Genomic DNA, 56,695 nt, shown 5'->3' with positions numbered 1-56,695 from the left:
GACGGACCTGGCGGAGCTGATCGTGCAGCTCGGCGACGACCGGCCGAGCCACATCCTGGTGCCCGCGATCCACCGCAACCGGGCCGAGATCCGGGAGATCTTCCTGCGCGAGATGCCCGGCGTCGACCCGGCGCTCGCCGACGACCCGACGGCCCTCGCGGCCGCCGCGCGCCGGTTCCTGCGCGAGACCTTCCTGAGTACGCCGGTGGCGGTGTCCGGCGCGAACTTCGCCGTCGCCGAGACGGGCACCCTGGCCGTGGTCGAGTCCGAGGGCAACGGGCGGATGTGCCTGACCGTGCCGGACACCCTCATCACCGTGATGGGCGTGGAGAAGGTGGTGCCGACCTGGCGGGACCTGGAGGTCTTCCTCCAGCTGCTGCCGCGGGCGTCGACGGGGGAGCGGATGAACCCGTACACCTCGATGTGGACGGGCGTGACCCCGGGCGACGGACCGCAGGCGTTCCACCTGGTCCTGCTCGACAACGGGCGCAGCGCGGTGCTCGCTGACGAGGTCGGCCGGCAGGCGCTGCGGTGTATCCGCTGCTCGGCGTGCCTCAACGTGTGCCCGGTCTACGAGCGCGCCGGCGGCCACGCCTACGGGTCGGTGTACCCGGGGCCCATCGGGGCGGTGCTGTCACCCCAGCTCACCGGCATCGAGGACAACGCCTCCCTGCCGTACGCGTCGACGCTCTGCGGCGCCTGTTACGACGCGTGCCCCGTCAAAATCAACATCCCGGAGCTGCTGGTGCACCTGCGCGCCGAGGCCGTCGAGTCGCGACCGCGGCCCACCGCCGAGTCGATCGCGATGGCCGCGGCCGCGTACACGATGGACCGACCCCGGCTGTACGCGGCCGGGCAGCGCGCCGCGCGGCTGAGCCGGCTCGCCGGTCGGCGTGGCCGCGGGCTGCCCCCACCGCTGAACGGCTGGACCGCCAGCCGGGACCTGCCCGAGCCGCCGGCGCAGACGTTCCGCGAATGGTGGGCCGGGCGGTGACCTCCCGGGATCTCGTCCTCGGCCGGCTGCGGGCCGCGCTCGCCACCGGCGGCCCCGCGCCGGCACCGGTGTCCCGCGACTACGTCCAGGCCGACACCGTCGACGTGGACCAGTTGGCGCAGCGGCTGACCGACTACCGGGCGCACGTGCACCGGGCCACCGAGGCGGCCGTCGCCGACACGATCGCCGACCTCCTGCCGGCGGGGGCCACCGTCGTCGTACCGCCGGGTCTGCCGCCCGCCTGGCTGCCGTCGACGGTGACCGCGCTGACCGACGACGGCCTCGACCACGGGCGGATCGGGGCCGCGGACGCCGTCGTCACCGCCGCCGCCGTCGCCATCGCGCAGACCGGAACGATCGTCCTGGACGGCTCGCCCGATCAGGGCCGCCGGGTGCTGAGCCTCCTGCCGGACCGGCACGTGTGCGTCCTGCGTGCCGAGCAGGTGGTGGCCACCGTGCCCGAGGCCCTGGCGCGGCTGACGCCGCACCGCCCGCTGACCTGGATCAGTGGCCCGTCGGCCACCAGCGACATCGAGTTGATCCGCGTCGAAGGGGTGCACGGGCCCCGCCACCTGCACGTCGTCCTGCTGCCCTGACCCGCGCCGGCCGCGGCGTGACAGCGATCATGTGGGCACCCTTAATCGAACGGACTAGTCTGTTCGATTAAGGGAGGGATCATGCCGCCGAAGACCCGGAAGACCACCACCGAGGAACGGATCCTCGCCACCGCCGCCGAGCTGTTCTACGCCCACGGTCTGCGCGGCGTCGGCATCGAGCAGGTCATCGCCGAGAGCGGGGTGGCCAAGTCGACCCTGTACGTCCACTTCCGTACCAAGGACGAACTCGTGGCCGCCTACCTGCGGCGCACCGACGACTCGTGGATGGCGCAGCTACAGCGGGCCGCCGAGCGCGCCGGTGACCGACCGGCGGACCAGTTGATCGGGCTCTTCGACGCGCTCCTGGACGCATTCGACAGGCACGGCTTCTTTGGATGCCCCTTCGTCAGCGCCGCCGTGGAGGCATCGTTGGACTCGGAGGCCCGGGCGATCACCCTGCGGCACACCGAGCGGCGGCAGACGTGGCTCACGGAGCTGACCGGGCGGGCCGGTGCGAGCGATCCGGACGGGCTCGCCCGCCAGATCGGGCTCCTGATCGACGGCGCGCTGGCCTCGGGCCGGCTGCTGCAGGACCGGGCGGTCGTGCACGAGGCGAAGAACGCCGCCCGGTCGCTCGTCGCCCACCAGACGGCATGAACCCGACAACGTATTCACCAGGAACGGAAAGGCGAGGTAGCGCCATGCGCGCGGTAGTGCTCAGCGAATTCGGCGGCCCGCTGGTCGTCCGGGAGGTCGACACGCCGGTCCCCGGCGCGGGGCAGGTGCTCGTCCGCATCGCGGCCAGCGGCGTCAACCCGTTGGACACGAAGATCCGCCAGGGGAAGGCCCCGCACGCCCGCAACAATCCGCCGATCGTCCTCGGTCTGGACCTGGCGGGAGTCGTGGCGGAGGTCGGGCCCGGTGTCGTCGGCTTCGCCCCGGGTGACGAGGTGTACGGGCTCACCGGCGGGGTCGGTGATGTCCAGGGGTCGCTCGCCGAGTACGCGGCGGTCGACGCCCGGCTGCTGGCCCGGACGGCGGAATCGTTGAGTCTGCGCGAGGCGGCGGCTCTGCCGCTGGCCGTCATCACCAGTTGGGAGGCGCTGGTGCACCGGGCGCAGGTGCGGGCGGGCCAGCGGGTCCTGGTGCACGGCGGGGCCGGCGGCGTCGGGCAGGTCGCGATCCAGATCGCCCGAGCCCGCGGCGCGGAGGTCTTCGCCACCGGTTCATCCCGGAACCTGGAGACCATCGCGCGGCTCGGCGCGACGCCTATCGACTACAACGCCACCGAGGTGGCGGACTACGTGGCGGCGCACACCGGCGGCGACGGCTTCGACGTCGTCTTCGACACCGTCGGCGGCGCCACCCTCGACAAGTCCTTCACCGCCGTGCGCACCTACACCGGCCGCGTCGTGAGCGCCCTCGGTTGGGGTACGCACAGCCTGGCGCCGCTGTCGTTCCGGGGCGCCAGCTACTCCGGGGTGTTCACCCTGTTGCCGCTGCTGACCGGTCAGGGGCGTGACGCGCACGGCGAGATCCTGCGCGAGGCCAGCGCGCTTGCCGACGCGGGAGCGCTGCGCCCGCTTGTCGATCCCCGACGGTTCACGCTGGACACCGTCGCGGACGCCCACGCCGTCGTGGAGGCCGGCACCAGTGCGGGCAAGATCGTCATCGACGTGCCCTGACACTGGGCAGTTGGCTCAGCACGGTGGGGTCGGTGATCCGGTCGTCGGCGGCGAGCATGATCGCCTTGGACAGGATCGTGGAGAGCATGGGGTCGTCGTCGAACGGCAGGTGCAGCCGCCCGGTCTGTGCACGCGCGGCGACGATGCACAGGTACGCGTCGTCGGGCTCCATCATGACGTTGCCCGACCCGAGGTGGATCCGGTACGCGCCCAGGTTGCCGCGCACCCGCAGGTACCGGTCCGTGAGGTCCACCCGGTCGGCGATGGCCATCCGGGGCAGCAGCCGCGCGAGCGCGTCCCGGCGTACCTGCGCCGACGGGGTCAGCTCCGCGACGGCCGTGCGCTGCCAGTAGGCCGAGAACCGGTCCTCGCCGCGATCGGCCCACTGCGGGTCGGTGGCGATCGAGGTGACGCCGACGAACAGGTCCACGTCGCGCATGGCCTCGCTGAACACCAGCGGTGGCACGTCGATGACCGGTGCGGGCACCCACGTCGTCCCGTCGAGCCGGGCGAAGCGCACCTGGTCGGTCGAGCAGTACTCGACGTCGTAGTGGTGTGGATCCGGGTTGTCGACGAGCGCGTGGTCAAAGGACGCCCGCCACGCCCCGCCGCCGAGGACCTTGGTGGCCTCGCTGTCGTACCCGCCGTCCCAGGTGCCGAGGTAGCCGGCCTGCCAGCCACGGGCGCGCAGCAGGGCGTTGGCCTGCCGGTAGCGCAGGATGTGCCCGGCGAACCGGTTGGAGTAGGTGTGCGTCCTCTCCTCGGCCGGTGTGCGCGGGTAGACCTCCCGGAAGACCTGCTTGAACGGCTGCGTCAGGCCGGCGGAGACCAGGTGGCCGCGCCAGGCCAACACGTCGGCGGTGCTCGCGCGGACGGGATGCCACAACCGGACCGACCCGGGCGCGAGGGCCCGGCCGTCCCGGTCGACGATCGTCCAGCCGTCGCCGTCCCGGCGGGGCAGGCCGGCCGTCCAGCGCTGGCCGTCGGTGCTGGTCTCCCACAGCAGCCGCCGCCCGTAGGTCGCCGTGACCGGGTGGTCGAGGAATCGCGACGACCAGTCCGGGTACGACCAGGTGCGCTCCTCCGACAGCAGTCCCTCGACCCGCTGGCGTTCGCTGACGAGTGTCGCGCCGACCTGCTTGACCAGGCCCCGCAGGTGCGCGAGGTCGTCCTCGTGGGACTGCTTCACCGCGGCCGGGACGCCCTTGAGCGCGACGCCGTCGCGGGCGAAGACCAGGCGTGCCCGGTCGCCCACGATCTCGACCGTCGCCTCGTACGGGCCGACTGCTGTGGGGAGGCGCCCGTCGGGCCCGAGCCCGTGGTCGTCGACGGTCAGCTCCATGACCTCGCTGAGCGACCATCCGCGCCGCGCGCCGAGTTGGGTCAGCGCGGCCTGGACCCGGCTTCGCACGGCCTTGTTGCGAACCGTCACGGCGAGGCGGGCCAGGGTGCGCAGCGGCACGTCGCCGTCGCGGTCGGCCAGCAGTCGGACCGCCGTGATCGCCGTGCGCGGGGCGTGTGGGTATCCGGCGGCCTGGCGCGGCGCCGCCGCCGCGCTGGAGGTGACCCGCGCCAACAGGTCCGTCGCCCTTTCGTCGCGCTCGCGCGACAACGCCCAGACCAGCCCGCGCAGGAGGCGGTCCGAGTCGTCGTGGACGGTCCGCCCGTGGGCGGTGAACGCGTCGAGAAGCCGGCGGACGACCTGCCGGACATCGGGCGCGGCCGCGAGCAGTTCGTCGAGGCGGCGTAGCCACTTCGCGGTCGCCGCCGGTTTGTCCAGCGCGGCGCAGTGCTCCAGCAGCTCCGCAACGCCGGGCGCGACGAGGGCGGCCCCCAGGTCGGCGCGTACGGCGGGCCCGAAGCTGTCTCCGTCGTGCAGCAGCGACGACGGCAGGCGGTTGCCGGTGGCGCGGTCGATGGCCCGGCCGAACAGCGTGACGGCACGTCGGCGGGGCCCGGCCGCGATGAAGTAGTCGTCGACCAGCTCACTGACCAGGGCCGACAGCGCCGGCACCAGGCCGGCCAGCTCGGCGGCCGGCAGGCGCGGCGCGATCAGGGCGGGCAGCTCCAAGTGGGCGCCGTTGTCGAAGCCGTCACCGTCCGCGACGACCTCCAGGCACCACACCAGGTCCGCCCGCGTGAACGGGACGTCCTCGGTGGCGAGGCTGCGCACCACGTCGTTCAGCGCGGTGGGGGTCGAGCCGTCCGCCGACTCGCGGTGCATGGCCAGGGCGGCGCGGCGACGCTCCTCGGCCGGCCACGACTCGACGGCGGCCCACTCCGGCACACTGGTCACCGAGGAACCCCAGAAGTACGTGCCCGCGATCCGCAGCACCGCCCGGATCCGCTCGTCGGCCTCGGCGACACCGGCCTCCACCTGCCGCCGGTCCGCGTCGCTCAGGCGCGGCAGGAGTGCCGTCCAGTCGCCCATGTCAGCCACCGACCAGGGCGACGAGCCGGACGAACGCCACGTCCGGGTCGGTGCGCAGGTCGATCTCCTCGTCGAGGTCCTCGATCTGGCGGTCGCCGACCAACAGCAGGAAACCGTTACGGGCGAACGCGGCGCAGGCGCGATCGGCCTGCGCCACCCAGTCCAGTCGCCTGCCCGGGGTGACCCGGTAGCCGTTCAGCGTCGCCTCCGTGTCGGTCGGCTGGACCAGGCCCCGAAAGTGCCGCGGCTGCTGGGCGTTGAACCGCGCCACCTCCTCGCGCACGCGCAGCCGGACCAGCTCCCGTGCCGAGATGCGCTCCGGCAGGCCCGCCAACGGCCAGCTCTCGATGGCTCTGCCGGTCGCTGTCTCATCCCGAACGATCACCGTGACCATGCCCTGTGCTCCCTGCTGTGCGATGGGCGGCAGCATGGCACGACAGTCCGACGAAAAGCGGCCTCGCACCCGGCGAGGACGCTGCGGAAGGTCCCCAGCACGTCACGTCAGCCGCGTGGGTCGTCGATGACGAGGGTGGCCAGCAGGGCGGGGTGGTCGGTCACCCCGACCATGCCCACCGAGCGGGCGCAGCAGAGCATGACGTCGGCGCTCGCCAGGATGTGCTGCACCGCTCCGTCGTCGACGCGCGGGTATCCGGCCGGCGGGCAGGACCGTACGTCGGGGTCGTCGCCGAGGCGGAGGTTGAGGTCGCCGCTGAGCACGGTGGGCGCGTACCCGCTGCTTCGCCGGACGGCGGGCAGGATCTCGTCGAGCAGATGGCCGCACTGGCTGAGGGCGACGGCGCGGCTGGTGGCCGCCAGGTGGGTGGTGCAGGCGTTGAGGGCGCCACCGACGTCGACGCAGAGCCAGGGCCGTTCCTCCGGGTCGGCGAGGTCCTGGGTCGGGTGGATTCCACTGTGTACGGCGTACCGGCCCTCGGCCGTCGCCAGCCGGGCCAACAACCCGATGCCGTACGCCTGGCCGTTGCGGCACCGGGTGTCGGCGCCGCTGGGACGGTCGCCGGCGGCCTTAAAGGCGGACACGACAGCCGTGTCGGGGTGGGTGGCCGCGAACACCGCCTCCAGGGTGGGCACGTCGTCCCGGCAGATCTCGTTGAGGGTGACCACTGCGGGTCGCTCGGCCCTGATCACCTCGGCAGCCCTGGTCAGCGCCCGCCCGGTGTAACAGCCGGCGCGACCGCTGTTGCACAGGTTCATCTGCAGCACCCGCACCGTCGTGGGCGCGGACGCCCCGGCAACCGGCGATCCGGCCGGCACCCCGGCGACGGCGATGAGGCAGCCGACGGCGAGGGCTCGGCGGAGCGCGCGGTACGGGCCGAGGGGTCTGCCTCGACGGCGGGCGGTGTCGCCGCGCCGATCTGTCGACATGCGGGCTCCGGCAGGGGGAGGCGACAGTCGTCGCCGAGGTGCCCGTGATCCTACTGCCGGCCGTCGCGCGGCAGGGTCCGGCGCGAGCCCTATGGTGGATCAATGATCACGTGCGTCGTGCACTACACCATCGACCCCGCGCAGATCGAGGCGTTCGAACGGTTCGCCCGCGCATGGATGCGGCTCGTGGCGCGGCACGGCGGCGTGCACCACGGCTACTTCCTGCCCGCCGAGGGCGCCAGCGACCGGGCCGAGGCGCTGTTCAGTTTCGAGAGCCTGGCGGCGTACGAGCGGTATCGCGCACGGTTCGGCCACGACCCGGAGTTCGTCGCGGCCGACGCCATCCGCGACGAGTCCGGTTGTGTGGTGCGCTACGAGCGGACGTTCATGCGCCCGCTGCTGCCCGGCGACGACCTGGCCGCGCCGCGCTGACACGGGCCGTGCGGGGAGGGTGGACCCCGCACGACCCGTGTCGGTTCAGCGGTGCGGCCTGGGCGCGATGCGCGGCAGGACGTACGGCGGACCGGCGAAGATCAGGTCCGACTTCAGCTCCTGGTACGCCCGCTTGGGCTGGTAGTTCTCGTCGTAGATGGTGGCCAGACCCTCGGGCGGGTCGTTGAACCAGTCCGGCACCCACGAGTACTTGTCGCTGAAACCCCAGACGGTGTACGACAGGCAGGTGCGCACCGCGAGGCACGCCTTCATCAGCACGCTGAAGTTGGCCGCCGACGCCTGCAACCGGGGGTTGATCTCCTCGGAGTTGCCGGCCTGGACGCCGGCGGTCATCTGGCTGCGGACGTCGACCTCGGTGAACGCGGTGGCCAGACCGAGCGCGGCGAACCGCTTCAGGGCGGCGGTCACCTGCAGGGTGTCGAAGTTGCCGTACTGGGTGCCCAGGTGGCCCTGCGAGCCAACGCCGTCGATCGGGACGCCCTGCGCGCGCAGCCGCTTGGCCATGTCGTAGACGAACTGCGTCTTGTCGTCGGCCGGGTTGCCCGAGCCGAACGCCTCGATGTTGTAGTCGTTGTAGAACAGCAGCGCCTTGGGATCGGCGGCGCGGGCCCAGCGGAACGCGTCGGCGATGTAGTCCGGGCCGAGGTTCTGCGCCCAGAAGCCCTTGTAGTGCAACGTCGACGGGGTGTCCCAGGGGTCGCTGACCGCCTCGTTGACGACGTCCCACTGCCAGATCTTGCCCCGGTAGTGGTTGACGACTGTGGTGATGTGCTTGCGCAGCAGCTCGCGCAGCTCCTGCTTGGAGATGCTGCCGTCGGCAACGCCGCTGGTCAGCCAGGCGGGCAGTTGGTTGTGCCAGACCAGCACGTGGCCGCGCACGGCCTGCCTGTTGCGCTGGGCGAACTCGACGAGCTGGTCGGCGGCCGTCCAGTCGTAGGTGCCCCGGGTGGGCTCCAGGCTCTCCCACTTCATCGCGTTCTCGGCCGTGACCGAGGAGAACTCGGAGGAGGCCAGCCGGCGGTACTGCGGGTCGCTGGCGTCGTTGAGAGCTTCCGCGTTCACCGCGGTGCCGATCTTCAGACCGTGGCGCTGGCCGAGGGTCGCGAGGCTCTGTGTGGTCGGGTCGTACGGCCGGCTCGCGGTGGCCGGCATCGTGTTCAACGCCGCAGCGGTCGCGGCGGCGACGAGGCCGGCGCTGATCCACCGTCTTGGCTTCATCTGCCTTCCTTTCGGCGATGATCGACAAATGTCGATCTTTGAAGGGAGGGTGCGGCCCGGGGATGAGTGGGCGGGGTGCGGTCTCGGGCTCGGTGGCGCTCCCCGAAGCACCGGAAACTCGTTCGAAACATTATGGCCGTCGATGGGCCTCGTCAACTCTGAAAACTTCCGGAAAAAAGTCGGGTGAGCTGCGCGACTGTGGACAGTCATCGGATGAAAGTTTCGACGGTGCGCGGCCCGGCCGGCGGGCCAACGACAGCGGGGACGGCACCGACCGCGATGGGTCGGCGCCGTCCCCACAGTGCGGGATCGGCAGCGGATCAGCCGCGCAGACGCGCCTCGATGGCCTCGATGATGCGCGGACGCAGCTCGGCGGCGCGGATGACGGCGTCCACCGAGCCCACCTCGACGGCGCGTTGGATGTTGTGCACCCGGTCGAACTCCGTTGCCACCTCGCCGAGCTTCTCCGCCCGCACCGACGAGCGCAGCTCGTCGAGCTCGGCGGCGAGCGCGGCGCGCTCGGTGCCGGCCGCGGCGGCGACGCGAGCCTCCAGGGCTCGCACCCGCTCGTCGGCGGCGGTACGGGCGTTGACGTCGGCGGAGAACACCACCGCCGCGGCGGGAGCGCCGCCGAGCACCGAGGCGAACGACCCCTCCAGCGCCAGCACCGTCATGCTCGGGTTCAGCGCCTTCGAGAACACCACGAACGCGCCGCCGTGATAGCGCGAGATCACGCAGAAGACGATCGGGCCCTGGAAGTTCACGATCGCCCGGCCGATCTCCGCGCCGTACTCCAGTTGCAGCTTGCGCATCGACTCGGGCGAGCCGTCGAAGCCGGACAGGTTCGCCAGCACGACCAGGGGCCGGTTGCCGCTGGCCGCGTTGATGGCCCGCGCGGCCTTCTTCGACGAGCGGGGGAACAACGTGCCCGCCGTGTAGGTGTCCGGGCCGTCGGTGGGCGGGAACCCGCGCCGCGGCACCGACCGGGACTCGATGCCGAGCAGGCACACCGGGATGCCGCCGAGGTGGGCGTCCTGCACGACAGCCGTGTCGGCGTCGGCCATGCCCGCCCACCGCTCCAGCACCGGGTGGTCCTGGTCGGCGAGGGCCCGCAGCACCGTCCGGATGTCGAACGGCTTCTTGCGGTCCGGGTTGGCCTCGGCGGAGAAGATCTCACCCACCGTGCGGAAGGGACTGCCCACCACGTCGTGCGGGAACGTCGAGACGTCACGGTCCACCGGGTCGGTGGTGACCGCCCGCCGCGGCGCGTCCTCGCCGGGAGCGACGTACGTGTGCTCGTAGTGGGCCATCAGCACGTCCCGCGCGGCGGTCAGGTTCGGCGCCCAGTACTGCGCCTGCCCGTTCGGACCCATCACCCGGTCGTAGCCGCCGATGCCGAAGTTGTCCTCGGCGGACACGCCGCCGGAGAAGTCGAGCGACTGCTTGCCGGTGAGCACCATCGCCGAGTCCGGCGTCATCACCAGGACGCCCTTGGTGTGCATGAGCATCGTGGCCTCGGCGTTCCAGTACGGCTGCGCGCCGACGTTGATGCCCGCCACGACAATGTTGATCTCGCCGCCGGCCTGGGTGAACTCGACGATCCGCTTGAGGGCGGCGGCGACCCAGTCCATGTTCTCCGTGCCCGAGGTCATCGAGATCCGGGCGCCTGCGGACAGCGCCCACCACTCCAGCGGCACCCGCATCCGCTCCGCCAGGTCCAGTGCGGCGATCACCCGCCGGCACTCCGGCTCGGACAGCGCGCCCAGCGACTTCGTCGGGTCGCCGAGCAGCACGACCCGGGTGACACCCTCGGGATGCAGCGCGGCCGGCGTGGTGACGACACCGGCGACGATCGCGGCGCGGTTGCGCCCCTTCGGCCGGTCCACCGGCACCAGCGCGTGCGCCTCGTCGAGGTCGTGCTCGACGAAGTCACCGAGTCGGCTGGTCAACTCGTACGGGTACACCGTGTTGCGGCTGCTGGCCCGCAGCACCTTCAGCCGGTACTCGTCGAGCGGCTCGAGCGGCTCGACCGGCGGCGTACCGACGGTCAGCTCCGCGCCGCCCGCGGCGTCGAACGAGATCCGTACCGCGATCTTGGACAGCTCGCCGGTGCGACGGTCGCGCTGGCGCGCGATGAACAGGATCTCCTCCAGCCCGGCGCCCACTGTCGTCGGGCGCACGCGCCCGGCGATCATCTCCATCTCCTCGCGGGTCAGCTCGCTCGGCGGCCAGACGTAGATGACGATCCGGTTGGTGGTGAAGCGCGTCTTGGACGGCCGCCGCGACTGGGCCCGGCGGATCGAGTCGAGGCACGCCGCGACCGCGTCCTCGGCGGTCGGCAGCGCCACCAGCCGGCCGTCCTGCTCGCGCAGCTCGGTCAGGTCGCGGACCTGGGCGAACGCCACGAGACGCTCGTCGGCCTGGTTCTCCCGCGCCACGCACTGGAAGAGGTAGACCTCCTCGTCGGACGACGGCAGCCGGGTCAGGTCGAACTTGTGCAGCCGCTCCAGCTGCATCCGCTGCGCGATGTACGGGTGCAGACCGCGGATCAGCCGGTCCTCGACCATTGCGCCGTCCGACGGGCGGAAGGTGAAGTGGTGGTGCATGACCGCCCCGCCGCGACCCGCGACGGTGGCGGTGAGCCTGCGGACCCGCGCCGGCAGCGGATGCGCGGTGATCACCTCAAGCAGCGCGGCGGCCATCGCGTCGAAGTCCTCCGGCTGGTTCTCCCAGCCGAGGTAGATGTCGGCGTCGACGGAGTCCTCGTCGCCGGCCAGCTCGGCGAGCCCCCGCAGCGCCCCGCCCAGCGCGTCAAAGCTCACCGCCGTGGAGACCACACTGGAGTCCGCGCGTTCGGCGACCACGAAGGCGCAGTCGGCGACCTCGCGGGTCCGTACCCGGGTGAGGGCCTTGTTGCCGTAGTAGCGGCGGGTGAGCACCTCCAGCATGACCGTGTTGTCCAGGTGGTCACGGACCAGCCGCTGGCCGAGCAGACGCACCAGCGGCTCGGTGCTGCGGACCATCTCGGCGATGCGCTCGGCGCGGTCGGGGGCGGCGGGGTGCGCGTCCAGGTGTCGCAGGTGCGCCCGGATCTGGGCGTAGACGCGGGCCCGGTTGCGGCGCAGCAGGGGCTGCGCGAACCAGGCGAACACCACGCCCCGGGCCAGGTCGGCGATGGCGGGGAAGCGGACCTGCGTCGCGGCGATCAGCCGCTCCAGCGCCAGACCGGCCGGCTCGCGCAGCGACTCGTCCGGCGGGGTCTCCCGCAGCCACTCGCGCAGCAGCGACGCCACGACCGTGGCGTCGGCGGACGCGCGCTGCTGGGCCAGGAAGATCCGGAACACGGCGGCTTCCAGGCCGGGGGAGCGCTCCAGGTCGGTGACGCCGTAGTGGCTCAGCGCCTTGGCGAGCCGCGCCTGGAAGGCGTCGGGCAGCCCGGCCCGCTCCACGTCGAGGCTCTGCAGGTAGGTGTGGAAGTACTCCCGGGCGCTGCGGACGTGGGCGCCGCCGTCCTCGCCGGTCGGCCGGTTGCGGCTCAGCTCGGCCAGGTCGGCGAACACGTCGACGAGGTCCACCTCCGCGGCCAGCGGTCGGTGCCCGTCCTCGGCGGCCATCCGCCGCACCACGAGGTAGTCGTCGAGCACCCGGCGGTCGTCGTGCGGGTCGACGTCGAAACCGAGCAGCAGGCCGCGCAGATCCTCCTGACCGCGCCGGCTGCGCTCGTACGCCCCCGCGTTGTCGTCGGCGGCGGGCAGGTCCAGCTCGACGCTGGCGACGCTCGGGCCGGCCGCGGCCTCGCCCGCGTCGTCGGCGAGCGGCTCCAGCCGCAGCAGCGGCGCCCCGGCCTCCACCTGGCTGCCGACCGAGACGGCGCACTCCTTGAGCCGGGCCCTGAACGGCGCGCGCAGCACCGTCTCCATCTTCATGGCCTCCAGCACCAGCACCGGCGCCCCCGCCTCGACCTCGGCGCCGACCTCCAGCGGGGTGGCGACGACAAGCGCGGGCATGGGCGAGCGCAGGACGCCACCCTCGTCGCGGCTGACCCGGTGCGTCACACCGTCGACCTCGACCAGGTGGGTCGGGCCGTGCGTGCCGGCGAGCAGGCGGTACCGGATGCCGTTGACGACGATCTGGCCGGTGTGCCGGTCGAAGCGGTCCAGCTCGACGTCGGCGGTGCGCACGGCGTCGCCCGCTTCGATGCCGACGCGGAACCGGTGTGCGCCGATCCGCGCCACCCGCATCCGGTAGGTGACCCCACGCAGCTTGAGGTCCAGCGGCCGGCCGCTGGCGTGCTGCACCTGCGGGCGGCCACCGGCGGCGGTCGACAGCAGCCGTTGCCGCTCGGCGCGCTCCTCCTCCTCGTACGACTCGATGGCGGCGGCGGCCAGGGCGACCGCGGAGTGCCGGTGCGTGACGAGTCGGCCTTCGCCCCGGACCCGGTCGATCCAGCCGGTGTCGGCGCTGGCGTCGATGATCTCGGGCTGGTCGAGCAGGTCGAGCACGAAGCTCTTGTTCGTCGCGCCGCCCTCGATGATCACCGTGGTGTTGGCCATCGCCCGGCGCAGCTTGCCGAGCGCCTCGTCGCGGTCGCGCCCGTACGCGATGATCTTCGCGATCATCGAGTCGAAGTCGGCCGGGATGGTGTCGCCCTCGCTCACACCGGTGTCCACCCGGATGCCCGGGCCGGCGGGCAGGTCCAGCCGCGCGATGCGCCCCGGTGACGGCGCGAAGTCCCGGTCGGGGTCCTCGGCGTTGAGCCGGGCCTCGATGGCGTGCCCCCGCTCGGCCGGCGGCTCGCCGACGAGCCGGCCGCCGGACGCGACGTGCAGCTGCGCCTTGACCAGGTCGAATCCGGTGGTCAGCTCGGTGATCGGGTGCTCGACCTGGAGGCGGGTGTTGACCTCCAGGAACGCGAACAGCCGGTCGCCGGGGTGGTAGAGGAACTCGACGGTCGCCGCGCCCCGGTAGCCGACCGCCACGGCGAGCCGCTCCGCCGAGGTCTTCAGCTCGGCCGCCTGGGACGCGTCGAGCACCGGCGAGGCCGACTCCTCGATGACCTTCTGGTTGCGTCGCTGCACCGAGCAGTCGCGGACGCCGAGCGCCCACGCGGTGCCCTGGCCGTCGGCGATCACCTGGACCTCGACGTGCCGGGCGCCGGTGACCAGGCGCTCCAGGAACACGATGCCGCTGCCGAACGCCCGCGCCGCCTCCTGGCTGGTGCGCTCGTACGCGTCGACGAGTTCGGCCTCGTTGGTGACCACGCGGATGCCGCGCCCGCCGCCGCCGGCCGTCGCCTTCAGCATGAGCGGGTAGCCGATCTCGGCCGCCGCCGTCCGGGCGGCGTCCAGGGTCTCGACGGCGCCGCGGCTCCACGGCGCGACCGGTACGCCGACCTCCTCGGCGATCAGCTTCGCGCCGATCTTGTCGCCGAGCTGGCGCATGGCCTCCGGGCTCGGCCCGACGAACGTGACCCCGATCTTCTCGCACAGCTCGGCGAACGCCGGATCCTCGGCCACGAAGCCCCAACCGACCCACGCGGCGTCGGCGCCGGTCTCGGTCAGGGCGCGTTCCAGCGTCGCCAGGTTCAGGTACGGGCGCGCGGAGGCCGGCCCGAGGTCGTACGCGATGTCCGCCTCGCGCACGAAGGTGGCCGTGCGGTCGACGTCGGTGTGGAGGGCGACCGTCTCGATCCGGCTGCCCGTCTCCGCGGCCAGTTCCCGGACCGCGTGGATGAGCCGCATGGCGGCTTCACCACGGTTGACGATGGCGACACGGTTGAACACCCGACTGACCCCTTTGGTAGACCATGATGTGCGTGCCGGAAGTCGACGGCTCCCGGCAGTGGTCACTTTTCCGGCTCCGGACGGGCAGCGCCATGGCGCAACCGCCGAACCAACAGTCGCTCTGTTGTAGGAACCCAACAAAACTTTTTGGCTGTCGGGGCGTTGGCGTCGGATCTTCGCCCGATCCTCAACGTGGATGCCCAGATGTCCGTTGAGCGGGTGTTTGCCGTCATTTCGACGGTTGCGGGGCCGGACTGGCCGCCACGAAGAGGCCACCTCCGGTACGGCAGCCGTCTGTCCCATATTCAGATGTACCGCAGTCGTCGGCAGTTGATCAAAAAGGTGTGGGTGGTTCACCCCGGACGTCCCCGTCGTTCATCGGCGGGTGATCCGCTGACCAGGAAGATCATCGCCGGCCCGGGCCAGTCGCCCGTCCGGCGGGAACCTGCGGGCATCGGCCCGCAACCGCACCGAAGGAAGGAACGGCGATGAGGCCATCGAAGCTCGTACGCCCGGGTCTGGCGCTGCTGCTCGCCGCGGGGCTGAGCACGTCCGCGACGGCGGCCGACGCCGCCGGGATCGCGACGACGTCGTCGTCCGTGGCCCCGGTCACCGTCACGTCGAGCGAGCAGCTCGCCCCGGGTGTTACGTACGGCTCGTTCCAGGTGGACACCCCGCGCGGCGCGGCCGTCGGTTACCTGCTCACCGCCGACCTGCGCAGGAACAGGGTGTCGGTGGACCTGCTGCACCCGGACACCGTGGCGCAGCGCCAGGTCGTCTCGGCGATGACCAACGCGCAGGGCGCGATCGCCGGCGTGAACGGGGACTTCTTCAACATCAGCGAGACACACGCCGGCGTCGCACCGACCGGCTCGTCCTCCGGCCCGGAGATCGCCGACGGCGAGCAGCTCAAGTTCGCCGTGCCGACCGCCCAGCGCTTCGGGCCCGGCCTCGCCCCGGGCACCTCGACCCGCGACGTGTTCGGCGTCGGCGTGAACGGCGAGGCGCGTGTCGACACCCTGAGCCTCACCGGCGAGGTCCGCAGCGGACCGCACGCGATCGCCCTCAGTGGCCTCAACCAGTACGCGCTTCCGGTCGGCGGTGTCGGCCTCTTCACCTCCGCCTGGGGCACGGCCTCCCGGGTGCGGTCGACCTGCGGCAGCGACACCAGCCGCAACGACCCGTGCAGCACCCGCACGTACGAGGTGACCGTCCGCCGTGGAGTGGTGAGCGCGGTGGGTCGGACGCCCGGTGCGGGCGCGATCCCCGCCGACAGCCAGGTGCTGGTGGGCCGTGAGGGTGGCGCCGACGCGCTCGACGACCTCGCCGTCGGCGACCGGGTGGCGGTCCACGAGAAGCTCGCCTCCGCCGGCGCTCCCAAGCTGACGTTCGCGGTCGGCGGTGCGCCGATCCTGCGCGACGGCGTGCCGCTGGCCGGCCTCGATACCAGGACCGCAGCCGTGCGCAGCGCGGCCGGCGTCAGCCCGGACGGCAGGACGGTGTATCTCGTCGCGCTCGCCGGCCGTGCCCCGGCCAGCGCCGGCCTCACCATCGCCGAGCTGGCCGACGTGCTGCGCTCACTCGGCGCGCACGCGGCGGTCAACCTGGACGGCGGCGGCTCGACCACTGTCGCCGTCCGCGAGCCGGGCCAGGCGGCGGCCACCGCCCGCAACAGCCCCTCCGACGGTACGGAGCGCGCGGTCGCCAACGGCGTCGGAATCTTCGTCGGCCGTCACTGACCGAGCTGTCCGGGTTGGCGCACCGCCCGCGCCACAGTTCTTTCCTAGGACGCTTGAGGGGGTGTGCGGCCCGCCACGCGAGGCGGGCCGCACCGGGGGGTCTAACCGGCCAGACGGCCGCGCGTGGAGACGAAGTGGTACGACATGACGGCGAACGCGGGGTCGCGCGTCAGTCGACGAAAGGCGGTGAGCTGCTGGGGCGACAGACCCGCCGCCAGCAGGTCCGGCTCCAACTGCCGGGAGTTCGTCTCGTAGAGCGACGTGCCGCTCGACCCGCCCGCCCAGCTCTGCGAGTGGGTGATGGTGTCCACGTCGACGAGGCCCGCGAGGACCATCTCGGTGTGCACGTCCTGCGCCCACCCCAGGTCGGCGCCGTGGTCCTGCAACACACCCATCATGGTGTCCATCACCTGCGCGAACAGCTTCGCGGCGTCGTCGCTCGGCGCGTTCAGCACCCGCACCGGCGTCGTGCAGTCGAACTCCTCGACGAGCAGCCAGCCGTCGGGCGCCAGCGCGCCCGCGAGGGTGCGCAGGACCCGTCGGCGCTCGGGCAGGTGCAGCAGCACGAGACGGGCGTGGACCAGGTCGAACGTGTCCCCGGGCGGGAGGTCCGCGCGCACGTCGTGCCGGCGTACGCGCAGGTTGCCCTCCGCCACGAGGTGCGTGGGGTCGATGTCGGTGGCCAGCACGTGCCCGTCCGTGCCGACCGCGCGGGCGATCCGCCGGGCCATCGAGCCGCCACCGGCCCCGACCTCCCAGCAGGTCGAGCCGAGGCGTAGCACCGGGCGGGCCAGGCGGCGCATCGTGATCGGGTCCAGGAAGGACTCCAGCGCCCGCATCTGCGGGACCGCGTCCGGTGCGCCGTTGTCGAAGGTGTACGCGCCATCACTGGTGGGGGTCGCCATCGTCTTCTGCCTCTCCGAGAGGGATCGGGTGACTAGCGGGGTGTCGGCCGGTGGGCCGACGGATCGGGTGACCTACGGGGTGTCGGCCCAGAGCCGAGGGGTCGATCGGGTCACCGGGGGCGACGCGGTGGGGGCGATGCCGACGATCGCCTCCAGCGGACCCGGGTCGCTGCGCGCCTCGGTTGTCGGCCGGTCGTAGACGACCCGGCCGTACTCCAGCACCGCGACCCGGTCGGCGACCTCGATCGCGTGGCGGAGCTGCTGTTCGACGAGCAGCACGGTCAGACCTCCGGCGGCCAGGTGGCCGATGAGGTCGCGGACCCGGGCGGCCAGGTCGGGGGAGAGCCCCTCGCAGGGCTCGTCGAGCAGCAGCACCCGTGGCTGACCGAGCAGCGCGCGAGCGATGGCCAGCATCTGCTGCTCGCCGCCGGAGAGCTCGCAGCCGCGGTGGCGCAGCCGTGCCGCCAGCCGGGGCAGCAGTTCGAGGATCCGGGGCACCGTCCAGCCCTCGCCGCCCGGTGTCGCGGCCCGCCACGGCGACGCCGCCAGGACGAGGTGCTCGGCCACCGTCAACCGGGAGAAGACCCGCCGGCCCTGCGGCACGAGGCCGACGCCGGACTGGGCGACCCGGTGGGGCTGCCGCCCGGCCACGTGGACGCCGCCGATCTCGATGCGTCCGCTGGAGGCGCGCACCAACCCGGCGATGGTGTGCACGAGGGTGCTCTTGCCCGCCCCGTTGCGGCCCACCACTGCCTGGATGCTGCCCGGGTGCACCCGGAGGTCCACCTCGTGCAGCACGATCCCCCCGGCGTAGCCGGCGCAGAGCCGCTCCACGTACAGCATCAGGACATCCCGTCGGCGTAGGCCTGCCGCACCAGCGGCGAGGTACGGATCTCGTCAGGTGTGCCGGCGGCCAGTGTCCGGCCGTCGCGCAGCACGGTGACGGTGTCGCAGAGGGCGTACACCAGGTCCAGATGGTGTTCGACCAGCAGCACGGCGACCTCCCGGGGCAGCGCCGCCAGCAGCTCGGCCAGCCGGTCGACCTCGGTGGCCGACAGCCCGGCCGCCGGCTCGTCGAGCAGCAGCAGGCGCGGACGGCCGGCGAGGGCCATCGCGATCTCCACCTGCCGGCGCTGGCCGTGCGCGAGGTGACCGGCCGGCACCGTCGCGAGATCGGACAGGCCCAGCTGGTCGAGCAGGCCGGCGGCGAGCCGGCGGGCCGTGCCCCGGGTCCCACCGGGCCACCACCTGCGACGTCGGATGGTTCGCGGCAGGGCGGCGACCTCGATGTTCTCGATCGTGGTGAGGGTCGCGAAGACCGCGGGGCGCTGATGGGTCCGGTTGATGCCGCGGCGGGCCCGCGCCGCCGGACCGAGCCGGCTGACGTCGCGGCCGGCGAAGCGCACCGTGCCGCGCTGCGGCCGTGTCGTGGCGCCGAGCACGTTGAGCAGGGTCGTCTTGCCGGCCCCGTTCGGCCCGATCACTGCGTGTCGCTGGCCGTCGTGCACGCACAGGTCGACGTCGGTGAGCGCGGCCAGCGAGCCGTACCGCACGCTGATCTTCTCGGCGCTCAGCAGGCAGTTCATACCCGCAGCTCCGGCGTCGGGCCGCGGTCGCGGGTGGGTGTCGCAGCCGGCTGGCGCGGCGCGGGGATCGGTGGCCGGGATCCGCCGCGCGGTCGGCGGACCCGGGTGACGCCGGTGGGCAGCAGGTAGACCGTCGCCACGAACAGGGCGCCCAGCACCAGCGGCGCGTGACCGGGCAGCACCCCGAACAACCAGTCCCGTACGGCGATGACGAGCGCCGCCCCGACCAGCGCGCCGCCGATCGACGCGGTGCCGCCGATGACGACCCCGAGCAGGAGCAGCGCGGAGGTGTCGAAGCCGAAGTCGGCGGGGGAGATGTACTGCTGGGCGACGACGAGCAGGGAGCCGGCGGCGCCGGCGATCGCCCCGGCGGCGACGTGTGCGCCGGACAGGTACAGCCCCACCCGGTGCCCGCTGGCCCGCAGCCGCATCTCGTCGTCCCGGCCGGCGCGCAGCAGCGGCCCGACCCGGGTCCGCAGCAGCAGGAGCACCGCGCCGACGAGTGTCGCCACGACGGCCAGCGTGTAGAGATAGCGGGCCTGGTCGGTGGCCAGGACCGGCAGCCCCCACAGTGGACGGACCGGGGTGATGCCGGCCAGGCCGTCCGTGCCACCGGTCACCGACCGCCAGCGCCCGAGGACGGTCACGGCGAGTTCGCCGATCGCCAGGGTGATCATCAGGACGATGACTCCCCGGGCCGGGACGATCAGCGGCAGGGTCACGGCGGCGAGCGTCGCCCCGGCCAGCGCCGCCACGGCGACCTGCACGACGCCGACGTCGGAGACCTGGCTGCCGAGCACGGCGCTGGCGTACGCGCCGGCGGCGTACGGCGCGGTCTGGCCCAGGGTGGGCATGCCGGCGACACCGGTGAGCAGCGCCACGCTCACCCCGACCAGGCCCAGCGCGAGCGTCCGGGCGAGGATCGCCGCGGTGTAGTCGTCCACCACCCACGGCACCACGACCAGGCCGGCCAGGACGACCGTCGCGACGGCGAGACGTACCCGGCGGATCACCTCGTCCCTCACGCCGCCGCCCACCGTGGGGCCAGGCCCCGTGCCCGCACGGCGAGCACGGCGGCCATGGCGGCGAACAGCAGGAACGGGGCGGCCGACGGCAGCAGCGCCACGCCCAGGGTCTGGATCTCCCCGATCGCCAGCGCCGCGAGCAGGGTGCCTCCCATGGATCCGAGGCCGCCGAGGACGACGACCACGAGCGAGAGCAGCAGCACCGTGTCGGCGGTGTCGGCCCCGGGGCCGATGATCGGGGCGCCCAGAACCCCGGCCGCGCCGGCCAGCGCGCCACCGGCGGCGAGCACACCGACCCGGATCCGCGTGGGGCTCACGCCCAGGCAGGCGACCATCTCCGGGTCGTCCACGGCGGCGCGGACCAGCATCCCGGCCCGGGTCCGCCGCACCGTCAGGTAGAGCCCGGCCGCGAGCGCCGCGGCCACGACGATGAACACCAGCCGGTACGCGGCGTAGCGGTGCCCGGCGACCGCCACCGACCCGTCGAGGGCGGCGGGCACCAGCACCTGCGGATCGTCGGGCCCGAAGCCGGCGACGAGCAGGCTGCCGCCGGCCAGCGCCACCCCGAAGGTCAGCAGCGCCTGGGTGAGATGGTTGCCGGTGGCGACAGGTGTGAGCAGGCCGGCGAGCAGCACACCCGCCGCGGCGGCGGCCAGCACGCCGACACCCAGCGCCAGGGCCAGACTCGCCCAACCGCCGTCGAGCAGCGCCGCGGCCGTGTAGCCGCCGATCGCGTACAGCATGCCGTGCGCCAGGTTGAGGATGTTGGCGACGCCGAAACAGAAGACCAGGCCCGCCGCCGCCACGAAGACGAGCAGCCCGTAGGCGACACCGTCCAGCGCCGGGATGACGTACGGGTCGATCCGGTTCGGGCCGGCCGCCACCGCGATCACCGGCCGATGGTCGCGAGGTCACCCACGACGGTGTTGGACAGCGCCCGACCGTCCTGGCGGACCTGACGCAGGTACCACTTCTGCACCGGCGAGTGCGTGACGGTGGAGAACTGCCACGCGCCGCGCGGGCTGGCGATCTGCCCGAGCTTGCCGATCTGCGCGTTGATGGCCTCCGGTGTCGGGTCGTCGCCGGCCGCCCCGATGGCCCGGTCGAGCACCGCCGCCGCGTCGTACGACGCCAGGGCGTACGTCGTCGGCGACCCGTCGTGCTTGGCCTTCCACGCTGCGACGAAGCCCCGGTTCTCGGCGTTGTCGAGGTCGGGGGAGTAGTTGAGCACCGAGAAGATGTCCCGGGCCGCCTCGCCCTGCGCGTTGAGCACGCCGCCCTCGGTGAGGAAGCCGGCCGCGTACAGCGGAATGTCCTTGATCTCGGACTGCGCGTACTGCTTGACGAAGTCGACGGCCGCGCTGCCGGCGTAGAAGGTGTAGACCGCCTGCGCGCCGGACGCCTTGATCCGCGCGAAGTACGGCGTGAAGTTGGTGGTGGCCGGGAACGGGGTGAAGGTGGTCTTGCCGTCGGGGTTGGCGAGCGTTCCGCCGGCCTTCGCGAATGCCTCGGTGAAGCCGCGCAGCTCGTCCCAGCCGCCCTGGTAGTCGGGGCCGATGGCGTACACCGAGCCCTTGACGTTGTCCTTGACGTGCTGGGCGATCGCGGCGCCCGGCTCGTCGGAGAGGTACGAGGTGTGCCAGACCCGGGAGACGTCCTTGATCTCGGGTCGGCCGTTGGAGCCGACGAGCGGGACCTTGGTCTCCTGCAGCAGCGGGTAGACGCCGGCCACCGAACCGCCGCCGACGATGCCGGTGAGCGCGGCCACGCGGTCCTGCTTGAGCAGCTTGGTCGCGGCGGGCACGGCGGTCGCGGCGCCGTTGCCCTCGTCGGCGACGACGAGGTCGACTTGCCGGCCGCCGAGCTTGCCGTCGTGCGTGTCCAGGTACAGCTCGAAGCCGTCGCGGATCTCCTTGCCGACGGACTGGTACGTGCCGGACAGCGAGGCGAGCAGACCGATCTTGATGGATCCGCCGCCGGTCGTGCCGGGCTCATCGTCGGCGCAGGCTGTGCTGGCGGTCAGCACGAGCGCGAGCAGCGCGGCGGTGAGGGCACGGCTGCGCGCAGGGGTGGTGAGGGACATGTCGTCTCCAGGGGAAGGGGAGGGGTCTGTCGGTGGGGTCAGCGGCTGCGGGCGAGCGCCGCACGGGCCGCGGGGGTCAGCGCGTCGCCGATCCGGTTGGCCAGCTCCGTCATCTCGTAGGAGACCTTGCCCACGTCGCACTCGGGCGCGGCGAGCACCAGCAGCGACGCCCCGTCGTTGAAGGCCATCGAGAACATGAATCCGCCTTCGAGCTGGGTGACGTTGGAGATCACCGCCCCCGCGTCGAAGAAGGCAGCCGCGCCGCGCAGCAGGCTGACCAGGCCGCTGCCCGTCGCGGCGAGCTGGTCGGCCCGGTCCGGCGGCAGGTCGCGGGTGGCGGCCACCATCAGGCCGTCACTGGAGATGGCTATCGCATGGCTGACCTCGGTCGCGCGCTCGGCGAAGCTGTCCAGCAGCCAGCCGAGGTCCTGGTGGTCGGTCACGTGCTCTCCCTGTCGGTCATGAATTGCCGCTGTTGATCGGGGTGCGTCGGCGGGCCGCCACTCCGCGCGCGTACGCGGCCATCGCGCTGGCGACCTGGGCCGGGTCCCGGTATTCGGAGCGTTGTTGTTGCGGCGCCACGGTGACGCCGCCGGGCACCAGGTGTCGTTGCGGCTGCCGTTTGGGCAGGCCGGAGTTGGTGGTCGTGGCCACGTCGGGGGTGTGCGCCTGCGCGGCGGTACGCCAGGCGTCGTCGGCGGGGCTGGACCACTGCCGGCCGTCGGAGGAGTCGACGACATCGGCGTGGAACCAGTGGTTGACCTGTTCGAAGATGAGCAGCTCCTCGGTCGGCGCGTCGCCGGGGTCCACGCTGGGCGTCGGGCGGAACACGGGCGCCGCCGGGAGGGTCCGCGCGGCGGGGGCGTGCCCGGCGGTGGGCTCGGGCCGCGGCCGGTACGGCGGGGGTGCGGATGTGCGGGCGGCCCGCCGCGACAGCCGGCCGGGCGCGAGCAGGTACTCCTCCGGCGGCAACGACCGGATCATCGCCGCGGGCAGTGTCGCCTCGGCGAGGGTGCCGCGGCGGGGGCCGCGACGCAGTTGGACGCTGGCGCCGAGGCGGGCGGCGAGTTGGCCCACGACGACGAGCCCCATGGCCCGTACGGCGGCGACGTCGATGGCGGGCGGCCGGGCCAGCAGCTCGTTGAGCTGCTGCAACCGTTGTGGGGGCAGACCCACGCCCTCGTCGCTGATCTGGATGATGACCCGGTCGCCGAGGCTGCGGCCGCTCACCCAGGTCTCGCTGCCCGGCGGCGAGTACGCGGTCGCGTTGTCCATGAGTTCGGCGAGCAGGTGCACGACCTCGTCGACGGACTTGGCGGCCACGGCGACGTCGCCGTCGATCATGCCGAGCCGGATGCGCGCGTAGTGCTCGATCTGGGACAGCGCCGCCTGGAGCACCTGTTGCAGCGGGACGTCGTGTCGACGTACCCGGCCCACGCCGACGCCGCCGAGCACGAGCAGGCTGGCGTTGATGCGGCCCATCCGGGTCGCCAGGTTGTCCAGGGTGTAGAGCTGGTCCAGGCGGTCGGGGTCGGTCTCGTCCCGTTCGACCCGGTCGACCTGGGCCAGGACGGCGTCGACAAGCCGCTGTTCGCGTCGGCTCAGGTGGATGAAGATGTCGGCGGTGTTGGCGCGCATCACGGCCTGTTCGGCGGCGGTCCGCACGGCTGCCTGGTGCACGGCGGTGAACGCCTGACCCAGCTCGCCGATCTCGTCGTCGCTGGAGGGTTCCAGGGCCGCGGTGGACTGTTGACGGGCCAGCTCGTCGGGGTCGACGCTCGCGCTGTCGGGGCGCTGCAGCCGGGCCACCACGGCGGGGAGCTGTTCGAACGCGAGGGCGTTGGCCGCGTCGCGCAGCCGTCGCAGCCGGCGGGTGATCTGCCGGGCGACGGCCCAGGTCACGAGCGCGGTCAGCAGCAGCGCCAGCAGGACGCCGATCGCCTCGGCCACGGCCCTGCGACGCTGGTCGGCGTGGGCGGCCCGGACGTCGTCGAGCACCGCGACGTCGACGCGCCCCCGCAGGTCGGCGAGGCGGGCGGCGCGCTGCTGTGTCGTGGTCACCCAGTCGGCGGTCTTCAGGCGCAGTGGCGTGCCCGGCTGGGCGCGGGACACCTCGTCCTGCATCCGTTGCAGGGCGAGCGCCTCCTTTCCGGTGCCGGCCTGCTCCCACCAGATGCTCCACTCGGTCGGGGCGAGGGCCAGGAACGACAGGCTGGACTCGGTGTAGCTGGTGCGGGCGGCGGTGATGTCCTGCTGGGTGGCGGGGGTCAGCTCGCCGGCCGCGACGGCGCGGAGCACGGCGACCTGTTGTTGGCCGATCGCCTCGGCGGTCTTCGACAGGGCGGCCGAGGCTCGGATCCCGTCGGCGAGCCGGGCGTTGACGACGCCGTGCGAGACGTTCTCCCGGAAGGTGATCAGGTCGGCGATGGCGATGCGGTAGCTGAAGGTCATCGCGGACACCGAGGCGTGCTCGGCCGTGCGGACCTGGGTGCGCAGCGGAGCCAGACCGTCCAACGCCGCGTCGATGCGGCGCAGGAGTGCCGCGTCGGCGTCGGTGGGCACCTTGTCGCGTTGTCGGCGGTACCGCTCGACGGCGGCGTCGGTGGCGCCCAGCTCCACGCCGAAGGCGTCCTGCTGCTCTGCGTCGGGGTGGGTGAGCAGGTCGGCGGCGGCGGCCCGTTCGCGTTGCAGCCGGTACGCCAGGTCGCCGGCCTCGGCGCCGAGGCGTGCCACGACCTCGAGGTCGCTGGCGCGGGTCGTCTGGCGCGCGCTCTCGGTCAGCGCGAGGCCGGCGAACCCGATCACGGCCACCAGTGGTGCCGCCACGATGAGGCGCATCCGACCGGCGATCTTCCAGGCGCGTCGACTCCTCGGGTAGGGTCGGGCCGCGTGGGACCTCGTGCTCGACGCCAAGATTGACTCCCACGACTCGTCGATGACGGTCTATACGCACCTTGCCGAATGCAAGTCCCATTCCGCCGGAACCCGCGCTCGGAGGCCAGACCTGGCGGTGGTACAAACTGGCCGTACCAGCATCTGTACCCAGAGTCAGCGGCCGGTGGCGCGCAGCTGTCGTTAGCCGGTGCCCGCGCTCAGCGCTGGTCGTCGAGGTGCTCGGGCGCGCGGCGCGGCCCGGGGTCGTCCGCTTCCGGTTGGCTGCTGAGCACCTGGCCGATCAGCTCACGCAGCTCGTCGATGGCGTCCACCACGGCGCCCGGGTCGCGCGCGTCGCGCCGACTCCGCTGGCGCGGTACGGGCGGATCGAGTCGCGCCTGCTCGGGGGTCCGTGGGCCCCGCCGGCCGTCGGCCGCCAACTGCTCGGCCGCGACCTGCGGCCACAGGGAGGCCAGCAGGCCGCCGGTGTCGAGCACGTCGTCGCAGCGCACCGCGAACTCGTGGCTGCCGAAGCGGCGGCCCGACTCCACCGCGGCCACCGTCTCCCGGCTGAACCGCACCAGGTCCGCCAGGGCCCGCTGGGTCAGTCCCCGTCGGACCCGGCAGCTGCGCAGCTCCCAGCGGAACTGTTGGCTGGCCGCGGAGTGAGCGGCGCTCGGCGGGGGCGTGTGCTCCATGCGCTCACCTTCGTGGCACCCGCGAATCAGCAGCAGGTGTCAGATCGAGATTGGCCGATGGGCTGAACATTCATAGGGGGCAATTCTTAACCCTGGACACGATGGGTGTGAAGACGTGCGCCGAGATGGATCGCCGCGCATACCGTACGAGCCCACGCGCCCGACCGCCGAGGAGTGTCCTGCCGGTCGGACCCGGCCGCGTCAGGCGGGCCCGCAGGTCAGCGCCGCCGGTCTCATCGTCGTCAGGCGGCGTGTGCCTCGGTGGTGGCGGCCGGAGCTGCCGTCGGGCGGTCGGCGGGCGCGAGAATATCGATTGTCGCGACCAGTGCGTGGTGCGCGCGAAAAGACACATTGGGCTTGAATGAGCGGCGGTGCTCGGGTGCCAGTCGGAGGCCGGGAATGGCGGCCGCGAGTCGGGTGAGAGCCACACCGGCCTCCAGTCGCGCCAATGCGGCGCCGATGCAGAAATGCGGGCCGTGGCCGAACGACAGGTGGTCGGCGGCGTCGAGGCGACGTGGGTCGAACCGGTCCGGGTGGGCGAAGACCGCCGGGTCCCGGTTCGCCGCCCCGATCATCAGCAGGCACCGCGCGCCCGCCGGAATGGTGACCCCGCCCAGGGTGACGTCGCGGCGGGTCACCCGCAGCCAACCGTCGATGGCGGGCGCGAACCGGAGGGTCTCGGTCACGAAGTCGGGCACGGATCGTGGGTCGGCGACCAGCGCCTGCCATCGCCGCCGGTCGGACAGGGCCCCGTCGAGCGCGTGGGCGAGCAGGCCGGCGGTCGTCTCGTGCCCGGCGACCAGCAGGTTGAAGGCGAGGCTCGCCACCTCGGTCACCGTCAGCACCGTGTCGTCGTCGTCGCGGTAGGCCAGCGCCCGGCTGATGAAGTCGGCGCCCTCGGGTCCACTGTCGAGTCGCCGCCGTACCAGATCCTGGCAGTAGTGCCAGAACTCCAGCAGCCCCCGGGCCAGACGTACCTGCTCGTCCGGGTCCGGCTGCCCCCAGATCAGGGCGAGCTGACCGTCCGCCCACCGCCGGATCTGGTCGACGTCGGCGTCGGGCACCCCGAGGATGTCCAGGATGACCAGCAGCGGAAGCTCGGTGGTGAACTCACCGACGAGATCCGCCCGCCGGCCGGCCCGGACCACGAGTCGGGCCACCAGGTCGTCGACGCGGCGACGGACGATCGCGCCGTACTCGGCCTCGGCCCGGTCCGCGGTGTTGGCGAAGGTGGCCCGCAGGGCGCGGCGGGTGCGGGGGTGCGTCGGCGGGTCGGCGGCGGCCGTCGTGGGTGGCGCGTCGATCCGCATGATGACGCTCATCGCCTCCGGGCAGACCTCGTAGATCGGGGCGAGGGTGAGGGCGTTGCCGAACGTCGCGGCGTCGGCGAGGCCTTGTCGGACGTCCGCGTGCCGGCTGATCAGCCACAGGCCCAGATCCTCGGCGTAGGGCACCCGGTCGGGATCGTCGAGAATGCGTCGCCAGGCGCTTGCGGGATCGGTGAGATAGACACCGGAAAACGGATTCAACTGCATCGAACGCCTCCTGACGCGCCGCGCGAAACCAACGACGCTCGCATTCCGCACGCCGCCGATGGGGGGCCGACAATGGTGCGCGTCTGCCGCGCGCTCTTCACGGTGCGCCGGCTCGATGCGCAAGTCAAGATTGGTAGGCATCTATTTGATAGCGTGCTAATCGTTCCTCGCGGAACCATTGTGGAGCTGGCCGGCTGCACCTTGCACTCCGGTGTTTGCCAGCTTCCATCCCCGGGCGCGAGCCCGATCGCGACTCAGCCCTCCACGATGGTCGACGGGATTGCCGGATTGTGCAAATCCTCATTCCCGGCAACGATTCCGCACGGAGGGAGGTGACGCCGCGGCGAAAGGCGAACTCGGGCAGGGCGCTCAGCCGTCGGCGCGTTGAGCCACCGGCTTGGTCAGGTGGGCCAGCCAACCGCCCAGGCGCCCCAGCACGCCAGTCGATTCGAGCAACGACATTCCGCCGCCCACCATTGCCACACCCGCCGTGGCGGCGATCATCCCGACCGGATACTCCCGGGCGTGGAACGCCAGCAGGCCCAGCACGGTGACCGCCGCCCCGCTGAGAGCCAGCAGCGCACCGGCCAGGGCGTCCCGCTGCTCGGCGAACACGAAGACGAGCGTCACGCCCAGCCAGCACAGACCGGCCACCGCGACCAGGGCGGCGGTCACCAGGGATCCCTCGCGAGCCAGACCCACGCTGGCGGGAACGCTCAGCACACCCAGCGCGCCGGCCCGGGACCACGACACACGGGCCTCGCGCAGCAGCGCGAGGCCGGTGCTGCCCGCGCCGAAGAGGTGCCGGCGGTCATAGAGGACGAGGAGGCCCAACGCCACGGCGAAGCTGCCCAGGGTCACCCCGACGAACCGGGCGCCGGCCCGCTCGACGTGGACGGCGTCGGTGACGACGAACAGACCCGCGGTGCAGACGCTGATTCCGGCCAGCGAGGTCAGGGCTGTCGCCCGGTCCCGGGCGACCAACGCGGCGCAGGCGATCGCCACGACCGCCACCAGGGTGAGCGGCCCGGCCCACGACGACGGCGTCGTCACGGCCAGCGCGACACCGGCGACCGCGACGTAGAGCAGGATCCGGGGCAGCGCCTCGGCCAGCGGGGCCCGTTCGTCGAGTCGATTGTGGCCGTACACCACCGCCACCACCAGGATCACCGCGCCGACGGCCACCGGCGGGAGGACGGTGGCCAGCTGGTTCAGGGCCACGGCCGAGCCCGCCGGGCCGAGCCACCCGACCAACCGCAGCCGCCACCGCGCGGTCCCGGTCCGCGGCGGGCAGGGCTGCGGTTCGCGTACGGACGACATGCCGCCAGCCTCGCACCCGGTCGCCAGTCGCGGCGAGGGCTCGCCGCCGGCCGGGGTGCGGCCGACGGCGAGCGCGGGTGTACGGATCAGGAGTACGGCAGGCGTAGCACCGACTGGTTGCCGAGGCCCAGCGTGGTGGGGTTGTTGCCGATGGCGGACCAGACCTCCACCCGCACGGTGCCGTTGCTCAACGTGCCCAACGTGCCGGTGGCCGAGGCCAGGCCGGCGTTCTGGGTGTAGTGCTCGTAGCCGGGAACCGGGTCGGTGGCGAAGTAGCGCCAGGTCTCCGTCCGGTCCCAGCTGCCGTTTCCGGTCAGGTCGTAGGAGACGCGCACCTGCACCCCGTTGCCGACGGCGGTGCCGGCGTCCAGGAACAGGTCGAACGCGGTCTGCGCCCCGGAGTAGGCGAGGTTGAGCCCGGTCGCCGTGAAGACCTGCGGGTTGGTCGGCGTACCGTCGTGGTTTCCGTTGGCGGCCGCGACAGTTGTCGTGCCCGCGCTGCCGGCGGCGCCCAGCCCGCCACCGGCCAACAGGTACCGCGTGGGCGAGCCCGAACTCGGCGGCGGCGTGGTCGGCGGCGCGGTCGTCGGCGGCGCCGTGGTCGGCGGTGCCGTGGTCGGCGGCGCGGTGGTCGGCGGGTTCGTGCTCGGCGGCACGCCGCCGGAGGCGTTGCCCCCGCTCCAGGTGTACGCCCCGGTGGTGGCCGTCTTTCCGGCCGCCACGGTGAGCCGGGTGCCGGTGGAGAACGTGACGGTGATCGGGTTCGCCGACGGGTTCGATGCCACGTAGGTGCGCGTCCCGTTGCGGGAGAAGACAGCGCTCAGCGGGTGGTTGGCGGTGACCGACGTGTCGACGGTGCCCAGCGCCGCGAGGTTACGGATCCAGTGGAAGGTGTGCGCCCGGCTCTCGCCCTCCTCGGGGGTGTAGCCCGGGTTGGCGCGCAGGTTCGCCAGGGCCGCGTCGGGGTCGCCGAGGGCCTGGAACTGCCAGAGGATGTCCTGCCACACCGTCGGCGGTCCGCCGTTGTTGCGGACCAACTCGGCGTAGTTGGTGCGCACGTACGCCGGGTTGTTGCCGAGGTAGAGGTGCCCGCCGGTGACCGGCAGCAGGTTGATGCCCTGGATCATCTCCGGATCGGCGCTGAACCAGGTGGCGTACGCGCCGCCGTCGCCCCAGACCATGCCGACGGTGGAGTGCCCGAAGGCGGCGGGGAAGTTCTGGTCGCTGACGTCGAACCAGTACTCCTGGATGGCCGCTGCCTGTGTCGTGTAGAGGAAGATGCCGGCGTCGCGCACTGTGGTGTCGCCGGTGACCTGCCCCCACTGGATGAGGGCGTTGGCGAAGTTCATCCCCTCCGAGGACGACTCCTGGTTGTTGCCGGAGCCGAACGAGCCGTGCCCGGACGCCCAGTCGTGGCCGGCGTAGATGTCGAAGTCGCGCAGGTAGGGAAAGCGGGTGTCGTCGCGGCGGTAGTTGTTGGCGTCGCGGATCAGCAGGTCCACCATGCCGCCGTAGCGGCTGGTGGCGGCCCAGGACGGGTCGAACTTGGCAAGTGTCGCGGCCGCGGCGATGAAGTAGCCGTAGTGGAAGTGGTGGTCGTTGAGTTCCTGGTCGGAGCCGTACGACGCCGGGTAGCCGATCAGGGTGCCCCAGTTGGCGTCGTAGTAGAAGAGCTTCTGGGTCTTGCCGCTGGACGCGGTGAACCAGTCGGTGAGGGTGCTGCGGATCGCGTTCAGGGCGCTGTCGCGGGTGGCCGTGTCGTTGACCAGGTCGGCGATCTCGGCGAGCCGGGCGGCCCGGCCGAGGCCCTTGCCGGTCCAGTACGTGTCGTTGCCCCGCTGGTCCATGGGGTTGCTCCGCGCGGCGGCCAGGTGGCCGGTGAGCGTGGCCAGGTCCGCGCCGCTGCCGTCGCCGACGGCCGGCAGTTCGGGCAGGACACCCTGGAACGCCATGGCGGTCCGGAACTGGTTGACCCCGGTGAGGACCTTCATCCGGCCGCGCGCCGACGGGTAGGTCGGCGTGATCGGCGTCGAGCCGGCAAGCGACTTCCACTGGTGCGGGTAGAGGCTGACCACCGTCTGCGTGGCGGTCCCCTCCCGTGCGGTGGTGGTGAACGCGTACGTCGTGCTCAGGCCGTTGGTCGCCGGGTCGTAGGCGTACGAGACCCGGGTGCCGGTGACGTGGGCGTGCGCGTAACGGCCGTAGGTGGTGGCCAGGTCGGCGCGTTCGGTGGCGCTGGCCGTCGGAGGCAGCAGGGCCACCGAGAAGTAGCCCCGACCGGCCAGCGTGGAGGAGATGCGGCCACCGCTGACGGTCCAGGTCGCGCCGCTGGGGGCGTACGCCACGTAGTCGTGGCCGTTGACCCGGAAGCCGATGGTGGCGCCGCCGTTGGACCAGACGTCGGCGGTGCCGGACGTGCCGATCACCGCGTCGCCGCCGCTGGCCTGGAAGTACGCGAACGGCAGGCCGTGGCCGATGGTGGCGCGCAGGGTGCGGCTTCCGTCGCTCCAGTACGGGCTGACCGTCCAGTCGGTCCAGCCGTCCACCTTGACCTGGGGCGCGGCGAGCCCGGCGACGCCGACGCGGATGTCCTGCACGTACGGGTAGTGGTACTCACCGACGCCGTTGGCCGTGCCGCTGATGGCGGGTGTGGAGTTGGCGGAGAAGCCCAGGCCGTCGGTGAACGTGTCGTAGGAGGTCGGGTGGGCGTGCAGGGGCTCGCTGAAGGCGCAGTCGGTGCGCTTGAACAGCAGCGACGACCACCAGTCGTTGGTGGGTACGGCACCGGCGGGCGCGTTGGCGGTGGCGAACTGCCGGGGGTTGGTGGACATCGCGCCGCAGCCGGTGGGGAGCGCGCCGACCGGGGTGGTGGTGTAGCTGCCGGCGCCCACGGGTGCGGCCTCGGCGGCGCGGGTGACGGGGATCGTGAGGCCACCGACGACCAGGGCCAGGACTGCGGCGGCTGCCAGGGCCCAGCGGCGGTGGGGGACGGGAGGTTTCATGGTGCCTCCATCGCGCGTCCCGGTACGGACCGTGCCGGCCCGGGCGCGTAGCGTCTGAATTGTGGAAAACGTCGATCGAGAGAGCGCTCTCTCAGGCGGCACGGTAATCGACCCCCGAGATCCCCGTCAATGTGTCAGTCCGGTTGCGTGCTGATGTCGCGAACTGATCGCCCGCCGCGCCGGCGCGGCGTCAGCTCTCCGCCACGCCGATCCCGTCCAGGTCGGCGTGCAGCGCGGTCGGCGCGCGCATCCGCCACGCGTCTGTCACGAGTTCACTGAGGCGCTCGACGTCGACAGCCGCCAGACGCAGCATCACCAGCGGCAGGCCGTCGTAACCGGACGTGGTGAAGAAGACCTCGGGTTCGCCGAGCAGGAGAGCCTGCTTCTCGGCCTCGTCCCCGACGAACAGCACCGCGATGTCGCGCCGGATCACCCGCGGCTTGCCCGGCCTGCGCTCGGGATAGGACCAGACGAAACCCTTGTCGGCCACCCGGAAGTCGAAACCCTCGCTCTGGATCTCGACCGTGTGGGGCAGGGCCAGGGCCAGGCGGCGTACGTCGTCGGCGTCAGCCACCGGGACCTCGCACCGCGCGTGCCATCCGCATGCGCCGAGATTACGCACCGGGACCGACACCTCGCGGGCGGGCCGCCCCACCGGCGGCGTCAGCCGGCGGACAGGTCGACGGCGGTGGCGCCGACGACCGCCCGGTCGCTCTCGCGCTGGACGTAGCCGATCACCTTGGACCGGTCGGGGTCGAGATCCGGCGGCGTGGTCAGTTCCACCTGCCCCTGCTCGGCGTCCAGGGGCACCGAGGCGAAGGCGCGTACCACGTTGTCCTGCCGCAGCGTCCGGCCGGCGTTCTCGCCGCGGGCGATCTGGCTGAGCAGGCCGCGTTGCACGAGCGCCACGTTCACCACCGCGTGCTGCGACAGCCGCTCACTCCGGTAGCCCACCACCATCCGCCGTCCGCCGTCGGCGACCTCCGCGACGGACAGGGTCAGGGGCGCGGCGGCGGGCGACATCAGGGCGGACGCGACGGCCCTCGCCGCCCGGCCACGGTCGGAGCCGACGAACTCCACGGTGCCGTTGACGATCATCTGCGGGGTGTAGAGACGCCCCGAGCCGAAGCCGCGGGCGTACGCCTCCTGCCGCGCCGTGTGGGCCGCGTCCGCGAACTGGTCGGGCCAGCCCAGATCGTCCCAGTAGTCGACGTGGAAGCCGAGGGCGAAGACGGGCTCGCCTCGCGTCCGGGAGTCGTGGTCGATCTCGGTCAGCAGTTCCTCCGCGGGAGGGCAGCTGTTGCAGCCCTGGGAGCTGAACAGTTCCACGACGGCGACGCCGTCGCCCGGCGTGAGGGACTGCCGATCCGGCTGACGGGCGGGGTCCGACCCGTGCGGCGCTGGGTTCGTCATGGCCGTCTCCTCCCCGAGCTGCTGGCGACCTGGCGATTTCCCGTTACCGCACCGGCAACGCCTGGTCAGCGAGGCCGGGAGGGCGCACGGGTGCGTTCGGGGACCGCACGTGCCTCCCTACCACGAATCCACCGTTGCGCCCGGCGATGCCACTTACGGGTAAAGCCCGCCTAACCGCCGTCATCCTCCGATAGCGTGCCAATGAGAGGAAACCTCGTATTTCGTCCCACGATGCGGCTAAGGAGTCAGTAATGAAGCGCAGCGTAGCGCTAGCGGCGGCCCTCCTGGCGGGTCTGACCAGCGTCGGAACGCTTCCCGGACCTGCCTGGGCCGACGGCGGCGGCCCGTCCGGCAACCACGACGACCGCGGGGGAGGTGGACACCACCACGACGGCGAGGGCGCGGTCTTCGTCCAGACCAACAAGGCCGAGGGCAACACCATCAAGGTGTACGACCGCGACGAGGACGGCCGCCTCAGCAAGGCGGGTGAGTACGAGACCGGCGGGCTGGGCGGCTTCACGATCGGCGCCCCGGTCGACGCGCTGGCGTCGCAGGGGTCGTTGACCTACCACCGGGGGCTGCTGTTCGCCGTGAACGCCGGCAGCAACACCCTGACCGTCTTCCGCGTCGACGGCACCCGGCTGCACAAGGAGCAGGTGATCTGGTCCGGGGGTCTGCTCCCGGTCAGCGTCACGGTCCGCGGTGACCTCGTCTACGTGCTCAACGCCGGCGGCGAGGGCTCGGTCCAGGGTTTCGAGCTGCACAAGGGCCGCCTGTCGCCGATCCACGGCGCCAACCGGTCGCTCGGCCTGCAGAACGGCAACCCGCCCGCGTTCATGACCGCCCCCGCGCAGGTCGAGATCGACCCGGACGGTGAGTTCGTGCTGGTGTCGACCAAGGCCGCCAACGTCATGTTCAGCTTCGAGATCGGTCGCGACGGCGAACTGGCCCGCCACCCGGTCATCAGCGACGCCGGTTCCGTGCCGTTCGGCTTCACGTTCGACACGGAGGACTCGGTGCTGGTCACCGAGTCCGGCAGCAACGAGGTCGGCCGGTTCGACCTCGACGAGGACGGTGCCCTCGACCAGGTCGGGCCGTCGGTGCCGAACGGTCAGCAGGCGCCCTGCTGGATCCAGCGGGTCGGCGACTACTTCTACGTCGCCAACGCTGGCAGCTCCACCATCAGCGCCTACCGGGTCGACGACGACGGCACGCTGGAACTCGTGCACGCCGTCGCCGCCGACACCGGCGGGGGGTCGATCGACATGACCACCAGCGACGGCTTCCTGTACGTCCAGAACGCCGCCGCCGGCAACGTGCAGGGCTACGAGGTGAACGACGACGGCTCGCTGCGCCTCGTCACCACAGTCGAGGGCCTGCCGAAGTTCACCGACGGCATCGGCATGGAGGGCATCGCCGCCTCCTGACGGCCGGCACACCGCTGGTCCCGGTCGGCTGCGGCCGGGACCAGCGCACGTCCCCACCCGGACGGTGGTTTCGGCGGTGCCCGATACGGGGCAGAAGAGCGTCGCTGACGACAACATTTTCGGAAGGGACGGCCCCCGTGGAAATCCAGGGCTTCTTCACAGCGATCATCATCGGCCTGGTCATCGGCGCCCTCGGTCGGCTCGTGGTGCCCGGCAAGCAGAACATCTCGATCGTGCTCACCCTGGCGATCGGCGTGCTCGCCGCGATCCTCGGCACCCTCGTGGCCGGTGGGCTCGGCGTCGACGACACCGCCGGCATCGACTGGATCGAACTGCTCCTGCAGGTGGTGTTCGCGGCGATCGGCGTGGCCGTCACCGCCGCCGTGTACGGCCGCCGGCGCGTCTGACGTTCCCGGGCGGGCCCGCTCCCGGTGGGGGCGGGCCCGCCCGCGCATCGTGGCGGCGACCCGGTGAGGCCGCCACGGGCGCTGTGCTTGGATGGTCCGGTGCAGTTCACCGTGACAGACGCGCCGACGCGGGAGCGCTTCGAGGCGCGCGACGAGACGGGCGCGGTCGCCGGGGTCGTCACCTACCAGCTGACCGGCGCCATCATCGCCTACACCCACACCGAGGTCGATCCGGCGTACGAGGGCCGGGGCGTCGGCTCGACCCTGGCCCGTGCCGTCATGGACGACGCGCGGGCCAGGGGTCGCACCGTGGTGCCGATCTGCCCGTTCCTCGCCGAGTGGCTGGTCAAGCACCCGGAGTACGAGGACATCGTGGTGCGGTCCACCCGGAAGGTGAAGTGACGCGCGGGCTCAGTGCCAGTCGCTGATCCGGACGTCGTCCGGCGCCGGCCTGCCGCGCCCGGTCTCCACCAGCTCCTTGAGGCTCATCAGGAACGTCGCCCACTTGGTGCCGCAGTGGTGCATGAACTCGCCCGGCTCGCGCCACCCTTCGTGGCTGAACAGGACGATCGTGTAGTCGCCCCGCCTGTCGAGGCGCCAGTCGATCTCGGTGCCGACCCATTCCTGGGGGCCGTCGGTGACCCGCCAGCGGACGTGGCCGGTGGGGTCCCGCTCCAGGACCTCCATGTCGAAGCCCCCGGCGTCGCCGAACCGGAAGGCCAACTGCCCGCCGACCTCGCTCGTGCCCACCGTGTCGGTCGTCCACCAGGCGGCGAGGCCCTCCGGGGTGGCCACCGCGCGATAGACGTCGTCGAGCGGGGCGACGACGCCGACCCGGTGCAGGATGTCGACCATCTCAGTCTCCCTGGTTGTCGGTGCGGTGACGTTCGATCGTCTCGGCGATCCGCTTGATCCGGCGGAGTCGGGCATCCCAGGTGGCGCCGACGGCGGTCAGTTGGGCGACCGCGCGCGCGAGCTGCGCCTCGTCGACCTGGTAGTGACGTTCACGGCCGGCCGGCGCGGAGTGGATCAGGCCGACCCGGTCCAGGACCGCCAGGTGCTTCGAGACGGCCTGGCGGGTGACGGGCAGTCGCTCGCTCAGCGACGTGGGGGTGCCGGGCCCGCCGGCGAGCAGCAGGTCGATCATGCTGCGCCGGATCGGGTCGCCGATCGCCGACCAGAGGGCGTCGTCGACGGCGGTGGTCATGACGTGGCGACCAGCCGTGCGACGTACGTGCCGAGCGCGGGGATGTAGTGGTTCCACCCGCTGACGTGGTCCTGGTACTGCTTCTCGAGCAGGGCGATCTCCCAACCCATCTCGCGAAAACCGGTCTCCGTCATGCGGACGCGGGTCCCCGTCGCGATCGGGACGAGGTCGAAGGTGACCAGCAGCGACTGGCCGTCCCGGCCGGGCTCGGCGAAGCACCACCGGAAGGAGAACCGCTTCGGCGGGTCGACGTCCACGACGGCGAGGTCGACGGTTGTCGTCTCGCCGGTCTGCGCGTCGCGCCACACCAACTCGCCCGGCGCACCCGCGACCGGTTCGAACCGGGCGTCGTCGGGCCACCACTCCCGCACGTGCTCGGATTGGCTGATCACCTCGAAGACCACCTCCGGCGAGGCGTCGACGTCGATGTCGCGTTCGATGACTCCGTACTCCATGCGTACCACCCTTTCGCAACCTTTGGTTGCGTCAGGTTATCGCGCTCCTGGCGTCTCGCGCAACCGATGGTTGCGTATTGGCCCCGGGTACGGCACGACGGGCGGGCCGGGCGATGACGGTACGGTCCATGGTGGGGAGCCACCCCGCCTTCGCCGTCGTCCCTTCACACCACCATCGGGAGACCTGAACGATGACAGCCGCCACCTTCCGTGCCCTGCACCACGACCGGCCCGCCGGTGACCCGCTCGTGCTGCCGAACGCCTGGGACGCGGGCAGCGCCCGGGTCTTCGCCGACGCCGGCTTCGAAGCGCTCGCCACGCCGAGCGCCGGGATCGCCGCCTCCCTCGGCTACGAGGACGGCTCCACCCCGCCCGCCGAGATGTTCGCCGCCGTGGCGAGGGTCGTCCGGGCCGTCTCCGTCCCGGTGTCCGCGGACGTGGAGGACGGCTACGGGCTCGCCCCCGTCGAGCTTGTCGAGCGGCTGCTGGAGGCGGGCGTCGTCGGCTGCAACCTGGAGGACTCCGAGGGGCACGCCACGCTCAAGGATCCGCAGCGGCACGCGGACTGGCTGGCCGAGGTGCGGGCGGCGGCAGGCGACGCGCTCGTCATCAACGCGCGCGTCGACACGTTCCTGTTCGGCTCGGGTGACCCGGCCGACGCCGTCGCCCGCGCGAAGCTGTACGTCGCGGCGGGTGCCGACTGCGTGTACCCGCTGCGGGCCCCGACCGAGGTCCTTCCGCTGCTGCGCGAGGGCATCACCGGCCCCATCAACATGGCCGCCGCGCCGAACCGGGAGTCCGTGACCGAGCTGGCCCGACACGGCGCCACCCGCATCACGTTCGGCCCGGGCCTGCAGCGCTACGCGATGGCCGCGATCGGTGACCTGGCGGCCAACCTGCGCGCGTGAGGCACCGGCGCCCTCACCAGGGGGCGCCCCGTTTGCGGGGAGGGCGCCCGCCCGGTCAGGCGTCGGCGCGGGCGGCCAGGGCGTCCACGAGGCGGCGGGCGGAGCCGGCCAGGTTCCACCGGGCGGCCAGCTCGAGAAGTCGCTCCGGGTCGGCGGGGGCGGTCGGCAGCGCGGTGGGCAGCTCCGGCAGGGCCACGTCCAGGGCGACCCGGACCACCGTCGGCGCGACGGCCAGGTAGTCGCGGGCGCCCGCCAGCTTGGTGCGCAGGCCCGGCGCGAACGACGAGTCGGAGTCGTCCAGCGCGGCCAGGATGCCGTCGATGCTGCCGTACCGCTCGATGAGTCGCGCGGCGGTCTTCTCGCCGACGCCCGGCACCCCGGGCAGTCCGTCGCTGGGGTCGCCGCGCAGGGCGGCGAAGTCGGCGTACCGGTCGGCGGGCACCCCGTAGCGGGTGCGCACCGCCGCGTCGTCGCAGTCGTCGAGCTTGGCGACGCCGCGCCCGACGTAGAGCAGCCGCACGGCCCGGGAATCGTCGATGAGCTGGAACAGGTCCCGGTCGCCGGAGACCACCTCGACCGGGCCCGGCTGGGTCACCGACAGCGTGCCGAGCACGTCGTCGGCCTCGTAACCGGTCGCGCCGACGGCGGTGATGCCTACCGCGTCGAGGACCTCAAGGATCATCGGCACCTGCGGGGAGAGCGTGTCGGGGACGACCTCGCCGCCCTGCGGGGCCACCCGGTGCGCCTTGTACGACGGCAGCAGCTCGACCCGCCACGCCGGCCGCCAGTCGTAGTCCAGAGCGCACACCATCCGGTCGGCGCCCCGGCCGCGGATGAGCGTGGCGAGCATGTCGAGGAAACCGCGCACCGCGTTGACCGGCGTGCCGTCCTCGGCGCGCGCGGCGGACTCCGGGATGCCGAAGTAGGCCCGGAAGTAGAGGCTGGGTGCGTCGATCAGCAGGATCGGGGATCGGTGTGCCACGCCCGACAGCCTGGCACAGCCCTGCGACGATCAGCGGTACGCCCGGCCGCCCGGCGGGGTCAGTGCCGCTCGTCGTGCCGGTAGACGGTGTCGCGTCGGGCGAGATGCTGCACGACGTAGCTGGTCACCAGCAGCAGGATCGCGACCAGCACCTCGACCCAGGCGGCGACGCCGTCAGCCACGGTGAGCCCGATGACCAGCAGGACCAGGCCGACGAGCGCGAGCACCCCGGCCCACAGTTGCCGGCGACGGCGGGTCGCCGCCCGGTTCGCGTCGTTCGCTGTCACGTCGGCCCTTTCGGTCGCGGCCCCCTGCGGACGTCCCGAGCCCAGGCTATGGCCCCCGCCCCCGTCCTACCCGGCAAACCACAGTGCGGACAGGCCCCGCGACGGCGCAGACTGCCGGTGTGTCGTTCCTTCCCGGCCTGGTGCTGGCCCGCCGGTACCACGACGAGGTGGTCGCGCCGATCCTGCGCGGTCGCTTTTCCTCCCTGGCGTACGCGGCGGGACTGCTCGACGGTGGCTCGGAGGTGCTCGGCCTGGACACGGCCCGGTCGACCGACCACGACTGGGGCCCGCGCCTGCAGGTGTTCGTCGGGCCGGCTGACGTCGCCGCGATCCCGCGGATACGCGCCGCGCTGGACGCCGACCTGCCGGCGGAATTCCTCGGCTGGCCCACCCGCTTCGCTGGCGACGGACGACTGGGCGTCCCCGACGCGGCCGGAACGCGCCACGGGGTCACCGTCGACGAGATGGCCGACTGGTGGCGCCGCCGGCTCGGCTTCGACCCGATGGACGGGGTCGGCACGGCGGACTGGCTGGCGAGCCCGACCCAGCGGTTGGCGGAGGTGACAGGTGGCGAGGTGTTCCATGACGGCCTCGACGGGGCGCTGACCGCTCGACGGGCGGCGCTGCGGTGGTATCCGCCGGACGTGTGGCGGTACGTCCTGGCCGCCGTGTGGACGCGGATCGCGCAGGCTGAGCACCTGCCCGGCCGGTGCGCCGAGGTCGGCGACGAGCTGGGCAGCCGGGTTGTCACCGGAGGCATCGCCCGTGACGTGCTCCGGCTCGGTCTGCTGCTGCGCCGACGCTGGCCACCGTACGACAAATGGCTCGGCACGGCCTTCGGCCGGCTGCCGGGCGCGGCCCCGGCGGTCGCGGCGCTGGCCGAGGCGACCGGCCCGGGCGACTGGACCCGGCGCCAGGCCGGTCTGGTCGAGGCGCTGGAGACCATGGCCCGGTGGACCGACGACACCGCTCTGGCGGCCCCGGTACGCGCCCGGGCCGGCCCGTTTCACGACCGGCCGTTCCTGGTGCTGCGGGCCGAGCGCGTCGCCGCCGCCCTACGCGCCGCGGTGACCGACCCGGCGCTGCGCGACCGACCGCTGCTGGGGGCGGTCGACCAGTACGTGCACAGCGTCGATGTGCTCAGCGACGCGAGCCGGGCGCGGCGGGTGGCCGACGGCCTGTTCCCGGGTGTGGTCACCGACCGATGGTGACGGCCGGACGTCGGCCCTCGTCGCGGTCGTGGTCGGTGAGGTCGCGCAGGCGTCGGACGGGGGACAGCAGCAGCACCACTGGCGCGCAGATCAGGGTCGCCGCGAAGATGAACAGGGTGGCGCGGGCGCCGAGCGGGCCGGCGAGCGCGCCGGCGACCAGCCCGCCGACCGGGATGGCGCCCCAGGAGACGAACCGCACGGTCGCCATCACCCGCGAGAGGAGTTCGGGCGGGCTGGCGATCTGCCGGTACGTCCGGGTGGTCACGCTGAGCACGACCGTGCCGAGGGAGAAGACGATGCTGCCGGCGGCGAAGGCGACGTAAGCCGGCCACCCGGTGCCGCCGGGGATCAGGAACGCTCCGGCGACAGTCGTGAACCCGGCGGCGACCAGCGCGCGGGCGCTGCCGAGCCGCGTGGTGATCCACGTGGTGAGGGCGGCCCCCACAAGCGCGCCGACGCCCTCGACGGCGAGCAGGACGCCGACCAGGCCGGCCGGCGCGTGCAGGTCGCGGACGAGGTAGAGCGGGTGCAGCGCGAACTGCGCGCCGCAGACGAAGTTCATGGCCGTCGCGGCCCACATGCACGGGGCCATGACCTGGTGGTACGCCACGTAGCGCCAGCCCTCGCGGATCAGCTCACCGACCGGCGGCCACTGCTCGGGCGCGTCGACGCGGCGCGCGGGCAGGGTGCGCAGCAGAGCCGCCGACACGAGGTAGCTGGCCGAGTCGACGAGCAGGGTGGGCACCGCGCCGAGCGCCTGCACGGCGAGCCCACCGAGCGACGGGCCGCTGAGCAGGGTCGCGGCGTGGGTGGCCGAGGTGAGGCTGTTGCGCGACTGCAACTGCTCGCGCTCGACGATGCTGGGCAGGAAGGTCGAGTTGGCCACGTCGAACAGCACGTTGGCGAAGCTGACGACGAGCGCGGTGACCACCAGGTGGGTCACGGTGAGCTGCCCCCACCACCAGGTCAGCGGGATCGACGCGACGGCGAGGGCGCGGGCCAGGTCCGCGCCGACCTGGGTGCCGCGCAGCGGCAGGCGCTGCACGATCACGCCGGCGGGCAGGCCGATCACGATCCAGGCGACGTAGCTGGCCGCGGCGATCAGACCCATCTGCCACGCGGAGGCGTCCAGGACGGTGAGCGCGGTCAGCGGCAGGGCCACCGCGCCGACCGCCGACCCGACCAGACTGGTCGTGCCGGCGGTCCACCAGCGCCAGAACACACCGGCCCGTTCGTCGACGTGCATGTCGTCGGCCCCCGTCCGTCGCGCCGCTGCGTTCCCGGTGTCGGTGCGCTGCCGTTGGCGGTGCGTGCCGTGGGCAGTGGCTGCCGAGGGAAGTACGTTCCATTCTGGAACGGACTATAGTCGGGCCGGGACGAGGGAGGAAGCGGGTGCGACGAGAGGATCTCGCGGACGCGGACTGCGGCATCGCGCAGGCGCTCGGCGTACTGGGGGACTGGTGGACGTTCCTCATCGTGCGCGACGTCGCCGGCGGCACGACCCGCTTCGACGCGCTCCAGCGCGAACTGGGCGTCAGCCGGCGGGCGCTCACCGAACGCCTCGCCGCGCTGGTCGAGCACGGCGTGCTGGAACGCCGCAGGTACTCGGCGCACCCGCCCCGGCACGACTATCTGCTCACCAGCAAGGGCGAGGGCCTGCTGCCGGTCCTGATCGCCCTGCAGGACTGGGGAACGAGGCACCTGATGGGTGACGGAGAGCTGACCGCGACCGCCGACGACGCCTCGGCCGAGGCACGACGGGCACACGCGTTGGTGGGCCGACGACTGCCGGAGGTCGCCCTGCCCGGCGCCGACGGCCGGCCGGTCGCGGTGACCGAGCCGGATGTCTGGAGCGTCCTCTACCTCTTTCCCGGGGCGTACGCGCCGGGAACGAACGCCTACCCGCCGGGCTGGGCCCAGATCCCCGGCGCCCGGGGCTGCACCCTCGAATCGACCACCTACGCCGACCGGCACCCGGCGTTCGCGGCGGCCGGGGTACGGGTGCGCGGGATCAGCACCCAGCGGCCCGACGAACTCGCCGAGTTCGCCGCGTACGCCGGGCTGCCGTTCCCGCTGCTGTCCGACCAGGACTGTCGACTCGCCGCGGGCCTGCTGCTGCCGGTCTTCTCCGCCGGCGGGGCGACCCGGTTCAAGCGACTGACGATGCTCGTCGACCCGACGTCGGTGGTGCGGGCGGTGCAGTTCCCGGTCACCGATCCGGCCGGTTCGGTCGACGAGATGCTGGCGCTGGCCCGCGACCACGCGACGATCCCCGGCTGACGCGGGGGCGTCGACCGGGGATCGCGGCGTCTGGCTCAGGGTCAGGCCGGGAGGGTCCAGCGCTGGTTGGCGCCGGCGAAGCAGTCCCAGATCTGCAACCGGGCGCCGTCGGTCGAGCTGTTGTCGGTGACGTCCAGGCACTTGTTGGACTGCGGGTTGCGCAGCGTGCCGTTGGACTGCGCCTGCCAGACCTGGGCGCCGCTGCCGTTGCAGTCGTACAGCTGCACCTTGGCGCCGTTGGCGGTGGAGCCGCTGGCGATGTCGGCGCACTTGCCGAGGGAGCGCAGCGTGCCGTCGCTGGCCACGGTCCAGGTCTGCGCGTTGGTGCCGTTGCAGGTCCAGAGCTGGATGGCGGTGCCGTTGGCGGTGCTCGCCGAGGCCACGTCCACGCACTTGCCGCCGAGGCCGGTGATCCGGCCGGTACGACCCGACGGCGGCGGGGTGGTGCCGCCCATGATGGTGTCGTACATGGCGCTGACCAGCGAGGTGGAGCCGGTGGTGTCCTGCGACAGCTCCCAGTTCATGACGCCGCCGGCGTTCGCGAGGGCCCACTGCGTCTTGCGCTTGACGGTCGGGATGCCGTTGTAGCACTGCTGCGCGCCGCCGGCCGTGGTGCAGTCCCGGTTGGCGTTGGCCGGGTCCAGGGCGACGAGCGCCGAATACGTGTAGTAGCCGGGGCGGCTGTAGAACGGGATGCCGAGGACGGCCTTGCTGGCCGGCAGGCCGCGGGACTTCCACAGGTTGATGCTGTTGATCGACCAGTCGTAGTTGGAGTGCGGGCTGCCGCCGTCGTACGCCATGATGTTCAGCCAGTCGACCTGGCCGAACACGGCCGTCGGCACGCCGTCGAGGTAGTAGCCCTCGGAGACGACCGCCGCGGTGAGCAGCTTGCCGCGGCTGTGCATGGCGCTGCCGAGCTGCGTCATGAGCTGGCTGTAGTTGTTCGCCGAGGCGCCCGGGTCCGGGTACTCCCAGTCGATGTCGACGCCGTCGAGGTTGTACTGGTTGACGAAGTTGACCAGGTTGTTGACGAAGGCGCCCCGGCTGCCGGAGTTGGCGGCGAGGGCCTCGAAGGCCGAGTCGTTGCCGTCGTTCCAGCCGCCCACGGCGATCGAGACCTTGACGTTGTTGGCGTGCGCCTGCGAGACCAGTGAGGAGAGCTTGCTCGGGTTCTCCACCGCGCGCAGGCTGCCGTCGTTGTTGGGCAGCACGAACGCGTAGTTGATGTGGGTGAGCTTGTTGTACTGGATGGTGTTGACGTTGCCAGCCCACGAGGGCATGTAGCCGACGCTCTTGAAGTTGTTCGGCAGCACCACTGCCTGCGCGGCGATGGGGACGAGGGTGACGGTGGCGGCGGCGGTGGCCAGGGCGAGCAGGCCGGCGCTGAGGGCGCGGCGCAGTGGTGAGGACATCGGGGGCCTTCCCGTGGGCGGGGGACGACGCCCGCCCGCGCAGGGTTGTCGCGGGCGGGAAATGCGGTACGCAGGAACGGGTGGGCCTCGAGGCAGCCAAATCTTAAAGAGTGTTAACTGTCGTCGTCAATCAACGCCGGTGGATTTCCTCGCCCGGGCGGATGTGGGCTTCTGAGGATGCCCAAACGACCGTTAAGCTCACGGGGTGGGAACCGATGAGTTGTACCCGCCGGACCGGCTGATCGCCGCCCAGCGCGCCACCGCCGCCGCCGGCCTGGACGCGCTGCTGCTCACCCCCGGCTCCGACCTGCGCTACCTGACCGGGTACGACGCCCACGTGGGGGAGCGGCTGACCTGCCTGGTGCTGCCCGCCGAGGGCGTGCCCACGCTCATCGTGCCCAGACTGGAACGTCCGGCCGCGGAGGCGGCGCCGACCACCGGCGTGCGCATCGTCGACCATCCCGACGGCGTCGACCCGTACCCCCTGGTCGTCGCCGCCCTCGACGGCCCGCCGGCGGCCGTCGGGCTCGCCGACCGGATGTGGGCCGAGCAGGTCCTCGCCCTGCGCGCGGCGCTGCCCGGCGCCGCGCAGCGGCTCGCCGGCGAGGTGCTGCGTGAGCTGCGCGTCCGCAAGTCCCCGGCGGAGGTCGCGGCGCTGGCCGAGGCGGGCGCGGCCATCGACGAGGTGCACCTGCGCATGGGCCGGTGGCTACGCCCCGGCCGCACCGAGGCCGAGGTGGCGGCCGACATCGCGGCGGCGATCCGCGACGCCGGGCACGTCAGCGTCGACTTCGTCATCGTTGCCGCCGGCCCGAACGCGGCCAGCCCGCACCACGGCACCTCGGATCGGCCGATCGGCGCCGGTGAGCCGGTGGTGGTGGACATCGGCGGCACGATGCCGTCGGGCTACCGCTCGGACTGCACCCGCACCTACGTGGCGGGCGGACCCGCGCCTGCCGACTTCGTGGACTACTACGCCGTGCTGCACGCCGCCCAGCGCGCCGCGGTGGCGGCGGTACGTCCCGGGATCACCGGCGCGGCGGCCGACGCGGCCGCCCGGGAGCCGATCGCCGCCGCCGGTTACGGCGACGCGTTCCTGCACCGCACCGGGCACGGCATCGGCCTGGACGGTCACGAGGAGCCCTACCTGGTGGCCGGCAACGACCGGCCCCTGGAGGCCGGCATGGCGTTCTCCATCGAACCCGGCATCTACCTCGCGGGCCGGCACGGCGCCCGCATCGAGGACATCGTCGTCTGCACGACGGACGGCGTGCAGCGGCTCAACACCACCCCCACGGAGCTCATCGCGCTATGACTGTCGACCGGATCCTCCCCACCGACGAGGCCCACGACCTGCTGGACCTCGCCACCGAGCTGGCCGACCGCGAGCTCGCGCCGAAGGCCGCGGGCTTCGAGGAACGCGCCGAGTTCCCCCGCGAGGTGCTGCGCACCATCGGCCGCGCCGGCCTGCTCGGCCTGCCCTACGCCGAGGAACACGGCGGCGCGGCGCAGCCGTACGAGGTGTACCTGCAGGTGCTGGAGATCCTGGCCAGCCGGTGGCTGGCGGTCGCCGAGGCGGTAAGCGTGCACACCCTGAGCTGCTACCCGGTCGCCGCGTTCGGCAGCGCCGAGCAGCGCAAGCTCCTGCCGGACATGCTCGGCGGCGAACTGCTCGGCGCGTACTGCCTCTCCGAGCCGCAGGGCGGCTCCGACGCGGCGGCGCTGAGCACCCGGGCGGTCCGCGACGGCGACGCGTACGTCGTCTCCGGCACCAAGGCGTGGATCACGCACGCCCAGGTGGCCGACTTCTACAACGTCTTCTGCCGCACCGGCGGGCCCGGCCCGAAGGGCATCTCCTGCCTGGTCGCCGATGCGGGCACCGCCGGCATCGCACCGCAGGCCGCCGAGCGGACCATGGGGCTGCGGTCCTCCCCGGTGGCGCAGATCGCCTTCGAGGAGGCGCGGGTGCCGGCCGACCGGCTGGTCGGCGGCGAGGGGGCGGGCTTCACCATCGCGATGTCCGCGCTGGACTCGGGTCGGCTGGGCATCGCCGCCTGCGCGGTCGGGCTGGCCCAGGCCGCGCTCGACTACGCCGTCGGCTACGCCCGGGAACGCCAGCAGTTCGGCAGGTCGATCATCGACTTCCAGGGCCTGGGCTTCCTGCTCGCCGACGCGGCCACCCAGATCTCCGCCGCCCGCGCGCTCACCCTGGCGGCGGCCCGGCTGCGCGACGCGGGGCGCCCGTACTCGATCGAGGCGGCGAAGGCGAAGCTCTTCGCCACCGACATGGCGATGCGGGTGACCACCGACGCCGTGCAGGTGCTCGGCGGCGCCGGCTACGTGGCCGACCACCCGGTCGAGCGGTACATGCGCGAGGCGAAGGTGCTCCAGATCGTGGAGGGCACCAACCAGATCCAGCGGTTGGTGATCTCCCGGGCGCTCGCCAGGAGCTGAGACGGCGGGTCAGCGCGGCGTTCGCCGTCGCCGTCGCGCCGATTTCCCGGTAGGTTGCTCGCCGTGGAGGAGATCGACCGCGCCATCGTCGCCGCGCTGACCGCTGACGGCCGTCTGTCGTACACCGACCTGGCCGAGAAGGTGGGGCTGTCGGTGTCCGCCGTGCACCAGCGGGTGCGCCGGCTGGAGCAGCGCGGGGTGCTCAAGGGGTACGCCGCCCGGGTGTCGTTCGAGGCGCTCGACCTGCCGTTGACCGCGTTCGTGGCGATCCGGCCGTTCGACCCGTCGCAGCCGGACGACGCACCGGAGCGACTGGCCCACCTGCCGGAGATCGACTCGTGCTACTCGGTGGCGGGGGAGGACTTCTACCTGCTGCTGGTGCGGGTGGCCAGCCCGGCTGACCTGGAACGGGTGCTGCAGGAGATCCGCACCTCGGCGAACGTGACGACGCGCACGACAGTGGTGCTGTCCACCCCGTACGAGAACCGCCCGCCGAAGATCAGTGCCGGGGCGCCGAGTCGGTCGCGGTCCCGGGCGCCGGAGGAGCCGGCTGGTTCCACCGCAGGATGACCTGCCGGCCGTGCTCGTGACCGAGCGCGCTGACCGTGGCGGTCTCCAGGCGCAGCCGTCCGCCGGCGGACGGTGGCAGGCCGATCCAGCGGGCGCCGAGCACCCGCAGGCTGTGCGCGTGGCCGACGAGCGCCACGGTGCCCCGGTCCAGCAGCGGGGTGACGCGAGCGAGCACGCGGTCGACGCGTTCGCCCACCTCGCCTGGTGACTCCCCGCCGGGGCAGCCGTCGGTCCAGATGTTCCAGTGCGGGTCGTCGTCGTGGATGTCGACTGTGGTGCGGCCCTCGTACTCGCCGTAGTTCCACTCGCTGAGGTCCTCGTCGACCGCGTCGACGGTCAGCCCGGCCAGCTGCGCGGTGCGCAGCGCCCGGGAGCGGGGGCTGGCCAGCACGCGCACGAACTGCCGGCCGGCCAGGAACGCGGCGAGGGTGCGGGCCTGTCGCTCGCCGTCGGGGGTCAGCTCCAGATCGGTGTACGAGGTGTGCCGCAGGCTGGCGCTCCAGGTGGTCTCGCCGTGCCGGATCAGCAGGAGCTCTCCCATGCCGTCAGTTAACCATCGCGGTGGGGCAGCGACTGCCGCCCTCCCTCGACCTATCTTCCTAGGACGCCCTACGCGGTGTGCCGACCGGCACCACCGGTTTCAGCACCGGGAGAGAGGGCATGCGAGCCTCGACAACCGCCAGACCGAGGAGGCGCGATGAGCTTCACCGAGAAGGCAAAGAACAAGGTTGAGCAGATGGCCGGCGCCGCGAGGGAGCGCGTCGGCGACATGACCGACAACGAGCGGATGCGTGGCGAGGGCGCCAGCCAGCAGAGCGACGCGCGCGCCAAGCAGGCCGGTCAGAACGTCAAGGACGCCGGTCGCAACGTGAAGGACTCCTTCACGAAGTGACCTGAGCGGTCCGCGGGTCCCCGGGTGCGCCGTCGCCCGGGGACCCGTCGTGTGCACGGTTAGGGTCGTGGGGTGACAGTGCTCCGTTCCCTGGTGTTGTTCATGCTGGCCGCGCTGGCCGAGATCGGTGGCGCCTGGCTGGTCTGGCAGGGTTGGCGGGAGCAGCGCGGCCTGTGGTGGATCGCCGCCGGCGTGGTCGCATTGGGCTGTTACGGCTTCGTGGCCACGTTCCAGCCGGACGCCAACTTCGGCCGCATCCTGGCCGCGTACGGCGGGGTGTTCGTGGCCGGCTCGCTGGGCTGGGCGATGGTGGTCGACGGCTTCCGCCCGGACCGTTGGGACCTGACCGGCGCGGCGCTGTGCCTGCTCGGCGTAGCAGTCATCATGTACGCCCCCCGCACCCCGCCCCCCTAACCCCACCCACCCCACCCCGGCCCCGCCGCCCCGCCCGCCCCGCCACGTCGATCATGGAGTTGTGGCGGGGGACGAAGTGGTCGCGGTGCGGCAAACCCGGCACCACAAGTCCATGATCGACGCGGCGGGGCCGCGGGGCTGTGAGAGGGGCTTGCGTTTGGGATGATCAGCGGCGTGACTGGCGCTCGGCTTCGGCCGTTCTGGTGTGGCTTACTCGTTGCGGTGGCTGTGGTGGGCGGTGCCGGGTGCACGGCGTCGCGGGTGCCGCCGCCGGATCAGCCGGTCTTCGTCGGCTCGTCGTCGGCTGCGGCCGTGCCCTCGGCCGGTCCCGCCGCGACGTCGGCCACTCCCGGCGTACCCGTGGGCAGCCCTGCGGCGACGTCGGCAGGTCCCGCCGTACCGCAGGCCGTCCCGACGCCGACGGCGACGATGCTTCCGGCTGTGCCGGGGGCGACGCGGGTCGGGACCCGGGCGCCGGTGGTCGACCACGGGCCGCAGGTCGGTAACCGGGTCGCGTTGACCTTCGACGCGGACATGACCGACGGGATGCTGGCCAACCTGCGCAGCGGAAAGGTCCGGTCGTACGCCAACCTGCGCATCCTGGACCTGCTGGAGCGGGAGCAGGTGCCGGCGACGTTCTTCCTGACCGGCAAGTGGGTGCAGCGGTATCCGGAGGTCACCCGGCGGATCGCCGGTAATCCGCGTTTCGAGCTGGCGAATCACACGTACGGGCACGCGGCGTTCACCGCCGACTGTTACGACCTGCCGCGCCAGTCGGTCGACACGTTGGCTGCCGATGTGGCGAGGACGTTCGAGGTGATCGCGCCGTACGGCGGCCGGCAGACCCGGTACTTCCGGTTCCCGGGGCTCTGCCACGACGCGGCGGCGCTGGACGCGTTGGCGCCGCTGGGCGTGACTGTCGTCGACGGGGACGTGGTGAGCGGTGATCCGTTCGCGAAGGCGTGGAAGCCGCTGGTGCGCGCGGTGCTGGACCACGTACGCCCGGGTTCGGTGGTGATCATGCATGTGACCGAGGCGAACGCGGCGATGACCGATGAGGCGTTGCCGCACATCCTGGCCGGGTTGGCCGAGCGGGGGCTGGTGCCGGCGCCGCTGTCCGAGGTGCTGGCCGCCGGTTGAGTCGGCGGCCAGCACCTGCGGTGCGTCAGTCGTCGCGGTGGTCGTTCCACCACTGCTGGCCGCCCTCGGGGAGGGTGTCGATCGGGTCGTAGTAGGCGTAGCGCTTGTTGAGCGCCTCCAGGTCGGCGGACTCGATGGAGGTGCGGTAGTTCTTGGTCCAGTAGGAGATGCCGCGCTCACGGTCGTAGTCGGTGAGCATGTGCACCCAGCGCTTGCCGACGAAGGGCACGTCGCAGACGATCCGTGGGGTGGCGTAGCCGGGCAGGTAGCCCATGATGTCGTGCTGGAGTTGCTGGGCGTGCCAGACCGGGACGCGCCAGTGTTCGGCGTTGGGGATCATGTCGCACATGTAGAAGTAGTACGGCAGGATGCCGGCTTCGCCTTGGAGCGCGAAGCAGAGGTCGAGCAGCTCGGGTGTGGTGGCGTTGACGCCGCGCATGAGGACGCCCTGGTTGCGGACGTCGCGGACGCCGACGTCGAGGGCGGTCTGGGCGGCCTTGGCGACCAGTGGGGTGAGCGACTGGGCGTGGTTGACGTGGGTGTGGATGGCGAGGTTGACGCCGCGTCGGGCGGCGGTGCGGGCGACGCGTTCCAGGCCCTCGACGACGTCGGGTTGCAGCCAGTGCTGGGGCAGGCCCATGAGGGCCTTGGTGGCGAGGCGGACGTCGCGGACCGTCTCCAGTTCCAGCAGGCGCATGAGGTACGACTCGAGGTTGCGCCACGGGACGTTGGCGACGTCTCCGCCGGAGACGACGACGTCGCGGACGCCGGGGTGGGCCTTGAGGTAGGCGATGTGGGCGTCGTAGCGGTCGACGGGCTTGAGGGTGAGCTTGAGCTTGTCGACGGCGGGGGTGGAGTTGCCGACCAGGTCCATGCGGGTGCAGTGGCCGCAGTACTGCGGGCAGGTGGAGAGCAGTTCGGCGAGGACCTTGGTGGGGTAGCGGTGGGTGAGCCCTTCGGCGACCCACATGTCGTGCTCGTGCAGGCTGTCGCGGCTGGCGTAGGGGTGTGACGGCCAGTCGGTGCGTCGGTCGGAGGCGACCGGGATCATGTAGCGGCGGATGGGGTCGGCGAGCAGCGCCTCGGTGGTGAGCGGCGCGAACGGCACCATCGTGTTGATCATTTGTGGCGGCACCAGCATGGACATGGTGGCCAGGGCCTTCTGGTCGGCCTCGAGGTCGGCGTAGAAGGTTTCGTCGATCAGGTCACCGAAGACGGCGCGGAGCTGCTTGATGTTCTTGACGCAGTTGACGCGCTGCCACTGGGCGGATTCCCACTGGTCGCGGGTGACGGTGCGCCAGCCGGGGAAGCGGGTCCAGTCGGGTTCGACCAGGGGGCGGCGGTGGTATTCGTACGGCTGCCCGGCGGTCGGTACGGCGACCGGGGCGTGACGGGGTTGCGGGATGGTTTGGGTCACGGCCCCTCCTCGGTGGTGCGGTGGATCATCGAAACCCGAAGGCTACTGGAAAATATTCGGTACAGAAACTAGTCTGCCGTAAGTTTTCCCGCTACGCGAGCCTTGATCGGGGCTTCGAGCGGCTGGGCAGGGGAGGTCGGCGTGACGTCACCGGTGGGACTGCACCGCGTCGTGGAACCGTCGGGGGTGTTGCCGCAGGCGGCCTGGCGGCTGGACGCGTCCGCCGCGATCGCTGCGAACGAGGTGCGGATCCGGGTGGAGCGGTTGAACCTGGACGCGGCGAGTTTCCGGCAGCTGTCGGAGAAGCACGGCGGCGACGGGGATGCCGTGCGCGCCGAGGTGCTGGAGATCATCTCCACGCGGGGGAAGATGCAGAACCCGGTGACCGGCTCCGGCGGGATGCTGATCGGCACTGTCGAGGAGGCCGGTCGGCGGTCCCCGCTGGGGCTCAGGGCCGGTGAGCGGGTCGCCACGCTGGTGTCGTTGACGTTGACGCCCCTGGTGATCACCGACGGGCTGGCCCGCTGGGACGGGCGCAGTGAGCAGGTGCCGTGTGACGGGTGGGCGATCCTGTTCGCGCGGTCCATCGCGGCGGTGCTGCCCGATGACGAGGATCCGCAGTTGTCCCTGGCCGTGCTGGACGTGTGCGGGGCGCCCGCGCTGACCGCCCGGGTGGTGTCGCGCTACGTGGAGGATCGTCGGCGCGGTGGTGATCCGACGCCGGTGCGGGTCGCGGTGATCGGTGGGGCCGGCAAGAGCGGCTCGCTGTCCCTCGCCGCGGCGCGACGTGCGGGCGCCGCGCGTACCGTCGGGGTGGTTCCGGTGGCGGCGGAGCGGGACGCGCTGACGGCCGCCGGGCTGGCGTCGGTGGTGGCGTTGGCCGACGCGCGTGACCCGGTGGGGTTGTCCACGGCGGTGACCACCGCGCTGGGCGCTCCGGCGGATGTGACTGTGGTCTGCGTGGACGTGCCGGGGTGTGAGCACGGGGCGGTCCTGGCCACCGCGGACGGCGGCACGGTGATCTTCTTCTCGATGGCGACGAGCTTCTCCGCGGCCGCGTTGGGCGCGGAGGGGTTGGCGGCGGACGTGACGATGCTGGTGGGCAACGGGTACGTGCCGGGGCACGCGGAGTTGGCGTTGGGGCTGCTACGCGCCGAGCCGGGGGTGCGTCGGCTGTTCGCGGCGCGGATCGCGGCAGACTGAGGTCATGACGAACCCCTCGACGTTGTACCGCGGCGGCGTACTGCACTGCCCCGCCGACCCGAGCGCGACCGCGCTGTTGGTGTCCGGTGGGCGGATTGCCTGGTTGGGCACCGACGGTGACGCGCCGCCGGCCGACCGGGTGGTGGACCTGGACGGGGCTCTGGTGACGCCGGCGTTCGTGGACGCGCACGTGCACGCCACGGACACCGGGTTGGCGTTGTCCGGGCTGGAGTTGTCCGGGGTGCGCTCGGCGGGGCAGTTGCTCGACGCGGTGGCGGTGTTCGCGGCGGGGTTGCCGGCGGACGCGGTGGTGCTGGGGCACGGCTGGGACGAGTCCGGCTGGTCGGACACGGCGTTGCCGGACGCGGTGGCCCTGGATCGGGCGGCCGGTGGCCGGCGGGTGTACCTGTCGCAGGCGTCGATCCATTCGGCCCTGGTGTCGTCGGCGTTGCTGGCGGCGTGTCCGGAGGCGGCGCAGGCGCCCGGGTACGACGCGTCGGGCTGGTTGCGGCGCGACGCGCACCATGTGGTGCGGGCGGCGGCGCAGGGGTCGGTGACGCGCTCGCAGCGGGTCGCCGCGCAGCGGGTGGCGCTCGCGCACGCGGCGTCGTTGGGGATCGCGGCGGTGCACGAGTGCGGTGGTCCGGAGATCTCCGACGAGGAGGACTTCACGGGTCTGCTGGGGATCTCCGGGGCGGGGTTGCCGGAGGTGTACGGGTACTGGGGTGAGCTGGGTGGCGCCGCGCGGGCCCGGGAGTTGGGCGCGGTGGGCGCCGGCGGTGACCTGTTCGCGGACGGGGCGTTGGGGTCGCGCACGGCGCACGTGTCGCAGCCGTACGGCGATGGTGAGGGCTGCGGGCACGGGTATCTGAGCGCGGAGCAGGTGCGTGATCACCTGTTGGACTGCGCGGCGCATGGCCTGCAGGGCGGGTTCCACGCGATCGGGGACGCGGCGATCGGCACCGTCCTGGACGGGTTCGCGGCGGCGGCGGCGACGCTGGGTGTGGAGCGGCTGCGCGCAGCCCGGCACCGCGTCGAGCACGCGGAGATCATGAGCAAGTCGATGATCGCGCGGTTCGTGGAGTACGGGATCGTGGCGAGCATGCAGCCGGCGTTCGACAGGTTGTGGGGTGGCGCGGGCCGGATGTACGAGGCGCGATTGGGCCTTGCGCGGTCGTTGGAGTCGAATCCGATGGGTGCGATGCACTCGGTGGGTGTGGCGTTGGCGTTCGGGTCGGATTCGCCGGTGACGCCGCTGGACCCGTGGGGGTCGGTGCGGGCGGCGGTGGCGCACCACAGTCCGGCGCAGCGGATGAGTGTGCGGGCGGCGTTCGCGGCGCACACCCGTGGTGGGTGGCGGGCGGTGCACCTGGACGTCGAGGGTGTGCTGGCGCTGGGTGCGCCGGCGACGTTCGCGGTGTGGTCGACGCCGGCGGGTGTGGAGCGGGGTTTGCCGGTGCTGGTGGCGGAGGACCCGGAGGTGCGGGGTCCGGACGATCCGACGCCGCTGCCGGTGTGCCGGCGGCTGGTGTTGCGCGGTGAGGTCATCTATGAGGAAGGGTCGTCGTGACCGGGAAACTTGACCTTGATCCGGTGTTGGTGGCGCGGGCGCGGGAGTTGGCGCGGCGGGCCGGGCAGCCGGTGGTCGACCTGGCCCGCAGCCACACGACGGTGTCGGTGGAGCGGGCGGTGCTGCGGCTGGCCGGGGTGAGCGGCGCCGACCCGGACGGCATTCCGTGGGTGAACCGGCTCGTGGACGCGGTCGTCGCGGACGTGGGGTTGGGTCACGGGGTGGCGGTGCCGGTGTTCGACGCCCTCGCCCGCGAGGGCACCACGGATGTGACGTTGCTGGCGCAGAAGGCCGCGGCCGGGTCGGTGCGGTTCACGGTGCCCACCGGGCGGTCGGCGACGGCGGCCCGGTCGGCGGCGCGCAAGGCGGTGGGCGCGGGTATCCGGCGGATCGACCGGCGGCGCGCGGAGCGGGACCGGCTGATCAAGCGGCACGGGGACCCGAAGCAGCGGCCGTGGATCTACCTGATCGTGGCGACCGGGGACATCTACGAGGACATCCCGCAGGCGCAGGCCGCGGCGCGCGCCGGCGCGGACGTCATCGCGGTGATCCGGTCGACGGGGCAGTCGCTGCTGGACTACGTGCCCGAGGGCGCGACCCGGGAGGGCTTCGCCGGCACGTACGCCACACAGGAGAACTTCCGGTTGATGCGCGCGGCGCTGGACGAGTCGTCCAAGGAGTTGGGCCGTTACGTGCGGTTGACGAACTACGCGTCGGGCCTGTGCATGCCGGAGATAGCGACGCTGGCCGGGTTGGAACGGCTCGACATGATGCTCAACGACTCGATGTACGGCATCCTGTTCCGCGACATCAACCCGGTCCGTACGTTCGTCGACCAGCGGTTCTCGCGGCAGGTCCACGCCCGCGCCGGGATCATCATCAACACCGGTGAGGACAACTACCTCACCACCGCCGACGCGGTCGACGAGGCGCACACGGTGACGGTATCGCAGCTGCTCAACGAGTTCTTCGCGCACGAGGCGGGCCTCGCGGACTGGCAGTTGGGCCTGGGGCACGCGTTCGAGATCAACCCGGAGGTGCCGGAGTCGTTCCGCCTGGAGCTGGCGCACGCGCTGCTGGCCCGGGAGTTGTTCCCCGACGCGCCGCTCAAGTGGATGCCGCCGACCAAGCACATGACCGGTGACGTGTTCCGGGGCAACCTGCTCGACGGGTTTTTCAACCTGGCGGGCGCGCTGACCGGTCAGGGGATCCTGCTGGTGGGGATGATGACCGAGGCGGTGGTGACGCCGTGGCTGTCGGACCGGGACATCGCGCTGCAGAACGTGCGGTACGTCCTCGGCGCCGCCGGTGGGCTGCACGAGGACTTCGTGCCGGCGCCGGACGGGTTCATCCGACGCCGCGCCAACCAGGTCCTCGGTGAGGCTCTGGACCTGTTGGAGCGCATCGGGGAGCAGACGCTGCTCACGGCGATCGCCGAGGGCACGTTCGGGATCATGAAGCGGCCGGCGGACCGGGGCAAGGGCCTGGACGGGGTCGCCGCGCACGAGGCCGACTACTGCAACCCGGCCACCGACATCCTGGAGGCGGCGGCGTGAGCGCGCAGATCGTGCGTCCGTACGGGGACACCACCGGCGACGGGATGGTGCAGGTGTCGTTCACCCTGCCGGTGGCCCACGACAAGCGGGCCGAGGGCGCGGCGGTGCAGTTGGCCAACAAGATGGGCATCGACCCGGCGATGGTGGTGCACGCCAAGCCGATGGGTGACGGGTTCACGTTCTTCGTCGTGTACGGGCGGGTCAACCACCTGGTCGACGTCGACGCGGTGCAGGTGGTGGAACGGGACTTTCCGCTGCTGTCGGCCAAGGAGGTCAACACCGTCGTCAAGCAGCGGCTGCGCCGCAAGCTGTCGGTGGTCGGGGCGTGCATCGGCACCGATGCGCACACCGTGGGCATCGACGCGATCCTCAACGTCAAGGGCATCGCGGGGGAGAAGGGCCTGGAGTACTACCGGGAGTTGAAGGTCACCAACATGGGCGCGCAGGTCAGCGTGCCGGAGTTGGTGGAGGCCGCCCGGGTGGAGAAGGCCGACGCGGTGCTCGTGTCGCAGGTCGTCACCCAACGCGACGCGCACCTGCACAACACGCGGGAGATGTCGGCGGCGTTCCGCGAGGCCATGCCGGCGGGTAGGCGGCCCCTGTTGATCGTCGGCGGTCCCCGGTTCGACGAGTCGATGACCGACGAGTTGGGCGTGGACCGGATCTTCGGTCGGGGGACCACGCCCGGCGAGGTGGCCAGCTACCTCGTGCACGCCCTGATCACGCAGCGAAAGGCGATGGCATGACCGACGCAAGGCTCGGGTTGACGGTGACGCACCGGCGGTACGTGCCGTACGCGCACGCCCACTACGCGGGCAACCTCGTCGACGGGGCGTACGCCCTCGGGTTGTTCGGCGACGTCGCCACGGAGGTGTGTATCCGCACGGACGGCGACGAGGGCCTGTTCGCCGGGTACTCCGACGTGCGGTTCACCGCGCCGATCCACGCCGGTGACGTGGTGGAGGTGACCGCCCAGGTGTCCCGGGTGGGCAGTCGCAGCCGCACCCTGGAGTTGAGCTGCGCGGTGGTGTGTCGGGGCCGCCCGGACCGCTCCGCGTCCGCCGCCGAGGTCCTGGACCCGCCGATCGTCGCGGTCACGGCGACCGGCACCGTGGTCGTACCCGCCGGGTCATGACCCTGGCGGTCTGCGCGGACGTCGGCTCGACGTACACCAAGGCGGCCGTGGTGGACCTGGCCGCGGGTGTCCTGGTGGGCGCGGCGGCCGCGCCCACCACGGTGGGCAGCGACGTGCTGCACGGCCTGGACGCCGCCGTCGCGGCGGCCACCGCCGGGCTCGGGGCTCGTGACGTGCCGTGGTACGTCTGCTCGTCGGCAGGTGGTGGGTTGCGCCTCGCCGTGCTCGGCTACGAGGCGTTGGTGACCGCGCAGGCGGGCCGGCGGGTCGGGCTGTCGGCCGGCGCGCACGTGGTGCACGTGGCGGCCGGTCGGCTCGGCGCCGCCGACCTGACGGCGTTGCGGGCGGCCCGGCCGGACGTGGTGCTGCTCGTGGGTGGCACCGACGGCGGCGACGCCGACACGATCACCCACAACGCCACCCGCCTGGCCCGGGCCCGCTGGCGGGTGCCGGTCGTCCTGGCCGGCAACGCCGACGTCCGGGGGGAGCTGACCGGGCTGTTGGAGGCCGCCGGCGTGCCGGTGACGGGTGCGGACAATGTGCTGCCGCGCATCGGGGTGCTCGCCCCGGCGTCGGCGCGCGCGGCGATCCGCGCGGTGTTCCTGCGTCACGTCATCGGCGGTAAACGCCTGTCCAGGGGGACCCGGTTCGCGCGGCTGGTGCGCGCGGCCACCCCCGACGCCGTCCTCACCGGCGTGGAGGTGCTCGCCGACACCATCGGCGGGGACCTCGCCGTCGTCGACGTGGGTGGGGCCACCACCGACGTGTACTCGGTGCTCACGCCCGACGAGCGGGCCACCGGGCCGGGCCGGGAGGTCGCGGGCAGTCTGTGGCGGGCCCGCACCGTCGAGGGCGATCTGGGCATGCGGTGGAGCGCCCCCGGTGTGGTGCGCGCCGCCACCGAGGAGCGGCTGCTCGCCGCCGACGAGACCGACGACCTGGCCGCCGCCGCCGACCGGCGGGCCGCCGACCCGGCGTTCCTGGCCGCCGACGACGCCGAGCGGGCCGTGGACGCGCGCATCGCCACCCTCGCGGCGACTGTGGC

52 protein-coding genes (1 of these 52 cut by a window edge) are annotated in these 56,695 nt (G+C 72.5%); 24 read left to right on the top strand and 28 right to left on the bottom strand.

Translation table 11 applies throughout. The annotated features are described in order from the left end of the window. From B0E54_RS04200 to B0E54_RS04185, 4 genes are all read left to right on the top strand, one after another. On the top strand, positions 1-994 hold the 3' portion of the coding sequence (locus tag B0E54_RS04200; RefSeq protein WP_234582029.1) for a LutB/LldF family L-lactate oxidation iron-sulfur protein. 443 nt of this gene lie to the left of the window's left edge; the window shows 994 of its 1,437 coding nt (coding positions 444-1,437); its start codon lies beyond the left edge, outside the window; the stop codon is at positions 992-994. Next, positions 976-1,590, top strand: coding sequence for an LUD domain-containing protein (locus B0E54_RS04195; RefSeq protein WP_234581916.1), 615 nt, complete (start codon positions 976-978; stop codon positions 1,588-1,590). Before B0E54_RS04200 ends, B0E54_RS04195 begins: the two co-directional genes overlap by 19 nt. 81 nt (positions 1,591-1,671) lie before the next feature. Continuing rightward, positions 1,672-2,247 (top strand): TetR/AcrR family transcriptional regulator, encoded by a 576-nt coding sequence (locus B0E54_RS04190; protein WP_234581915.1) that lies wholly within the window; start codon positions 1,672-1,674, stop codon positions 2,245-2,247. Between the two features lie 44 nt (positions 2,248-2,291). Further along, positions 2,292-3,275: a zinc-dependent alcohol dehydrogenase family protein gene (locus tag B0E54_RS04185; protein ID WP_234581914.1), complete on the top strand. Its 984-nt coding sequence runs from the start codon at positions 2,292-2,294 to the stop codon at positions 3,273-3,275. Here B0E54_RS04185 and B0E54_RS04180 read toward each other — a convergent pair. The 3 genes from B0E54_RS04180 to B0E54_RS04170 form a co-directional block, all read right to left on the bottom strand. Continuing rightward, on the bottom strand, positions 3,259-5,706 hold the full coding sequence (locus B0E54_RS04180; RefSeq protein ID WP_234581913.1) for a DUF4132 domain-containing protein: 2,448 nt from the start codon (positions 5,704-5,706) through the stop codon (positions 3,259-3,261). The two genes, B0E54_RS04185 and B0E54_RS04180, sit on opposite strands and share 17 nt — an antisense overlap. Position 5,707: 1 nt before the next feature. Then, positions 5,708-6,136 (bottom strand): hypothetical protein, encoded by a 429-nt coding sequence (locus B0E54_RS04175; RefSeq protein WP_234581912.1) that lies wholly within the window; start codon positions 6,134-6,136, stop codon positions 5,708-5,710. 71 nt (positions 6,137-6,207) lie between these two features. Then, entirely contained in the window at positions 6,208-7,089 is an 882-nt protein-coding gene (locus tag B0E54_RS04170) for an endonuclease/exonuclease/phosphatase family protein (protein ID WP_234581911.1), read from the bottom strand. Positions 7,090-7,191: 102 nt separating this feature from the next. Between B0E54_RS04170 and B0E54_RS04165 the strand changes: the two genes are divergently transcribed. Beyond that, complete coding sequence (locus tag B0E54_RS04165; protein ID WP_234581910.1) at positions 7,192-7,521, top strand: NIPSNAP family protein; 330 nt, start codon at positions 7,192-7,194, stop codon at positions 7,519-7,521. Between the two features lie 45 nt (positions 7,522-7,566). On the opposite strand, the gene B0E54_RS04160 is transcribed toward B0E54_RS04165, so the two are convergent. Then, positions 7,567-8,760: an endo-1,4-beta-xylanase gene (locus tag B0E54_RS04160; protein ID WP_234581909.1), complete on the bottom strand. Its 1,194-nt coding sequence runs from the start codon at positions 8,758-8,760 to the stop codon at positions 7,567-7,569. A gap of 320 nt (positions 8,761-9,080) precedes the next feature. Further along, complete coding sequence (locus tag B0E54_RS04155; RefSeq protein WP_234581908.1) at positions 9,081-14,543, bottom strand: carboxyl transferase domain-containing protein; 5,463 nt, start codon at positions 14,541-14,543, stop codon at positions 9,081-9,083. Positions 14,544-15,031: 488 nt separating this feature from the next. Between B0E54_RS04155 and B0E54_RS04150 the strand changes: the two genes are divergently transcribed. Further along, positions 15,032-16,282, top strand: a complete 1,251-nt coding sequence (locus tag B0E54_RS04150) for a phosphodiester glycosidase family protein (protein WP_234581907.1) — start codon at positions 15,032-15,034, stop codon at positions 16,280-16,282. A 101-nt stretch (positions 16,283-16,383) separates the two neighbouring features. On the opposite strand, the gene B0E54_RS04145 is transcribed toward B0E54_RS04150, so the two are convergent. From B0E54_RS04145 to B0E54_RS04080, 14 genes are all read right to left on the bottom strand, one after another. Continuing rightward, on the bottom strand, positions 16,384-17,187 hold the full coding sequence (locus B0E54_RS04145; RefSeq protein WP_234581906.1) for a methyltransferase: 804 nt from the start codon (positions 17,185-17,187) through the stop codon (positions 16,384-16,386). A gap of 72 nt (positions 17,188-17,259) precedes the next feature. Continuing rightward, positions 17,260-18,030 (bottom strand): ABC transporter ATP-binding protein, encoded by a 771-nt coding sequence (locus B0E54_RS04140; protein WP_234581905.1) that lies wholly within the window; start codon positions 18,028-18,030, stop codon positions 17,260-17,262. Further along, positions 18,030-18,773, bottom strand: coding sequence for an ABC transporter ATP-binding protein (locus B0E54_RS04135; RefSeq protein ID WP_234581904.1), 744 nt, complete (start codon positions 18,771-18,773; stop codon positions 18,030-18,032). The genes B0E54_RS04140 and B0E54_RS04135 overlap by 1 nt, the downstream gene beginning before the upstream one ends. Next, positions 18,770-19,798, bottom strand: a complete 1,029-nt coding sequence (locus B0E54_RS04130) for a branched-chain amino acid ABC transporter permease (RefSeq protein ID WP_234581903.1) — start codon at positions 19,796-19,798, stop codon at positions 18,770-18,772. The genes B0E54_RS04135 and B0E54_RS04130 overlap by 4 nt, the downstream gene beginning before the upstream one ends. After that, complete coding sequence (locus B0E54_RS04125; RefSeq protein WP_234581902.1) at positions 19,795-20,691, bottom strand: branched-chain amino acid ABC transporter permease; 897 nt, start codon at positions 20,689-20,691, stop codon at positions 19,795-19,797. Before B0E54_RS04125 ends, B0E54_RS04130 begins: the two co-directional genes overlap by 4 nt. Further along, positions 20,688-21,881 carry an ABC transporter substrate-binding protein gene (locus tag B0E54_RS04120; RefSeq protein ID WP_234581901.1) on the bottom strand — a complete coding sequence of 398 codons (1,194 nt, stop codon included), beginning with the start codon at positions 21,879-21,881 and terminating at the stop codon, positions 20,688-20,690. The genes B0E54_RS04125 and B0E54_RS04120 overlap by 4 nt, the downstream gene beginning before the upstream one ends. Positions 21,882-21,919: 38 nt before the next feature. Continuing rightward, positions 21,920-22,324: a roadblock/LC7 domain-containing protein gene (locus tag B0E54_RS04115; protein WP_007460021.1), complete on the bottom strand. Its 405-nt coding sequence runs from the start codon at positions 22,322-22,324 to the stop codon at positions 21,920-21,922. Positions 22,325-22,340: 16 nt separating this feature from the next. Then, positions 22,341-24,719, bottom strand: a complete 2,379-nt coding sequence (locus tag B0E54_RS04110) for a nitrate- and nitrite sensing domain-containing protein (protein ID WP_234581900.1) — start codon at positions 24,717-24,719, stop codon at positions 22,341-22,343. Between the two features lie 254 nt (positions 24,720-24,973). Then, positions 24,974-25,453 carry a helix-turn-helix transcriptional regulator gene (locus tag B0E54_RS04105; protein WP_234581899.1) on the bottom strand — a complete coding sequence of 160 codons (480 nt, stop codon included), beginning with the start codon at positions 25,451-25,453 and terminating at the stop codon, positions 24,974-24,976. A 242-nt stretch (positions 25,454-25,695) separates the two neighbouring features. Beyond that, complete coding sequence (locus tag B0E54_RS04100) at positions 25,696-26,988, bottom strand: cytochrome P450 (protein WP_234581898.1); 1,293 nt, start codon at positions 26,986-26,988, stop codon at positions 25,696-25,698. Between the two features lie 369 nt (positions 26,989-27,357). Further along, a complete protein-coding gene (locus tag B0E54_RS04095; RefSeq protein ID WP_234581897.1) occupies positions 27,358-28,308 on the bottom strand; it encodes a hypothetical protein in 951 nt (316 codons plus the stop codon). A gap of 86 nt (positions 28,309-28,394) precedes the next feature. After that, entirely contained in the window at positions 28,395-31,310 is a 2,916-nt protein-coding gene (locus tag B0E54_RS04090; RefSeq protein ID WP_234581896.1) for a glycosyl hydrolase, read from the bottom strand. A gap of 190 nt (positions 31,311-31,500) precedes the next feature. Next, the gene (locus tag B0E54_RS04085; protein ID WP_234581895.1) at positions 31,501-31,884 is read right to left on the bottom strand and encodes an MmcQ/YjbR family DNA-binding protein; all 384 of its coding nucleotides are present in this window, start codon (positions 31,882-31,884) and stop codon (positions 31,501-31,503) included. Between the two features lie 89 nt (positions 31,885-31,973). Beyond that, positions 31,974-32,723 (bottom strand): thioredoxin family protein, encoded by a 750-nt coding sequence (locus tag B0E54_RS04080; RefSeq protein WP_234581894.1) that lies wholly within the window; start codon positions 32,721-32,723, stop codon positions 31,974-31,976. A 251-nt stretch (positions 32,724-32,974) separates the two neighbouring features. On the opposite strand from B0E54_RS04080, the gene B0E54_RS04075 reads away from it, so the two are divergent. From B0E54_RS04075 to B0E54_RS04065, 3 genes are all read left to right on the top strand, one after another. Beyond that, positions 32,975-34,150, top strand: coding sequence for a beta-propeller fold lactonase family protein (locus tag B0E54_RS04075; RefSeq protein ID WP_234581893.1), 1,176 nt, complete (start codon positions 32,975-32,977; stop codon positions 34,148-34,150). Between the two features lie 137 nt (positions 34,151-34,287). Then, on the top strand, positions 34,288-34,557 hold the full coding sequence (locus B0E54_RS04070; protein WP_234581892.1) for a GlsB/YeaQ/YmgE family stress response membrane protein: 270 nt from the start codon (positions 34,288-34,290) through the stop codon (positions 34,555-34,557). Positions 34,558-34,656: 99 nt separating this feature from the next. Beyond that, on the top strand, positions 34,657-34,959 hold the full coding sequence (locus B0E54_RS04065) for a GNAT family N-acetyltransferase (RefSeq protein ID WP_234581891.1): 303 nt from the start codon (positions 34,657-34,659) through the stop codon (positions 34,957-34,959). A 9-nt stretch (positions 34,960-34,968) separates the two neighbouring features. On the opposite strand, the gene B0E54_RS04060 is transcribed toward B0E54_RS04065, so the two are convergent. The 3 genes from B0E54_RS04060 to B0E54_RS04050 are packed head-to-tail and all read right to left on the bottom strand — an operon-like array spanning position 34,969 to position 36,219. Then, a complete protein-coding gene (locus tag B0E54_RS04060; protein ID WP_234581890.1) occupies positions 34,969-35,412 on the bottom strand; it encodes an SRPBCC domain-containing protein in 444 nt (147 codons plus the stop codon). A gap of 1 nt (position 35,413) precedes the next feature. Continuing rightward, a complete protein-coding gene (locus B0E54_RS04055; protein ID WP_234581889.1) occupies positions 35,414-35,764 on the bottom strand; it encodes a metalloregulator ArsR/SmtB family transcription factor in 351 nt (116 codons plus the stop codon). Next, positions 35,761-36,219, bottom strand: coding sequence for an SRPBCC domain-containing protein (locus B0E54_RS04050; protein WP_234581888.1), 459 nt, complete (start codon positions 36,217-36,219; stop codon positions 35,761-35,763). Before B0E54_RS04050 ends, B0E54_RS04055 begins: the two co-directional genes overlap by 4 nt. A 191-nt stretch (positions 36,220-36,410) precedes the next feature. Between B0E54_RS04050 and B0E54_RS04045 the strand changes: the two genes are divergently transcribed. After that, positions 36,411-37,127: an isocitrate lyase/phosphoenolpyruvate mutase family protein gene (locus B0E54_RS04045; RefSeq protein ID WP_234581887.1), complete on the top strand. Its 717-nt coding sequence runs from the start codon at positions 36,411-36,413 to the stop codon at positions 37,125-37,127. A gap of 55 nt (positions 37,128-37,182) precedes the next feature. On the opposite strand, the gene B0E54_RS04040 is transcribed toward B0E54_RS04045, so the two are convergent. Together B0E54_RS04040 and B0E54_RS04035 are read right to left on the bottom strand one after the other, a co-directional pair. Further along, the gene (locus tag B0E54_RS04040) at positions 37,183-38,109 is read right to left on the bottom strand and encodes a 5'-3' exonuclease (RefSeq protein ID WP_234581886.1); all 927 of its coding nucleotides are present in this window, start codon (positions 38,107-38,109) and stop codon (positions 37,183-37,185) included. Between the two features lie 59 nt (positions 38,110-38,168). Beyond that, entirely contained in the window at positions 38,169-38,396 is a 228-nt protein-coding gene (locus tag B0E54_RS04035) for a hypothetical protein (protein WP_234581885.1), read from the bottom strand. A gap of 119 nt (positions 38,397-38,515) precedes the next feature. Between B0E54_RS04035 and B0E54_RS04030 the strand changes: the two genes are divergently transcribed. Further along, a complete protein-coding gene (locus tag B0E54_RS04030) occupies positions 38,516-39,607 on the top strand; it encodes a DUF4037 domain-containing protein (RefSeq protein WP_234581884.1) in 1,092 nt (363 codons plus the stop codon). Here the strand turns inward: B0E54_RS04030 and B0E54_RS04025 are convergent. Next, entirely contained in the window at positions 39,591-40,853 is a 1,263-nt protein-coding gene (locus B0E54_RS04025; RefSeq protein ID WP_234581883.1) for an MFS transporter, read from the bottom strand. The genes B0E54_RS04030 and B0E54_RS04025 overlap by 17 nt on opposite strands. 146 nt (positions 40,854-40,999) lie before the next feature. On the opposite strand from B0E54_RS04025, the gene B0E54_RS04020 reads away from it, so the two are divergent. After that, positions 41,000-41,887 carry a winged helix-turn-helix transcriptional regulator gene (locus tag B0E54_RS04020; RefSeq protein ID WP_234581882.1) on the top strand — a complete coding sequence of 296 codons (888 nt, stop codon included), beginning with the start codon at positions 41,000-41,002 and terminating at the stop codon, positions 41,885-41,887. A 41-nt stretch (positions 41,888-41,928) separates the two neighbouring features. Here the strand turns inward: B0E54_RS04020 and B0E54_RS04015 are convergent, their stop codons facing one another. Then, positions 41,929-43,299, bottom strand: coding sequence for a glycosyl hydrolase family 18 protein (locus B0E54_RS04015; RefSeq protein ID WP_234581881.1), 1,371 nt, complete (start codon positions 43,297-43,299; stop codon positions 41,929-41,931). Between the two features lie 205 nt (positions 43,300-43,504). Between B0E54_RS04015 and B0E54_RS04010 the strand changes: the two genes are divergently transcribed. From B0E54_RS04010 to B0E54_RS04000, 3 genes are all read left to right on the top strand, one after another. Continuing rightward, positions 43,505-44,614 carry a Xaa-Pro peptidase family protein gene (locus B0E54_RS04010; RefSeq protein WP_234581880.1) on the top strand — a complete coding sequence of 370 codons (1,110 nt, stop codon included), beginning with the start codon at positions 43,505-43,507 and terminating at the stop codon, positions 44,612-44,614. Beyond that, positions 44,611-45,753, top strand: a complete 1,143-nt coding sequence (locus B0E54_RS04005; RefSeq protein ID WP_234581879.1) for an acyl-CoA dehydrogenase family protein — start codon at positions 44,611-44,613, stop codon at positions 45,751-45,753. Before B0E54_RS04010 ends, B0E54_RS04005 begins: the two co-directional genes overlap by 4 nt. Positions 45,754-45,816: 63 nt before the next feature. Continuing rightward, on the top strand, positions 45,817-46,323 hold the full coding sequence (locus tag B0E54_RS04000; protein WP_007460055.1) for an Lrp/AsnC family transcriptional regulator: 507 nt from the start codon (positions 45,817-45,819) through the stop codon (positions 46,321-46,323). On the opposite strand, the gene B0E54_RS03995 is transcribed toward B0E54_RS04000, so the two are convergent. Continuing rightward, positions 46,253-46,864 carry a histidine phosphatase family protein gene (locus B0E54_RS03995; protein WP_234581878.1) on the bottom strand — a complete coding sequence of 204 codons (612 nt, stop codon included), beginning with the start codon at positions 46,862-46,864 and terminating at the stop codon, positions 46,253-46,255. The genes B0E54_RS04000 and B0E54_RS03995 overlap by 71 nt on opposite strands. 156 nt (positions 46,865-47,020) lie before the next feature. Here B0E54_RS03995 and B0E54_RS03990 point away from each other — a divergent pair, with 156 nt between their 5' ends. From B0E54_RS03990 to B0E54_RS03980, 3 genes are all read left to right on the top strand, one after another. After that, a complete protein-coding gene (locus tag B0E54_RS03990) occupies positions 47,021-47,215 on the top strand; it encodes a CsbD family protein (RefSeq protein ID WP_088989634.1) in 195 nt (64 codons plus the stop codon). Between the two features lie 72 nt (positions 47,216-47,287). After that, entirely contained in the window at positions 47,288-47,629 is a 342-nt protein-coding gene (locus tag B0E54_RS03985) for a YnfA family protein (RefSeq protein WP_234581877.1), read from the top strand. Positions 47,630-48,070: 441 nt separating this feature from the next. Then, on the top strand, positions 48,071-48,769 hold the full coding sequence (locus B0E54_RS03980; protein ID WP_234581876.1) for a polysaccharide deacetylase family protein: 699 nt from the start codon (positions 48,071-48,073) through the stop codon (positions 48,767-48,769). Between the two features lie 25 nt (positions 48,770-48,794). Here the strand turns inward: B0E54_RS03980 and B0E54_RS03975 are convergent, their stop codons facing one another. Further along, entirely contained in the window at positions 48,795-50,186 is a 1,392-nt protein-coding gene (locus B0E54_RS03975; protein ID WP_234581875.1) for a KamA family radical SAM protein, read from the bottom strand. Positions 50,187-50,339: 153 nt separating this feature from the next. Here B0E54_RS03975 and B0E54_RS03970 point away from each other — a divergent pair, with 153 nt between their 5' ends. From B0E54_RS03970 to B0E54_RS03945, 6 genes are all read left to right on the top strand, one after another. Next, positions 50,340-51,389: a zinc-binding alcohol dehydrogenase gene (locus B0E54_RS03970; RefSeq protein ID WP_234582028.1), complete on the top strand. Its 1,050-nt coding sequence runs from the start codon at positions 50,340-50,342 to the stop codon at positions 51,387-51,389. Positions 51,390-51,393: 4 nt separating this feature from the next. After that, positions 51,394-52,959 carry an amidohydrolase gene (locus B0E54_RS03965; RefSeq protein ID WP_234581874.1) on the top strand — a complete coding sequence of 522 codons (1,566 nt, stop codon included), beginning with the start codon at positions 51,394-51,396 and terminating at the stop codon, positions 52,957-52,959. Further along, the gene (locus B0E54_RS03960) at positions 52,956-54,515 is read left to right on the top strand and encodes a lysine 5,6-aminomutase subunit alpha (RefSeq protein ID WP_234581873.1); all 1,560 of its coding nucleotides are present in this window, start codon (positions 52,956-52,958) and stop codon (positions 54,513-54,515) included. The genes B0E54_RS03965 and B0E54_RS03960 overlap by 4 nt, the downstream gene beginning before the upstream one ends. Continuing rightward, positions 54,512-55,261, top strand: a complete 750-nt coding sequence (locus tag B0E54_RS03955) for an OAM dimerization domain-containing protein (protein ID WP_308195334.1) — start codon at positions 54,512-54,514, stop codon at positions 55,259-55,261. Before B0E54_RS03960 ends, B0E54_RS03955 begins: the two co-directional genes overlap by 4 nt. Beyond that, positions 55,258-55,650, top strand: coding sequence for a hotdog domain-containing protein (locus B0E54_RS03950; protein ID WP_234581872.1), 393 nt, complete (start codon positions 55,258-55,260; stop codon positions 55,648-55,650). Before B0E54_RS03955 ends, B0E54_RS03950 begins: the two co-directional genes overlap by 4 nt. After that, on the top strand, positions 55,647-56,695 hold a 1,049-nt coding region (locus B0E54_RS03945; protein WP_234581871.1), incomplete at its 3' end, for a glutamate mutase L. The genes B0E54_RS03950 and B0E54_RS03945, both read left to right, overlap by 4 nt.

It is taken from the genome of Micromonospora sp. MH99, assembly GCF_021442385.1.
GTDB lineage: Bacteria > Actinomycetota > Actinomycetes > Mycobacteriales > Micromonosporaceae > Micromonospora.
The sequence above is the reverse complement of the archived record's forward strand: the minus strand, read 5'-3'. Positions and strand labels throughout refer to the sequence as shown.

Excerpts from the sequence above, each read along its gene's own strand:
- B0E54_RS04195 (WP_234581916.1), top strand. The coding sequence starts at position 976 with ATGGTGGGCCGGGCGGTGACCTCCCGGGATCTCGTCCTCGGCCGGCTG.
- B0E54_RS04190 (WP_234581915.1), top strand. The coding sequence starts at position 1,672 with ATGCCGCCGAAGACCCGGAAGACCACCACCGAGGAACGGATCCTCGCC.
- B0E54_RS04185 (WP_234581914.1), top strand. The coding sequence starts at position 2,292 with ATGCGCGCGGTAGTGCTCAGCGAATTCGGCGGCCCGCTGGTCGTCCGG.
- B0E54_RS04180 (WP_234581913.1), bottom strand. The coding sequence starts at position 5,706 with ATGGGCGACTGGACGGCACTCCTGCCGCGCCTGAGCGACGCGGACCGG.
- B0E54_RS04175 (WP_234581912.1), bottom strand. The coding sequence starts at position 6,136 with ATGCTGCCGCCCATCGCACAGCAGGGAGCACAGGGCATGGTCACGGTG.
- B0E54_RS04170 (WP_234581911.1), bottom strand. The coding sequence starts at position 7,089 with ATGTCGACAGATCGGCGCGGCGACACCGCCCGCCGTCGAGGCAGACCC.
- B0E54_RS04165 (WP_234581910.1), top strand. The coding sequence starts at position 7,192 with ATGATCACGTGCGTCGTGCACTACACCATCGACCCCGCGCAGATCGAG.
- B0E54_RS04160 (WP_234581909.1), bottom strand. The coding sequence starts at position 8,760 with ATGAAGCCAAGACGGTGGATCAGCGCCGGCCTCGTCGCCGCCGCGACC.
- B0E54_RS04150 (WP_234581907.1), top strand. The coding sequence starts at position 15,032 with ATGAGGCCATCGAAGCTCGTACGCCCGGGTCTGGCGCTGCTGCTCGCC.
- B0E54_RS04145 (WP_234581906.1), bottom strand. The coding sequence starts at position 17,187 with ATGGCGACCCCCACCAGTGATGGCGCGTACACCTTCGACAACGGCGCA.
- B0E54_RS04140 (WP_234581905.1), bottom strand. The coding sequence starts at position 18,030 with ATGCTGTACGTGGAGCGGCTCTGCGCCGGCTACGCCGGGGGGATCGTG.
- B0E54_RS04135 (WP_234581904.1), bottom strand. The coding sequence starts at position 18,773 with ATGAACTGCCTGCTGAGCGCCGAGAAGATCAGCGTGCGGTACGGCTCG.
- B0E54_RS04120 (WP_234581901.1), bottom strand. The coding sequence starts at position 21,881 with ATGTCCCTCACCACCCCTGCGCGCAGCCGTGCCCTCACCGCCGCGCTG.
- B0E54_RS04110 (WP_234581900.1), bottom strand. The coding sequence starts at position 24,719 with ATGCGCCTCATCGTGGCGGCACCACTGGTGGCCGTGATCGGGTTCGCC.
- B0E54_RS04105 (WP_234581899.1), bottom strand. The coding sequence starts at position 25,453 with ATGGAGCACACGCCCCCGCCGAGCGCCGCTCACTCCGCGGCCAGCCAA.
- B0E54_RS04100 (WP_234581898.1), bottom strand. The coding sequence starts at position 26,988 with ATGCAGTTGAATCCGTTTTCCGGTGTCTATCTCACCGATCCCGCAAGC.
- B0E54_RS04095 (WP_234581897.1), bottom strand. The coding sequence starts at position 28,308 with ATGTCGTCCGTACGCGAACCGCAGCCCTGCCCGCCGCGGACCGGGACC.
- B0E54_RS04090 (WP_234581896.1), bottom strand. The coding sequence starts at position 31,310 with ATGAAACCTCCCGTCCCCCACCGCCGCTGGGCCCTGGCAGCCGCCGCA.
- B0E54_RS04080 (WP_234581894.1), bottom strand. The coding sequence starts at position 32,723 with ATGACGAACCCAGCGCCGCACGGGTCGGACCCCGCCCGTCAGCCGGAT.
- B0E54_RS04075 (WP_234581893.1), top strand. The coding sequence starts at position 32,975 with ATGAAGCGCAGCGTAGCGCTAGCGGCGGCCCTCCTGGCGGGTCTGACC.
- B0E54_RS04060 (WP_234581890.1), bottom strand. The coding sequence starts at position 35,412 with ATGGTCGACATCCTGCACCGGGTCGGCGTCGTCGCCCCGCTCGACGAC.
- B0E54_RS04055 (WP_234581889.1), bottom strand. The coding sequence starts at position 35,764 with ATGACCACCGCCGTCGACGACGCCCTCTGGTCGGCGATCGGCGACCCG.
- B0E54_RS04050 (WP_234581888.1), bottom strand. The coding sequence starts at position 36,219 with ATGGAGTACGGAGTCATCGAACGCGACATCGACGTCGACGCCTCGCCG.
- B0E54_RS04045 (WP_234581887.1), top strand. The coding sequence starts at position 36,411 with ATGACAGCCGCCACCTTCCGTGCCCTGCACCACGACCGGCCCGCCGGT.
- B0E54_RS04025 (WP_234581883.1), bottom strand. The coding sequence starts at position 40,853 with ATGCACGTCGACGAACGGGCCGGTGTGTTCTGGCGCTGGTGGACCGCC.
- B0E54_RS04015 (WP_234581881.1), bottom strand. The coding sequence starts at position 43,299 with ATGTCCTCACCACTGCGCCGCGCCCTCAGCGCCGGCCTGCTCGCCCTG.
- B0E54_RS04005 (WP_234581879.1), top strand. The coding sequence starts at position 44,611 with ATGACTGTCGACCGGATCCTCCCCACCGACGAGGCCCACGACCTGCTG.
- B0E54_RS03995 (WP_234581878.1), bottom strand. The coding sequence starts at position 46,864 with ATGGGAGAGCTCCTGCTGATCCGGCACGGCGAGACCACCTGGAGCGCC.
- B0E54_RS03990 (WP_088989634.1), top strand. The coding sequence starts at position 47,021 with ATGAGCTTCACCGAGAAGGCAAAGAACAAGGTTGAGCAGATGGCCGGC.
- B0E54_RS03965 (WP_234581874.1), top strand. The coding sequence starts at position 51,394 with ATGACGAACCCCTCGACGTTGTACCGCGGCGGCGTACTGCACTGCCCC.
- B0E54_RS03950 (WP_234581872.1), top strand. The coding sequence starts at position 55,258 with ATGACCGACGCAAGGCTCGGGTTGACGGTGACGCACCGGCGGTACGTG.